Raw genomic sequence first — 57,671 nt, forward strand, 5'->3', positions numbered from 1 at the left:
TGCCAACTTTTTTTTGCTTTAAATTGGGCTAAAATCATAATTTTCTCGTCAGAACATTTCATTTATGAAACGTTTTTTTCGGCATACGCTTAATTATTACGATAAGCATATTATGCTGCATTTCAAATTCGAAATGTATATTCGGTTTTGAAATGCTTATTTTTGATTTTTTAAGCTATATAGTAATAAAAAAGAAGTTATTGGAAAATATTACATGACAACTGTTTTGTGTTTTTTCCCATTGAGGCTCTTGATTAAAATAAATATACTATTATCTTTACTATTCTTTGTAATAATGAAAAAAGTTATAATTGCGAAGTTAAAAAAATAATTATTATAAACTGCGTTCTTGCATAATTAACAGCCACTAGTAGAGCATCTTTGCTCTGCTAGTGGCATAAAATCTCCCTAACCTAATTATTCTATATAATTATGATAAATATTTATTTCACTTTAAACTTAAATTATTATAAGTTTAATTTTAAATCTCCTTCTTTAATCCAACCCATTTTTCTCATTACATTACAGATTATTGGAGTAAGAACTGCAGGTATGATAAATTGTAATACTATAATACCTATCCACATTTGCATTCCGCCTTTACCAGCAGCCTCCATAGCTTCTATTGTACCAAATTGTCCTACTAATCCACTTGTTCCCATACCTGAACCCATTGGTGTACCTTCCATTTTGAATACAAGTGTTGATAAAGGTCCTACTATAGCACCAACTAGTGTTGGGGGAATCCAAACCTTCCAGTTTCTTACTATGTTAGGCACTTGAAGCATTGATGTCCCTAAACCTTGTGCTATAAGTCCTCCCCATCCATTTTCTTTAAAGCTCATTACAGCAAAACCTACCATCTGTGCACAACACCCAGCAGTAGCTGCTCCTCCAGCTAATCCAGCAAGACCAAGCATCATACAAAGAGCCGCACTACTTACAGGAAGAGTTAATACCATACCCATTATAACTGAAACTAATATTCCCATTAAAAATGGTTGTAATCCTGTAGCATACATTATAAGATTTCCTAAACCTGTCATAAATGCTCCAATAGCAGGTCCAACAAGTGTTCCAACAAGAACACCAGTAATAATAGTAACTGAAGGTGTAACTATAATATCTACTTTTGTTTCTTTAGACACTATTTTACCAAGTTCAGCACCGATTACTGCCGCTAAGAAAGCTCCAGCAGGTCCTCCTAATGCATTTCCAGCTGCCCCAGTAATTGCAGAAGAGAATAATACTAGTGGCGGAGCTTGTAGACCATGAGCAATAGCAACACCAATGGCAGCTCCTGTCATGTCTCTACATAAAGGCCAAAGAGTATCTGTTAAAAATGGAATACCCAATTTGCTTCCCAAAGTGTTCATGATAGTACCAATTAATAATGAAGAGAAAAGACCTAGTGCCATGAAACCAAGTGCATCAACTCCATATCTTTTAACGGATATTTCGATGTTTTTTCTCTTTAAGAAGCTTTGCTTTGGTGCTGTGTTTTCATTTTGACCCAATGAAATTACCTCCTATACATTTTTTATTTTTTGTTTAGTGCTTCTATTATTGCTTCAGGTGTTACAGGAACCTCAGTAAACCTAACTCCAATAGCATCATAAATGGCATTTAAAATTGCTGGTATTATTGGTATTAGTGCAGGCTCACCTAATCCCTTTGCACCGTAAGGCCCTGTTAATGATGGATCTTCTACAAGTATTGGATATAGTTCTGGCATATCCATAGCTGTATAAACTAGATATTTTGAAAATCCAGGATTTTTAATAACTCCTTTTTCTACTTCAAGCTTTTCTAACAACGCAAGTCCCATTCCCATTGCTGCTCCGCCTTCTATTTGTCCTTCAGCCATTCTTTTATTCATAATTTGTCCAACGTCATGAGCAGCAACTACCTTTAATACTTGCACTTCTCCTGTTTCTGTATCCACCTCTACCTCTGCTATATTAGTTGCATATGCATAGCAAGCATATGGTATACCGTGCATATCAACAGGATCTAGAGCTGTTGTATCAGGGTTAAATGAACCACTTCCTAGTGCAATTCTACCTCTTTTCTTCATTTCACCCATAAGAGTTGAAAAATCCATTTGTTTTGATTCATCATTTTTAACAATTACTTTTTTATTCTTAATGTCAACTAGCTCCTCATCTACACCAAGAGCTTCAGCAGCTACTTCTACTAAAATCTTTTTTGCCATTTTAGCAGCTGCAAGACTTGCATTTCCAGAAATATATGTTTGTCTACTTGCTGATGTAGCTCCACCTTCTGGTGTTACTCCTGTATCAGCAGCAGTCACATTTACATCTTCATAATTAACTCCTAAAGTTTCAGCGACAATTTGTGCCATTACTGTTGAAGAGCCTTGTCCTATATCAGCACATCCAACTAAAGCTGTTACAGAACCATCTCCGTGTACTTCTACAAAGGCTGCAGCAGGATTTGGTAGTCCTGTATTTCCTATTCCATACCACATACATCCTGTTCCAATTCCTCTTTTTTTCATCCTACTTCACCTCTCCTTCTTTAAATATTACTTCTTTTGCTTTTTCTACTGCTTTTTCTATTGTTTCAACTATGCCAACACCATCAGTTAATACTTGTCCTGTAGATGTAACAGAGCCAACTCTCAATGCATTCTTCAACCTTAACTCAATTGGATCCATTCCTAATTTTTTAGCAAGCAAATCCATTTGTCCTTCATGAGCTATAGCTGCTTGAGGAACTCCAAAGCCCCTAAATGCACCTGCCATTGGGTTATTAGTATACACGAAGGTTGCAGTAATTCTTACATTTGGTACCTCATAAGGCCCAGTTAAGTGAGTCATTGCTCTAGCTATAACAGCAGGACCATATGATGCATATGCACCTGTATCTCCTGTTAGATGTGCATCTAGTGCCAATATTTTTCCATCCTTTGTTGCTCCTGTTTTAAGCTTTAAAGTCATAGGATGTCTTTTTGAAGAAACCATCATAGATTCTTCTCTATTTCTAACGAATTTTACAGGTCTACCAGTATAATATGCTAATAGAGCTGCATGACATTGTACGGATATATCAAGCTTTCCTCCAAATCCGCCACCAGTAGTAGCTTGAATACTTCTAACTTTACTCTGTGGCATCTTAAGCATTCTTGCAACTTCACCTCTATCAAAGTGAGGATTTTGAGTTGAACTCCAGAATGTCAAAATACCATTTTCATACTTAGCAATACCAGCTTCAGGTTCAATAAACATATGAGCAAAGTAATTTGTCTTATAGGTATCTTCAACTATTACATCAGATTGCTTTAATGCTTCATCTACGTCGCCTCTTACAAGATTTTTTGTTTGAAGAACGTTTGTAGTTCCATGAACCTTAGGTGATTCTTCTTTCAATGCATCCTCTATACTAAATACTGGCTCTAGCTCTTCATATTCAATTTCTATCAGTTTTAAAGCTTCCTCTGCAATATCCTTAGTTTCAGCAGCTACTATCGCTAAAGCATCTCCTACTCTTCTGATTTTATCATCAACTAGTATAGGTTCATCCTTTAATATAATACCTATTCTATTATCACCAGGTATGTCCTTATAAGTTAATACAGCAGCAACTCCTGGCAATGCTTTTGCTTTACTAGTATTGATATTTTTTAAAATAGCTGAAGCTACAGTGCTTCTCTTTACTGCACCATATAGCATATTATCTAGCTCTATATCAGCGGAAAAAATTGCTGTACCTAATGCTTTACTTAATGAATCCTTTTTCTCAACACTCTGACCTACTATGTTTAATTTGTTCACTCTAGTTCCTCCTTTCACTTACTTATCTCTTGCTATTTCAACAGCATCAATTATTTTTTTATATCCAGTACATCTGCAGATATTTCCAGACATTGCTTTTTTAATCTCTTCTCTTGCTGGATTAGGGTTTTTCATAAACAAAGCCTTAGCTGAAAGTATCATTCCAGGTGTACAAAAACCACATTGAACAGCACCAGCATCAATAAATGCTCGTTGAAGCTTGTCTAATTCGCCGTTCTTTGATAAGCCCTCTAAAGTAATTACAGAGCTTCCTTGAACTTGAGGAGCTAACATGATACAAGAAGTCACTGCTTTACTATCTACTATTACAGTACAAGCACCACATTCACCCTCAGAACATCCTTCCTTAACGCTTGTTAGCTTAAAATCTTCTCTAAGCATATCTATTAGTCTCTTATTTGGATCTATTTCTACAGTTACATCTTCATAGTTCAGATTAAATGATATTTTTACTTTTTCCAAAATATAAACCTCCTCTTTTGATAACTAACCACTATTTTAAATCCGCTAAAATATTAGCAAACATCTCTCTAGCAATACCCTTCATAGCTGATCCTTTGTATAGAGCCAAGTGTTTAAAAGGCGAATTTGCAACACTAGCATTTGTTATTTCAGCTATTTTTTCTAAGCAGATTTCTATATTTTGCTCATTTAATTCTTTTCCAATTAATAGTTCCTCAGCTTCCCTAACTCTTACTGGGTATCTAGAAATAGCTCCTAATGATATCTGAGCTTTTGTACATTTATTGTTATCATCTTTTTCAATTAAAGCTCCTGCACTTATAACAACTATAGCCAATGCTTTTCTTTTACCTAATTTTTTAAAGCTTGTAGCCGTATTTTCATTAGGAGTTTGGAAGAATATTTCAGTCAATAGTTCGTCTTTTCTAAGCTGACAGTTTCCAGGTCCTTGATAGAATTCTTCAAGTCTCATAACTCTTTCTTCTTTTTCACTTTTTAGAACTACTGAAGCATCAAGAGCCATAAGAGCAGATATAGAATCTCCCGCAGCAGAAGCATTTGCTATATTTCCCCCAATAGTTCCCAAGTTTCTAATTTGTGTAGAACCAACTTCTCCACAAGCTGTAGCAAGAACCTTAGCTTTTTTTAACAATATTTCTGAACAATCTAACTCACTAAAATTGGTAGCAGCACCAATCTTTATGAAGCCGTTTTCCTCTTTAACATATTTTAATTCCTTGATTTTCTTGATATCCACTACCTTTTCTGGAGAAATCATTTTATGATTTATTTGAACAATGAAGTCAGTTCCGCCAGCAATAATTTGAGTGTCTTTATCTGCTCCAGCTAATACCTTGATCGCTTCTTCAACTGTTGTAGGAGCAAAGTAGCTAAATTTTTTCATCTTATCCCTCCTGCAAATAATTATTAACAATTGTAATTTTTTAAAAAACAAATATATACTGCTTAAATTGCTGCAATTTGTAGAAATATAATTGAAATATAAATTTCTTGAAATATGTCTTATGCAAAAGCCTTGCCAAAATTATAATTATTGTCAAAACAATAACGATTTTTTTAAAACAACTCATAATATTAGATAATTGTCTACTATATATATGGACATTGAGTGACAATCTCAATGTAACTCTCAATTTTTATAAAGTAATTTTTTATCTTAAATGATATTAAATGTCAATTATCTGTAATTTTTTTTCTGAAAACTTTTCATTTTCGAAATGCTTTCAGAAAAATAACGTCTTATCCTATAAAATCAAGCTGTATGTTCGTTTCATTTTTGAAATACCTATTTCATAGGTGAAATATTATTCACTTTCAATATTTAGTTGATTCATCTTTCTCCACAAAGTAGTAGTACTTATTTTTAGATAGTCCGCAGTTTTGGACTTTATTCCATCATTAATACTGAGAGCTTTCTCAATAATCTCTTTTTCATATTTTTGCAGCATTTCATCAAGTCCATTCTCATTTAGGTCTGTAATATTAAAGTTTTCCTTTATATTCCTTGGCAAATGCTCTACTTTAATTATCCTTCCATTGCCAATTATATTAAATGCTTTCTCAATACAATTCATTAGCTCTCTCACATTACCTGGCCAATTATAATTAATGAGGATATTAAGAGCTTCCTCATCTATACCTTCAACAAACTTTCCAAAGGTTATATTCATATTTCTTATAGCATGGTTTACAAGCAGTGGTATGTCATCTCTTATATATCTTAGTGATGGAAGATTTATATCAAGAACATTTAATCTATAAAATAAATCCTGTCTAAACTTTTCTTCCTTTACTAACTTGTCTAGATCCTTATTTGAAGCAGATATGACTCGAATATCAAGGAGTATTTCCTTCTGGCTTCCTATTCTTCTGACTTCCCTTTCTTGTAACACCCTCAGTATTTTAGACTGAAGATCTAAATGCATTTCACTGATTTCATCAAGAAATAGTGTTCCTCCATTAGCTTGCTCAAAAACTCCTGGAGCTCCTCCTTTTTTTGCTCCAGTAAAAGCTCCATCTTCATATCCAAAAAAACTGCTTTCCATAAGATTCTGCGGAATTGCTGCACAGTTTATTGCCACAAAAGGTTTATTAAACCTATTACTTGCATTGTGAATAGATTGGGCAAAAACTTCCTTACCTGTTCCAGTTTCACCAAATATCAGAACATTTGAATTAGACTGAGCCGCTATATTTGCTACCTCTTTTGCTCTATCAATTTCTTTAGTCTTTCCTATAATATCAGAAAAATTATACTTCACATTCTGATATTTTTTCATTTCATTCATTAAGCTATTATTTTTTTGAATCTGATCTTCATTATTAAATCCAAAACCAAAATCTTTTCCCATTGGGATTCTAACTGCACTGGCACCGCTAATATAGTTGGATTCTCCAATCACAGGTTTCTGTTTTTTCATTGCTTCGTTGGCATCTTTACTTATAGCACCCAAAAACTTCGCATTCATCTCTCCATTAGAATTGATCGATGCCAATCTTTTACCTTCACTGTCAAATACCACAGCTTCCCCTCCAGCAACTCTTGCAATAAAAGGAAGAGCATCAATTAAGGATTGCTTGAGAGCATTGCTATAGCTTACACGTTCAACATTGCTGCAGCAAAGAACATAATCCCCTATAGGTACACACCAGGTTTCTGCTCCAAGCTCAAGCTGTGACATTCCATGGACTGTTTCTTCTTTTTGTGCAGCTTCTTTAGCTAGGTCATAATAAACCCCTTTTAATTCAATTACTTCATTGCCTATTGAATCTACAGTTTTTATTCTTTTTCCATCTCTATTTGTAAGAGCTGCATAACCAGCGGTAACTCTAGCGATAATTGGAAGTGAACCCAATAAAGTATAAAATATCTTTTCCATTGCTAGATAACACCCACTTTCTAAATATAACACTTTTTTTGTCGTAATTTGTTTATCACTTTATTATCATTATAACAAAAGATGAGTATTCTGTATACATAATATAGCCATTCTCTCTTTTACAAATATTACAAAAAATTAAGCAACTCAAATTTATTTACTTGCTACCGCTCATATAAAAAGGAACTCTAACAATTAGAGTTCCTTATTTTTAAATCCTTATTCTATTTATTAATACCATCCTCTTAGCTTCATTGCATCTGCTACCTTTTTAATTGATATCATATATGCGGCAGTTCTCATATCAACATTGTATTGTTCCTTTAGACTGATTATCTCATTAAATGCTTTAACCATTAATTGCTCTTGTTTTTCTTGTACTTCATCAAATGGCCAGTAGTGATTCATTAGATTTTGTACCCATTCAAAGTATGATACAGTTACTCCGCCAGCATTAGATAAGATGTCAGGTACTACAAACACTCCTTTTTCATTAAGAGCTTTATTTGCTTCAGGGGTAGTAGGTCCGTTCGCCCCTTCAACAACAATTCTTGCTTTTATTTTATCTACAGTTTGACTTGTTATAGAGTTTTCTAGTGCACATGGTGAAAAGATATCACATTCTATTCCAAATATTTCTTCTCTATTAAGTTCTCTCGTACCATTGCCATAACCAGTTATAAATTTATTTTTATTATTAGCAGCATATGCTCCTAATGCTTTTACATCAATTCCATTTTCATCAACTAAACAACAAGAAAAGTCAGAAATAGCAACAACCTTGGCACCTAGTTCCTCAGCATATAATGCAGCAAAGCTACCAACATTACCAAAGCCTTGAACAGCTACCTTTAAGCCTTTCAAATCTAGACCATTTTTCTTAGCTGCTTCTCTCATCATCAAAGCAACTCCATATCCAGTAGCCTCATGTCTTGCTAATGAACCGCCATAAGCAACAGGTTTGCCAGTAATTATTCCTGGAACATTTTCGCCTCTCATCTTAGAATATTCGTCTGCCATCCAAGACATTACTTGTGGATTAGTACCAACATCAGGTGCCGGTATGTCCTTCTTTTCACCAATAACAGGTGATATAGCTATTATGTAAGCTCTAGAAAGTCTTTCTAATTCCCCTTGAGATAATTCTGAAGGATCAACTATAATTCCGCCTTTTCCTCCACCATATGGAACTCCCACTACTCCACATTTAAATGTCATCCAAGCTGATAGAGCTTTCACTTCATCGAAGTTAACCCCTGGGTGAAATCTTACTCCTCCTTTTGCTGGACCAAGAGCATCGTTATGTTGCGCTCTGTAGCCTGTAAATACTCTAATGCTTCCATCGTCCATTTTAACTGGGAAATTTACTTCCAGTGTTCTTAGAGGTTGCTTAAGCAGTTCGTAAACAGCCTCTTCAGCCCCCAGCTTGTCACAAGCTGACCTAATTTGCTGCTGAACAATTTCAAAAGGATTTAAAGTTTTTTCTGCCATTTTTATTCTCCCCTTTAAAAATTAGTTTTTAAAACTTTAACAATCATTGACTACTTTGTATTAATGATTTGTAACAAAGAGTCAGAGTGTTAAATAAATAAAATCAAACAACCAGAAATAAAGCACCTTAAAATAATCTATTCTGTTAGTTAAATTATGCATAAAATCGAATTGTAAACGTTTTCCCTACTACTTCCATAATTACACTCAAATTATAACATACTACATTTATGTTGTAAACCTGTTAACAAAAAGCCTTTATTACATTTTCTACATAATCTTGTAAAACTATTTTTAATCTTTTCCTAGCTTTTTATAGTTCTTTAGTTCTATTTTTGTAGATTGTTGAAAAATAACGGAATTTGTAGGATATTGGTGGGTTTTGTATATATCTCTATATTTTTGAACTATTTCGACCTAGCTTTACATTTTAATAGTAAACAACATATAGTAGAATTATATATAAAAATCTTCCCAATTAACCAAATTATTCTTCTATATAATAAAAACTAATTTTATTTATAGGAGGAATACAAGTGAAAAGCACTAAAACTAAAAGTAAGACTAAAAGCATCAAGACTAGTATTATTGCATCTATATTAGTCTGTACTGTGCTATTATCAGTAATAGTTGGCGCAGTAAGTATATTTGTCAGTAGCAAAGTAATCATGAAGGAGGCGCACAAAAACATTTTATTGGCTGCCACTAGCAATGTGAATAAGCTAGATCAGTCTATAGGTCATTTTGAAAGTTCAGTAAATGTCATTACTTCAACAATAGCTAGTACTGGAGACATTATCTCTACACTAGATAACCCAGAGGCTTCAGAGCGTTACTTAAACAGTATTGATCTCCTAGTAAAAAATGTAGCAAATACAGATGAGAATATAGAAAGTGTATTTGTTTATTTTAGACCTGACTTAACTGAAGGCTTCAAATACGTAGATTATGACAGAGTTGAAGGCACAGGTAATTTTAGCAAGATAACAGACCTTAGAGCTGAAGATTATAACGAAAGAAAAGATAGCAATATGTGGTTCTATGACGTAATTGACCAGAAAAAAAGCATTTGGTCACATCCGTTTATAGATGAAAAATCTAATACTGAGCTAATAAACTTTTCTTCTCCTATAATATCAAATAATCAAGTCGTAGGTATTGTAGGTATAGACATCAAATTTGAGGATTTTAAAAAGCTTGTAAATGAAATTAAAGTCTTTGATACAGGATATGCTTTTCTTCTAAATGAAGAATATGATTACTTAATCCACCCAACACTAACTGTTAATGAAAATATCGGTACAATAAATAATGGTCAGTATAAGTATATTGTGGATACTATTGAAAATAATGGTTCAGATGTACTGGAAACATTTTTTGGAGGAGAGAACAAGTTATTAGGTTATGCTAGAACTACTAACGGATATTCTTTAATAGTTATCGCCCCAGTAGTGGAAATATATAAGGATATGTATTCATTAATAACACTTCTTATTGTAATCCTTATAATAGGAATACTCTTATCAGTTATTGTAGCATTTTTATTCGGTAATAGAATTTCGTCACCTATAGCTAGCTTGACAGGATTTATTAACAGAACATCTGAGTTTGATTTAGTAGAGCAGGATGACAATAAAAAAGATAATCTATACTCTCGTAGAGATGAGACAGGCTTGATGGCATCATCAATAAGCAAAATGAGAAAAGCTTTAAGGGAAATAGTTCAAAATATTTCACAGAATTCTAATCAATTAAGTATGTACTCAAAACGACTAGTCACTGCAACTGATGAAACCTCTATGGCGCTTCAAGAAGTAGCAAGGGCTATAGAAGAAATGGCAGCAGGAGCAACAGAGCAAGCTAAGGAGACTCAAGCAGGTACAGAGCAGCTACTAATCCTTGCTAAGGAAATAAATGATATAGAAGAAAGCTCTTCTCGATTAAAGAGCTTTTCAGATGAAATGAGTAAGCAAAGCATTGAAGGCGTGGAAAAAATAAAAATTCTTCAGGACAAATTTAGCTTAAATGCAAAGCTTGCCATTGAAGTTTCTAATAATATAAACGATTTATCTGATCAATCTAACTCTATTCACGAGATAGTAAATACTATTCAATCCATATCTGAGCAAACAAATCTGCTTGCATTAAACGCTTCCATTGAAGCAGCTAGAGCAGGAGAAAATGGCAGAGGATTTGCTGTTGTTGCAGAGGAAATAAGAAAGCTTGCAGAACAATCTGCACGATACTCAGATGAGATTGAAAGCATCATATCAGATATACGTGAAAGCATGTCTAAAACTAAAACAAATGTAGATATGTTTAATCAAATTTTCAACGAATCCAATGTGGCAATGGGTGAAAATGACAAAGCCTTTAGATTGATTTATGAATCCATAGAGAAATCTATTCAACAAATAAACATGCTTTTAGAAAAAGTAAAAATAGTTGATAAAACTAAAAATAGTGTTGTATCTTCTATAGAAAGTATTTCTGCAATATCTGAAGAATCAGCAGCTTCTACACAGCAAGTGTCTGCAACAACTGAGGAACAAACTGCTACAATAGAAAGTATTGCACAGATGGCTATAGATTTACAAGAGGTTGTTGATGAGTTGAATACTCTTGTAGGTACATTTAAATTATAAAAAAATAATAATCTCCTTTCTTCCCAGACTTCAAGGAAGAAAGGAGATTTTCTCTCTTAGGCTATTATCATTTTCTTTACCATAACATCCACTGCTAAAATATTTAAGGATGTCATGTTTTCAACCTCATATATGGTCTGCTGCTGCATGAGCTTGATTAAGGGAACTATTGGATTGCCATATATGACCTCGGCATTAAGGCTTATTATAATTCCCTGCTCTAGATTTTTTACTCGTATTCCATAAACCTTTGATATCCCAATAACCTTGCTTGCAGCATGTCTTAATAAATCCTTTATAACACCATCCGAAATAGTATATTTCCCACGATAACTGAAAGTAGGCCTCACTACAGTCTTTTCAACTACCTGCTCCTTAATATTTTCTTTCTTTCTCCATATTTTCAGACTGTCAATAAAATATCCAGAAAAGTCTTTCTTGATTTCAAAGGTAGGAACTGGGATAACATGCTTGCCTTCTACTTTTCTAAACTTCCTAGCTATACCAATTTCCTCCTCTGTTGAAATATCTTCAATATATACTCTTTCCTCTGCATCAGGAAGCTTCAATGAACTAGTTATTTTATCTATCATCTTATCTGATGTCCCTAGTATAAGTATTTTAGAAGGTTTATTTTGCTCTATTGCATTTCTTACCTCCTGTCTATGGATACTATCCATAAAAACAGCTCTTCTGATGGCACTAACTATAGTGTTTTCTCTTTTTGCAGACTTTCCTGCAACTATCTTGTTCCCTTTTATGAGCAAACCATCGTCAATAATATATTCTATTTCTTTTTCCTTGGCTAGAGTTATTGCTTTGTAGCTTTTTCCGCTGCCGCTGTGACCTATTAGGGCTACTATTTTCATGTGAACGCCTCCAGTATAATTGACTCCCTCTAAATTCAAGATATTATTTGTTGTTCCTGTGAAATAATAGTTCTTCTATAGCAAATCAGTTACTTTCTTCCCTGTGAAATACTGATAAATGAATCTAAATTATAGTGTACAGCTACTTATTTAAGTATATCAAAAAAGTGAATTTTCTACACTATTAAATGATTCACAACTAAAGTATCTCATGCTTTCTATACATAAGAAATCATTTTTGCTGCAATAGTCAAGCTAAAATATTAAATATTATTATACACATTAATCCTATTATCAATATTTTCTATAATAAATCAATCCTTCTATATCAATAAAAGGGACATAATTGCTGATTAGTAAGCAATTATGTCCCTCTAGCTCTTAACTTCAATTATACAATTTTATCTCTTAAACATTATTTCCTACGGCCTTGACAGCGGTAACTATATCATCTACATTGTCTAATACTTCAAGGATTGCTGGAATTATTTCAGTTACATCACCAACTATGCCATAGTCGGCTATTTTAAATATTGGAGCATCAGGATTTTTATTTATTGCTATTATACATTCAGCATCCTGCATACCTGCCAAGTGTTGAATAGCTCCTGAAATACCACATGCTACATAAAGCTTAGGTCTTACAGTTTTACCTGTTTGACCTACCTGATGAGAATGCTCAATCCATCCTTCATCCACAGTGGCTCTGGAAGCTCCTACAACTCCTCCTAGTTTTTTAGCTAGTTTTTCTACTAATTCAAATCCTTCATGAGTTCCTAAGCCTCTTCCACCTGCCACTATTATCTTAGCTTCCTCTAGTGGAACTTCTGCTTTGCCTGATTTAACTACACTTTCAACTGAAGCTTTAATATCCTCTTGGCTTAGTTTAGCATCTATTAACTCTATCTTGCCTTTTCTGCTTTCATCATATTTTGCTCTTTCCATTACCCCTGGTCTAACTGTAGACATTTGTGGTCTATGGTCAGGACAAATTATAGTAGCCATTAAGTTTCCACCAAAAGCAGGTCTAGTCATCAATAGCTTGTTATCTTCTTCATCAATTTCTAGTCTTGTACAATCTGCAGTAAGGCCTGTATGTACCTTTGCAGAAAGTCTAGGACCTAAGTCTCTACCTATATTAGTAGCACCTATTAAAATGATTTCAGGTTTTCTGTCTTTGACTAATTCTGATATAACTTTTGCATATCCATCTGTAGTATATATTTCTAGCAGTTTGCTTTCAGCATATAATACCACATCTGCACCGTATTTCACTAGCTTTTCCGCAATATCATTTATATTGTTTCCCAATAAAACCGCTGTCAATGGAACTCCTAGCTTATCAGCTATTTTTCTACCTTCTCCTAAAAGCTCAACTACAACATTCAAAAGCTTTCCCTCTCTCTGCTCCGCGAAAACCCATACTCCCTTATACTTAGATATATCATCTGCTTCAGCTTTAATTTCCTCTTCTTTAACAATTGCTTCAAATGGACATGCTTCTATACAAGTGCCACATGACGTACAATTATCTTTTATATAAGCCTTACCTTCATTAAGCTCTATGGCTTCAAAGGGACATGCATCAACACATGTGGAGCAGCCAGTACACTTTTCTCCTATAATTTTAACAGCCATCTATATCACCTCAATATATAAAATTTATACCTATCAAGCACTATAAATATTAAGTGAACTTCAAATTTAATACTATAATTCTTAGCAAATTCACCTGTACTTCTATAATATTTCTTTTATATAATTTGTCTCTCTTTCAATCTAACCATAAACTGTTTCGCGATCTCACTAACATTACCTGTAAGCATCTCTCCACCTGTTTTCCTTGTTTCAGGAGTAAATGATCTTTTTACCTGAGTAGGAGAACCCTTCAATCCTATTTGTTCTCTATCAACATCTATATCATCAACTGTCCAAATTTTGATCAGTTCTTCATTTCTATACGCTTTATATACACCCTTAATAGAAGGATATCTAGGAGCATTTAGTTCTTTTATCGCAGTAAGAAGAACTGGCATCTCTGCTTTTACTACATAATAGCCGTCCTCTAATGATCTATGAGCAGTAACACTTCTGCCGCTGACTTCAAGATTTTCTACATAAGTAATCTGAGGAAGTCCAAGATGCTCACCTATTTGTGGTCCTACCTGAGCTGTATCCCCGTCTATTGCTTGCCTACCACAGAATATTATGTCGTAGTCACCTATTTTCTTTATTGCAGCAGCCAGTGTAACTGATGTAGCCCAAGTATCAGCACCTGCAAAGGCCCTATCACTTAATAGAATAGCCTCATCTGCTCCCATTGCAATAGCTTCTCTTAATGCTTCCTTGGCTTGAGGAGGTCCCATTGTAAGCACTATTACCTCTGCATCTTCAAGAGTAGCCTTTATTTTTAAAGCTTCTTCTAGAGCATTTTTATCATCTGGATTTATTATACTTGGAACACCTTCACGAATAAGGGTTCCTTTTACTGGATCTATTCTAACCTCGTTAGTATCAGGAACTTGTTTTACACAAACAATTATTCTCATAGCATTTTCACTCCTTTTCTATCTCAAAGCATTTGCTGATATTACCATCTTTTGAACCTGTGAAGTTCCTTCATATATTTCAGTTATTTTCGCATCTCTCATCATTCTTTCAACAGGATAATCTCTAGTATATCCATATCCACCATGTAGCTGCACTGCCTTAGTAGTCACTTCCATTGCTGTCTCAGCTGCAAATAGTTTAGCCATAGCTGCTGCATTACCATAATCTAAGCCAGCTGACTTTCTCCAAGCAGCATTATATACCATGAATCTTGCAGCCTCTATTCTTGCAACCATATCAGCTATCATCCATTGAATTCCTTGGAACTGACCTATAGACCTTCCAAACTGCTGTCTTTCTTTGACAAATTTTATAGACTCATCTAGAGCTCCTTGAGCTATTCCTAGAGCTTGAGCAGCTATACCAATTCTGCCGCCATCAAGAGTAGCCATAGCTATCTTAAAGCCTTTGCCAATTTCTCCAAGTAAGTTTTCTTTTGGTACTCTACAGTTTTCAAATATAAGCTCAGTAGTAGAAGAGGCTCTAATACCCATTTTGTTTTCCCTTTTACCAATCTTAAAGCCCGGGAAATCCTTTTCCACAATGAAAGCAGTTATACCCCTTGTCCCCTTAGACTTATCAGTCATGGCAAAAATTATGTATACATCTGCCTGTCCACCATTAGTTATAAATATTTTTGTTCCATTTAATACATAATCGTCACCATCAAGAACTGCAACAGTCTGCTGCCCCGCTGCATCAGTACCTGCATTGGGTTCTGTAAGACCAAATGCTCCTAGGTACTCTCCTTTAGCTAAGGGTACCAAATATTTTTGCTTTTGCTCCTCTGTTCCAAATTTCAATATAGGCCAACAACCAAGAGATGTATGTGCAGAGCATATTACCCCAGTAGTTCCACACACTTTTGAAAGCTCTTCTATAGCTATTGCATAAGCTACCTCATCTCCACCTGCACCGCCATATTGCTCTGGTATAGGTATGCTTAACATATTATACCTTGCCATTTTTTCTACGCTTTCTCTGGGGAATCTTTCTGTCTCGTCAATTTCTGCTGCTATTGGCTTTATCTCTTTTTCAGCAAACTCCCTCATGACTTTTCTTATGGCTTCCTGTTCATTTGTAAGGCTAAAATTCATTTTATTCCCTCCTCATTATTTTGTATTATAGAAAAAATATTGATATTTTTATAACATACTTCATTTTATATATGCAAAACTCTTGCCATTTATTTTATTATACTTCAATAGAAATTAAATATCTATTATCTTTGTTAATCTCTTGTCTTACATTTTCTTAACAATATGGCAATAATTAAGCACTTTATGCGACTGATAGCTAATCACAACGACTTAATTATCGAACTTTTTCATGATGTTTGTTAATAAAATAACGTTATTTGCTCAATAAGAAAAGCAGGAAAATAGGCTAAGTATTCAAGTAAAACTGAGGGTTTGGCTCCATAAGTATCATAATAAGATATTAGTAACATAATTTCGAATCCTTCACCATTTAATTACATTGAAACTCAAAAATAGTCTGTTTTTGTCTGTTATTACTACACTATGTGTCCAATATACGGACACTACCCGTTTTTCATTTACTTTTTAAAACATATTTCATAATAACATAAGTAAATTCTCATTTAGGCAAACATTTTCAACTACAGAATCTAGTAATTGATTTATACAAAAGAGCTATGACATCCTTGTAGTTCAAAGAGATCATAGCTCCTAATGTGAATTTATAAAATAATACTTAGTATACACTGTTTAATTTCTTTTCTAGTATCTTTTGAAGTTGACCAAATATAGAGGTTATAATCCAATAAGCAAGCATCACAGCTGCAAATGTCTCGAAAAATTTGTAATTTGAAGCCCTCAAAAAGTTTCAAAACATGTTAAGTGTCCTACATGTATAGATTCTTAGTGAGTAGGGTTTATACTACCTGTCTCAGGATGACGATTTTCACACAGTTTGTCGCCTTTTTGCTTTCCGACACGTTTTATTCTTTATTCACTTCTTTAAACATATATGACAATATAAATAAGCTCTCATTTAAATGAACATTTTCAACTACAACATCCTCAGGAACCTTTAGATCAGTAGGAGCAAAGTTCCATATGCCTTTTATATTACTTTTAATAAATTTATCTGCTACTCCCTGTGCATGTTCCTTTGGAGTAGTTATAATTCCTATTTCAACTCCATTATCTGCAATAAATTTTTCAAGTAAATCAACATCATGTATCTCAATATCTCTAATTTTTAAACCTATTACCTTAGGATTCTTATCAAATAGAGCTAAAAGCTTAAATCCAGCATCTTCAAACCCTCTATAATTTGCTATTGCCTGCCCAAGATTGCCTGCACCTACTAAAACAGCTTTATAAGTTCTCTCCAAGCCTAAAATTTTACCAAGCTGTTTATATAGCTCTTCAACATTATAGCCATAGCCTTGCTGTCCGAATCCTCCAAAATTATTTAAATCCTGTCTTATTTGGGAAGCTGTAAACCCAGTAATATTACTTAGTTCTTGGGATGATATTCTATTGATATCTTTATCTAATAGTTCACCTAAGTATCTGTAGTATTTAGGTAGTCGTCTTATGACTGCCATAGAAACTCGATTTTCTTTTTCCATATAAATTTTCCACCCACTCTTATTCAGATTTTCATGTCGCGAAATATTTAAAATATTATATCATTAGGTTAAATTTCTGTCAATTTGACAATAGTAACCAATTTCCATTATATCAATAGTATTGTTTCTTACCCTTTTAAAAATAATACCCTATTGTTTCTTTTTTAAACGTTTTTTGATAAAATTATAATAATTAGTATGAAGCGAGGAGGAAACAAAGTGATAGTTTTATCATGTAGCAATATATCTAAAAGCTATGTAATAGATACAATACTAGATAAAATCACTTTTTCACTAAATGATAATGAAAAAGTTGGTCTTGTTGGTCTAAACGGAGCTGGCAAATCAACATTATTTAATATTTTGTGTGGAAGAATTTCTATGGATTCTGGAGAAATATATGTATCAAAGGATTGTAAAATAGGCTATCTTGAGCAAAACACACAAATAGAAAGCGATAAGTCTATTTTTGATGAAGTTATGGATGTATTCACACCTTTAATAGGCATGGAGGAAAAACTGAGAGAGCTTGAGCATAGTATCAGTGCAGAAGGTCAAAAGCAAGAATCAAAACTGCTGGACTCCTTAATGGATGAATATGCTCATCTCATGGAAGAATTTCAAAATAAAAATGGATATGGCTTTAAAAGCGAAATTAAAGGAACTCTAAAAGGACTAGGTTTTAGTGAAGAACAGCTCTATATGCCTGTAACTCATTTGAGTGGCGGACAAAAAGCAAGAGTTATGCTTGCAAAGCTACTCTTAAGCAAGCCTGATATTCTACTTTTAGACGAGCCTACTAACCACCTTGATATACAAGCCATAGACTGGCTAGAAAGATATATTAAGGAATACAAGGGTGCAGCAATAATAATATCTCATGATAGATATTTTCTTGATAATACTGTGTCCAAAATATTTTATCTAGAAAGCTCTCTATTAAAAATATATGGTGGAAATTACACTAGCTTTATGAAAAAGAGAAAAGATGAGTTAGAGCTTTTAGAGAAAAAATATGAAGAACAGCAAAAAGAAATTTCAAGACAGGAGGAAATCATTAGAAGATTTATGTCCTACGGAGGACAAAGATATATAAGACAAGCCCAAAGCAGACAAAAAATGCTAGATAAGATGAAAAGGATAGATTCTCCTGCTAATGAAAGTAAAAAAACTAAAATTAGATTTGAGCCAAAGGTAAAGAGTGGAAATGATGTAATGTCTGTAGAAAACCTAAATAAATCCTTTGATGAACGCATTCTGTTTAGTGATGTAAGCTTCAAAATATATAGAGGAGAAAAGGTTGGGCTTATAGGACCTAATGGTGTAGGAAAAACAACCCTTTTCAAGATGGTCATGGGAACAGTACCTATAACTGATGGAACCATAAATTTAGGTCACCATGTCAATATAGGGTATTTTGATCAGGAACAATCTAATCTTAATGAAGAAAAAACTATTGTAGATGAGATTTGGGATGAAAATCCATCACTAGACCACTACCAGATTAGATCTCTTCTTGCACAGTTTTTATTCTTTGGTGATGATATATTTAAGGAAATATCTGAATTAAGTGGTGGAGAAAAGAGCAGGGTGGCACTGATAAAGCTTATGATGTCAAAGTCCAATTTACTTCTAATGGATGAACCTACAAATCATCTTGATATAGATTCTAAAGAAGTACTTGAAGATGCTCTGCAAAACTATGATGGAACTCTCTTGGTTATATCCCATGATAGATATTTCTTAAATAAGGTTACAAATAAAATACTAGACTTATCTAATACTGGTATCACTGAATATTTGGGTAATTACTCGTATTATCTAGAAAAAAAGAATGCTCCTATATACGATAGCGATGATGATATTGCTCAAAAAACTAAGACTCAGCTAAAGGCTGAAAAGAAAAAAGAAAAGGACAAAAAACTGCTTGAGAGAAAGCAAAAAGAATTGATAAAAGATTTAGAGAAAAATATCTCTAACTATGAAAATAAAATTCATGAGTTGGAAAATGAAATGTATGATCCAAATATATATTCGAACCATGAAAAAAGTCAGCAAATTCATCAAGAAATATTAAAGCTTAAAGATGAACTGGAGTTACTCTATGATGAATGGGTTATACTGACAGAGGAAGTGTCAGAGGAATAAGAAAATTCAAGCAAATTCTAGTTTAACATCCTAGTAATTTGCTTGAATTTTTTGTCATATTTCTATTCCTACTATCGAATTATGTCAACACTTTAAAAAGTAGCTATTGTTCCATATTATTCTAATTCTTATAACAAAAATTTTATTTTCCCCATTTAATCCACATATTATTCACATAATCCACAACGTTATCCACATTATCATGTAATATGATATGTACTTCACAACAATATTTCCACATTATCCACAGACAATCTATATTTTTATGCATAGCAATGTGGACAAGCTGTGAATAACTTATTCACTTTTTTATGTCGAATTTAGAAGAACTTAGTTTACATAATGTGATATACATAAAAAATATTTTTGTCAAAAAATTCTTTATTATATTAGCTTAACAATTTAAACACCAAAGTAAAAAACTTTTTATAAACTTGCCCAGACATTTTTATAAGCTCTGTTTTATCCTATCCTCAAGCTTTAAATTAGGCTCTGCATTTAAATCAAGACCTGCCATATTTCCATTAATAAAATTATAGTAAGCTGAACAGCCTATCATAGCAGCATTATCTGTACATAAAATTCTGGAAGGAAATCTAATATCTAATCCTTCCTTTTTCCCTCTTTCAGTTAACATATCTCTTAAGCCTTGATTTGCAGCTACTCCGCCTGCCACTACTATTGTATTTGAGTTCATTTGCTTAGCAGCTCTTATTGCTTTTTCAGTCAGCACTTCTATTACAGATTGTTGAAAACTAGCAGCCACATCTTCTATTGATATATCCTCTCCTTTTTGCTTTGAGCTGTTTAGGTAATTGAGTACTGCTGATTTTAGGCCGCTAAAGCTAAAATCATAGCTACCTTCCTCAAGATATGCCCTAGGAAAATCCACTGCATTTTTATTACCTATGACAGCAAGCTTGTCTATGAGCGGTCCTCCAGGGTATCCTAATCCCAACGCTCTAGCGATTTTGTCAAATGCTTCTCCTGCGGCATCATCTCTGGTTCTTCCAAGGAGCTCATAATCTCCATAATCCTTCATATACACTAAATGAGTATGTCCTCCAGATACCACAAGACATACAAAAGGAGGCTCTAGTTCAGGATATTCTATGAAGTTAGCATATATATGACCCTCTATATGATTTACTGGAACTAGGGGTATATCTTTGCCAAATGCAAGTGCTTTTGCAGCGGATATGCCTACCAGAAGAGCTCCTACAAGACCTGGTCCATAGGTCACTCCTATATTATCTACATTGTCAAGAGCTATTCCTGCATCATCTAATGCATTTTGTATAATCAAATTTATATTTTCTATATGCTTTCTTGAAGCTACCTCTGGTACTACTCCACCAAATTTTTTATGTATTTCTATTTGTGAAGATATTATATTTGATAATACATGTCTGCCATTTTTTAAAACCGCCGCTGCTGTTTCATCACATGAGGTTTCAATTGCAAGTGTAATTATATCTTTTTTTATATCATTGTTCATTTTGATTCCTCCAAATTATACAGTTGCCAATCCAAACACAGCAAATTTATATGGCTTTTAATAAAACCATTCGCAGCCTTAATCTCGCCCATAAGAGCATAAATTAATCTGTTGTGCTAATTAAATTAGGAGTAACTTAATCCTGTGTTTAAGATGACATATAGATTTCATTATTCTATCATATATTATATCCTCATGAAATGCATATTACCATATATACATTATTTAAATCCCATAAATTCTAAAAAAAGAGATGCTTCGCTTACGCTCAGCATGACAGCAAGCTGCTGTCCTAAATATAGCAAAAAACATTCAAGAGCAGTGTCATATTAGTTAAGCTTAAAAAGTTTTGCTTTATTACGCAAAACCTTTTAATAGCTTTTGTTCTAAATATTGCTTTAATATTATTCTTATGATTTACAGAAAATATAATCATAGACTAAATAAAAGTCTTGAAAATGGTCTATATGAATACTCAATTTTTAAGGGTAAAAATATCCTTAGGAGTGATGTCATGGCTAATAATAGAAGACCTTTCTATTGGAAACTTTCCTCCGCTAATATAATGTCTGATGGTATGTTAAAAGACATAAGCTATGGAGATTATGCTCTTATGATGGCCGTAAATGATATACCATTAGAAGATAAGGATACTAGCAAACATGATGAAAATGGGGATAATGAAAATAAGCGTTAAAATAGCTTAAGCTGGGCAAATTTTGCCCAGCTCTTATGACCTAACTCAATTTTCCGAGTACTTTTATATAACCTAACTCCATTCGTCATAGTCCATTTCCATGGCCATATTAGTAAGTATCTCATCAGTTAAATCTAAGTCACATTTATGATTTCTTGTAAAATGAACACAGTTCTCACAGCTTTTCACCACATATCCAGATGGATTTACAGAGGACATCATTCTTTCATCATCTGATGTATACCTATGTTCGCTACATTTTTCAGCAACTCTTCTTAGTTGGTCTTTACTTGCCATTTATAACCCTCCTACAATTATTTTTTTGAATTTAAGTTTAATAAAACTACTTATTATATTATCTGTATTTCTTCAAAAAATAAAACAAAAACATAGATCAAATCTACCTATGTTTTTGTTTTATAATTAATTACTTTTTAATCTTAAATCTGTCCAGCCGCCTTCATTCCTAGCACGCCTAGTCCTGAAGAAATCAATATAAATACAATCCAGGTGCCCAAAACTAGTATAGCAGAGCTTTTCTTGCTTATTGAATATACCTTAGATATGCCTATAATTGCAAGTATTTGATACCATATTACAAACACATCTAGACTTGCTAATAGGGTATGTAAAAATGTACCAGCTTGTGAATCGGGCAAAAATACAGCTAAAGATGTAAGTATATTATTTTGCTTTGTAATAAATGATATTATAGCAATTATTATACTGCCTAAAAGAACTGGGAAATATGAATGTGCAATTACAGAAAATGCTTGTTTGAATGTACCTGTTCCATTTACAAAGCCAGAAAATGCATTGATTAATGCACTTTTAACCAGCCATACAATAACTATCAAAATTACTGCAAATATTATTCCAGTGTAAACTTGCGCAGTTATTAACCCTTCAGGAGCTTCCATTCCTGACATTGCAAATTGCTGAATTATTGCCTCCTTCATCGTGCCTATTCTAGGCAAATAAGTAGCTAAAATTCCTAGTAGTATTACAAGCATTGGGAATAAAACCTTTGGATAATCTTTTAGATTTTCAAAAACCTTACTTGGGCGAATAAAAATATACTTTAATCTTTCCCACCAACTAAAAGGTTTTACTTCATTTACTTCATTTTGATTTTGATTAATATTTTCAGCCATTTTAATCCTCCCTTCATATTTTTAATTTAAAGAGATTCTAATATCTATTAGAGACACTCTGATATTTCATAGAGATATTCCCAATATTGTATGGGGACATTCCCATGTCCCCGTACCTTAACATGTATCCCTCTAGACATAAATATCCCTTAAATTACTCATATCTTAAAGCTTCTATTGGATCAAGCTTTGCAGCCTTGTTTGCAGGATACATTCCAAAGAATATACCTACTGCTGCTGAAAATAGTACAGCTATTAGGATAGTGCCTATGGAGGCAGAAGGAGGTATTCCAATAGACATAGCTATTATACTCTGTATTGTAAGCCCTAAAACAGTTCCAATTAATCCGCCAGTTCCTGATACAATCATAGCTTCTACCAGAAATTGAACTAATATATCCTTCCTAGTAGCTCCAATAGCTTTTCTTATGCCTATTTCTCTAGTCCTTTCTGTTACTGACACAAGCATTATGTTCATAACTCCTATTCCACCAACTAAAAGTGAAATAGCTGCTATAGCTCCAACAACACTAGAAAGCATGTTGAGCACATTATTCATCATATCCATCTGCTGCTGTGCACTTTGATAAAGATAGTAGTCTTTACCAACACTTTTATGTTTTCTTTCTAATACACTAATCATTTCCTTACTTACTTCATCAATTTTTTTGCTGTCTAAAATATTAACCTGGAACTGATAATACTTGTCTCCATACCCTCCTACACTCTTCACCATACTATAAGGAACATAAAGTGTAGTTCTATCTCCTGAAAATTGTTGAGCCAGATTTTCAAGAGTACCTCCCGGCGTCTTATAAATACCTATAATAGTTAGAGAAAGTTTTGAAGAACCTGTATCTATTATAAGATTTTCTCCCAATACATCTTTTCTCTTGAATACTTTATCTGCAAGCTTTTCGTCTATTATGGCAACTTTCCTGTTACCTTTAATATCAGTTTCTGTAAGAAATCTTCCATCTACAATATCTATAGATGTCATCTTAATATAATCCTCACTCACACCATACATGTCTACAGGAGCATTATTTCTGCCCTTAACAGCTGTACCATTCATACCAAGCATAACAGAAACTCCTGTTATCTTATCGCCAAATACCCTCTTGATTGTATTTAAGTCCTCATCATCAAAATAGTCGTTTCTATTTAGATCCTTCTCCCAGTTTGTATAGATGGCTACTAAATTAGCCCCTATCTTTTCAAATTCATTCCCTATCTGAGCCTGGCTTCCTTGACCTAAGGATACTATCGCTATAACAGAGGATATTCCTATGATTATTCCAAGCATAGTCAAGAAAGTACGCATTTTATTTGCCCAAAGACTTGATAGCGCAGAGCCTAAGCTCTCTAAAAAATTCATCCTATCACCTCATTATTCACTTGCTGTCTGTGGCTTTATTATAATTTGATTTTCTACTTCCCTATCATCTATAAGGCAACCATCTCTAAATAATACTACTCTCTTAGTATGCTGAGCAATTTCAAGCTCATGGGTTACTAATACTATGGTAACTCCCTCTCTATTAAGCTGCTGAAATATTGCCATAATCTCTTCTCCAGATTTAGTGTCTAAGTTTCCAGTAGGTTCATCGGCAAGCAGTATTGATGGATTATTCACTAAGGCCCTTGCTATGGCCACTCTCTGCTTTTGACCGCCAGAAAGCTCATTTGGCAAATGATCTACTCTTTCACCCAAACCTACCTTTTCTAGTACCTCTAAGGCTTTAGCTCTTCTTTCTTTTTTTGATATGCCAGCATAAGTCATTGGCAGCTCCACGTTTTTTAGTGCAGATGTACGAGACAATAGGTTAAAAGATTGAAACACAAAGCCAATCTTTTTATTTCTGACTGCAGCAAGCTCCACTTCATTTAGCTTCTCCACTGATACCCCATCTAATGAATAGCTTCCTGATGTGGGTTTATCTAAGCAGCCTAATATATTCATAAGAGTGGATTTCCCTGACCCTGAAGCACCCATTATAGAAACAAATTCATTACTCTGTATTTCAAGATTTACATTTTTTAAAGCCTCTACAGATATTTTTCCTGTATCATATATCTTACCTAAGTTTTCTATCTTTATCATTTCTGCTCACCTGTACTGTTTGAAATTGAAACCTCTAATCCATCATGCAGCTTCTCATTAGGATTAGCAACTATTTTGTCTCCCTGCTTAATATCTGGTGAAATAACCTCTTGCTTTAGATCTCCTTGAATACCTATAGTAACAGGTACTTCCTTTATCTTATTATCCTCTACCTTAAATACTACCTTTGTACCATCCTTCTTCTCATACATTGTTTCATATGGTAAAACTAATGCCTCTTTTTTATGTGCAGTATTAATGGCCACATTGGCTGTAAACCCAGGCTTTAAGTAATCATCAGCATTAGGTATATCGATTTTAACTGTTACCTGTATTTCCTTTCCAGTTCCAGTCGGTACAATAGTCGCTGACGGCGCTATAAAAGATACAACTCCACTTATTTCTTTTTCTTTAAAAGCCTCTCCTGTAACCTTTACCTTTTGCCCTAACTGTATTTCACTTATATCATATTCTCCTATACCAACTTCTATTTCAAGGCTATTTGTATCCTCTATAACAAATAAAGGCGTTGCAGCAGTTGCAGGTATACCAGCACGTGCATTTAACCCAACTATGGTTCCACTAATAGGGCTTTTAATAATTGATTCCCCTAGAGACTCCTTCTGAGATTGTAGGGTTATTTCCTGAATCTCCACATTTTTTCTTTGAATGTCTATATTTGATTTTAAATCTTCTTTGTTTTCTGAGTCTTCTATTCTCTTCTGCGCTAGCTCATAGCTATTTTTAGCTGTTATCATATTGGCCTCATCAGCATCTAGCACAGCCTTACTTATGGCACCTGCATCATGGAGAGTTTTTGAGCCTTCATATTTCGTTTGAGCATTTTCATAGGCTAGCTTAGCATTCTCAAGACTTTTCTCAAGCTCCATGGTACTGCTTGATTCATCAAGCTGTCTCTCTAGGTTTTTAAGTCTTTGTCTTTCCATTTCAAGACTTAGTTCAGCAGTTTTTATCTTGCTTTCTAAATCCTTTACATCAAGCTTTAACAATACATCTCCTTCTGATACCTTATCGCCTTCTTTAAATAGGACTTCTTGTATCATATAAGGAAGATTTGAAACCACATTTCTTTGCTCCTTAGATTTCAAAATTCCCTCAGTAATCAAGGTTGAGTCGAAATCATTTTCTACTTCTACTTCTACTACTGATACATATGTACTAGCACCTTTTTCTGTATTTAGCGCCTTTAATACTCCAGCAGATATAATAGCTATTCCTACTATGACTGCAGCAGCTATCCATATAACTTTTTTCTTGTTTTTTGCCATGGCAATACCTCCTACTAAAATCATTACACAATAATAATAGACTGATTTATTGTTAATAATACTTCAACATTAATTATACTATAATATAATTTCATAATTTTAGCAAAAAAATAAATTATAAAATAAAATAGAGCTAACCCATTTACTCTAGATTAGCTCTTTGATGCTTAGTTATAAATAATTTTATTTAATAAATGCTGTAAGCTGATTATATGATAAGTAAATTAACCAAATTATTGCAAGTACAGAAATGATATTAGTCAATGTCTTGTTCTTATATTCCTGCATTATATCTTTGTCATTTGATAATAGAAGCATTACTATAGCTATCATTGGAACAGCAAATATAGTTGTTCCTTGTGCTAATACTAATAATTGAAGTGGGTTTTGTCCGAATGCTATAGCAGCAACTGTACCTAATACCATTACAAATGAAGCAAATATTTTAGACCATTTGCTATCCATGGTATCTCCTAGACCTAAACCATCAGCAAGTAGAGTTCCCCCAATCATAGCATTTACTATAAAAGATGAAAATGCTGCTGACCAGAATCCAAATAAGAACAACCATTTAGCTGCAGGCCCAAGTAAAGGCTCTAGCTGCATCGCCATATCTATAGCACTATTTATTTCGACACCAGCTGGTTTCAGTACAGTTGCAGCTGTTATCATAATAACCATACTAATAAGGGCTAATATTGTAATTCCAATGTTGGAGCTTTTAATTCCTTCTTTTAAATCATTTTTTGTCCATCCCTTTGAACGAACAGAATAAGCTTGGAAAGCTGCTGCAGCCACACTAAATGTTGTAGCAGATATAGAAACAACTAATCCGAATATTTGAGGCTTGCTAGGTATAAATCCTTTCATCAATTGTCCGAAATCTGGTTTTATAGCAAATAAGTTTCCGAAAAATGTTATTATCATTATAAATACTAAAAATGTCATTACTTTTTCTAAGATACCATATATGTTTGAAAATCCCCACAAGAATACTAGCGCTATTACAGTAAATATAGCAGCCCACATTCCAATGGACCCACCAAACATAGTACTAAAGGCAAGGCCTACTCCAATATTGTTCCCTGTTTGAAATCCAGCTACTATAAAGAATCCACCTAAACCAATAATAAATGCAACTACACGCCCATATTTACTAGTTACAGTCTGCAAGAAAGATTGCTTTGACATAATTCCAATAGTAGATCCCATCTTTGAAAACATACCCATCATAATTGCAGCTACAGCAACTGTCCATAATATTGAATAACCCATTGTCGCTCCTGCTTTACTGCTGACAGTTATGCTGCCAGGTCCCATTACAACTGCCGCTGTTATTAGACCAGGTCCAATTAATGAAATTATTTTCTTAAAAGCATTAGTTTCTTTCTTCGTTGTTTTTTCGGCCATATCATTTTTCATCAATAATACCTCCCTATTTTTATTTAGGTAATCAATCTATTAATTTAAAAATTGATTATAGAGTTATACATAATATTGATTCCATTTTTCAAGGTTGTCTCTTCATCAAACTTAAACTTGCTATGGTGAAGAGGATAAATACAGTCCTTTTCTTCATTGCCAATGCCTAGCAAAAACATTGCTCCCTGTACTTTTTCTGTGAAAAATGAAAAATCTTCAGATATCATAAGAGGTTCTGTAAACTTTATTACGCTGTCATTACCTAATACCTTTTCTCCTGCTTTAGCTATTATGTTATTGACTTTTTCATGGTTATAGGTAACAGGATACTGATATACATAATTGACATCTACACTTGCCCCATACAAATTTCCTATTCCCTTGCAAATTTCTTGTATCCTCCTTCCGAGGAACTCTCTCAAGTTTTTGTCAAGACAACGGGTAGTTCCTTGTATATGAACTGTCTCTGGTATTATATTGTAGCTATTTCCTCCATTAAAGCTTCCTATGCTTATTACTGCACCTTTTACAGGATCTACTTCTCTTGAAACCAATGTCTTCAATTCGTCAACTATTTTAGCTCCTATATATATGGAATCTATACCTTCATTTGGTCTGGCACCATGGGTTGATTTTCCCCTTATTTCTATTTCGAAATAATCGTTAGAAGCCATAAAAGCTCCATCCTTAATCCCAATGGTTCCCTCCCTAAGTCCAGGCCATAGATGCAATGCCATTATACATGACACATCATCTAAATGTCCGCCTTCTACAAAATGCCTAGCTCCACCTATTTTTTCTTCTGCTGGCTGGAATATGAATTTAACCCTTCCATTAAATTCTCTATTTTCTAATAGAGCTAATAGAGTTCCCATTGCAATAGCTATATGTCCATCATGACCACAGGCATGCATATATCCTTCTCTTTCAGACTGGAAATGTAGCTCTGTTTCTTCCTTCACTGAAAGTGCATCTATATCTGCCCTTATTGCAATAGTATTGCCAGGATGCTTCCCATGTATCGTTGCTAATACTCCAGTTTTAGCAACTATTTCGTAGTCTACATCATGCTTTTTCAGCACTTCAATTATTTTCTCTTGAGTTTTGTACTCTTCAAATGCCAACTCAGGCCACTTGTGAATATCTCGTCTTAAATCTATTACTTGATCCTTTATTTTAAGCCACAATTGGTTAAAGCTATCCAAAATATCACCTACTTTAGCTTGTCTAACTGAATCTTTTTATGCAGTTCTGGTATGTCTAAAAATCTAAATACATTATCTTCTTTTATTCCAAGTGTATTTCTTAATGAAATCATAGTAGCAACTAATCCATTAGTGGGATTAAACATTAGCTCATGCAATGCTTTCTTTGTCCTGCTGCCTTCCTTCAACCCAAAATTCTCACTTGGTATTTGGAAAAAAGTATGGATTTGTCCAGATGTAGCGCCTCTTAACGCATACTCTACCATCATCCTGCCTGAATTGATATTCCCTGTTGCGCTAATGGGAACAAACGTTTTCTCTTTATATTCAGCTATGAATTTAGTGAGGACTCGTAAATTCCTGTCGCTTAAATCATATCCTCCGTAGGCAATTCCCTTCTTGCCTTCGAATTCCTTATTGAAATCAAATAGCCTGTTGAAGCAAGTAATAGTGCCTACTATATCAGAGGCATTGTCATTTAAAGTCCTTACCATGTCCACTTGAAAATCATCATCAAATGATGGATTGAATAATTTGACTCCAATTATTTTATTATCCGTAGCTATATATTTATCTATCATCTCTGGAACTACTCTTAGCCATCTCAATATTTCTTCTTTAGTATTTTTTAAGCCTGATAGGGTTGCACTGAAATCCTGCTCAACTATAAATGGTAAATCTACAGAAGATTCTCTCCAAACCCTTTCTAGAGATTTTGTAGTAAATCGGTACTCAGATTCTCTGAAATCCTCTTCACTATTTGGAAGATGGTATTGAACTGACGGGATAACAGGCATTTGAGTTTCCTTGTATATATCAAAGGATTTAGCTACTAGCTCTAAATAGTCTTCAAAGCTTTTATCCCAGCCTCTGCCCTTCCAAGTAACCGTATATCCTTTTTCCCCCCTTTCGCTTACTATTTCTTCTACAACCATTTTAGGAGCCTTTACCTTCCAGTCCTCCATAGAGGATTCTAAATTTTCATCCTGTGAAATAACAGTCTTTATGACTGCAAAGCCTAAGCCATCAACAGCATCCGTCTTTATTTGAGATATATTAGATGAAAGCTGGCCTGAAGCCTTTCCGAAAGGATTTTTAGTAACTAGACTTCCATACTTCCCAGACACATCCAGATTATATTTTTCTAGGATATATTTTTCCAATCCCATATTTTCGTATTTAATCTGTTCATAATCTGAGCTTATCTGCTCTTTTAGACTTGGATTAATGTTAGGCTCATGATTTAGTAAATATACATTATCCATAGAATCTCTCTCCTTTCATTAGAAATTACATATCTCCTAGCTTTTCAATAAATCTGTCAATCCTTCTCTTTTCTTCCTCCGTTACTAAAGGACCATATGGATCATTAGCAGCCTCCATTTGTATTATTCCTTTTTTAGCTAATATATAAAGAACTCTCTGTATATAGCCCTCCATAGGATAGTAGAATGTATGCTCTGCTAAATTATCTACAATAGTGGATTTTTCTAAGAAATTCTTGTGGTTTCCATTATAGTAAGCATTCATCATTTCATTTTGCAGCTTAGTGTAAATACTGCCCAAGCCTACTAAGGCTCCTACTGCCCCTCTCATAATGGTATATCCAAACATTCTATCTTCCCCTGTAATCAAGGATACATGAGGAGCTTCTTCCATTATTAAATTGCTGACGTCTTGATAAGTCATTACAGAGTCTAAGGTCGCCATCTTGATTCCAACAACATTTTCTATCTTAAATAACTCCCTTAGCACCTCTTTAGAATAAGTAATTCCTCCAGCAGCTTCATACAAGAAGAACAGAACCATAGGAAGTCCAACCTCTGCTATCCTCTTATGATACTTGATTATCATCTCATCCTGATCTGGTCTGCCTCTAAATAGAGTCGGCGCATAAGGAAGTATTATATCTGCCCCTAACTTTCTTGCATGTACAGCCATTTCTACTGCTTTTTCAATATAGCCTTCGTCATCTATTTGACCATCATTTTTAGCACCAACACCACATAAAATCAATTTTTCATCACTAAGGCCATTTCTCCAAGCATTAAAAACCTCTTCTCTTTGCTCCTCTGAAAGATAAAGTCCTCTTCCTGTATGTGCCCACAATGCAACACATTTTATTGGCTGCTGATTCATCCATTTTACATAGGATTGATGGGATTCGTAGTTTATAGAGCCATCTGTGTTAAATGGTACGGGTACTGCAGGAATTATTGAATTTTTAATATTGCCTTGAATCTCTTTAAATTTCATTTTTTATCCTCCTTTTTAAAGACGTTTCTTTAATATGTCTCTAATTGCTTATATTTATATATTGAACATAAATCTAAAAATTCCTTCTTCTATATTAAAAAAATTAGAATTTTTAGGTTTAATAACTAAAGAAATTTTTACAATACTATTTTAGCTTATCCTCACTAAAATCAATTTTATATACTCTGCTTGGTCGTCCTCTTCTTCCAGGCTGTTCAACTCCAACCTCTACTGCCGCTCCTCCATCTACCAGCTTATTCATTATTCTATTTGCTGATCTCAAGGTTATATCTAATCCTTTCTGTATATCTGAAGCCGTAATGCTGTCTGTCTGTAGCTTTGATAATAAGCTTTTAATCATAGTCAGATTAGAAATGCTAATATCGGTTTTTTCTGTCCATTTTAATAGTGTTTTATCTTGACTCTTTAATCTATACTCTAGGCTATTGGATGAACCTATTGGCCCAATTACAACCTTATCTTGATTTATCATATAAGCTAATGAATCCTTTTTTTCTTTAGACAATGCTAATGCTTTTCTCGCATTTTCCTCTGCCTCTAAGGCATTAGTTCCCATTCCAATTCCCATGTTTATAGACATAGAAAACTTATCCTTGATTTCATTAACTATGGGAATACTCTCATATGAGTTAGTGTATTCTTGAAATATACCCTTAGTAATAAGAACTATAAATTCATCTCCATCTGTTGAAGAAAAAACAGATGCTTGATAAAGTCTGCTATAATTTAGTAGCTCTTGATATAGGGACAGCCTTTTCTCCTTCATCTCTAGGGCAGATATTCTGCTTCCATTTAAGCTATACTCTTTTATATCCACTATTATAATTAGTATTTGGTTGCTTTTAGCAATTCTAGTTTCACTAGCTGATGCTATTAGCTTGAAGGTTTCCTTCATTGTAAACCTTGTAGGAGTAACTTTAAAAACAGGCACCTTATACTCCTTAAGCTTTTTATATACAGAGTTAATAGAGGTTATGGCTGCCTCTGTCTTTCCTTCTTCATAAAGGCAGCGATGAAATTCTATATATTGCTCTCTAGAATAATTAGACAAATGCATATCATTTACATATAAGGAATCATAAAACATCTCTAATTCCTTGTATACCTCTCCTATTTCTGACTCACTTAAAGTATCTATGCTGATTTTACTAATGTTAATATTGTTGTGAAATTTCATTTTAAATAATACCTTATACAAGGATGAACCAAGTATAGGATAGTAAAATAGCTGCTTGTCTGTTAATTGAGTTTGTCTCACATGATAATATGGTAAAAATCCTGTAAACAAAAATGCATCTACTTTATTTTCCCATGCCTTTACATTGCTTAAGGTATCGCTTTCATCTTCATAAGGAATACCGATGGTCTGAATGGATTTATATCTTTTACCTATGTCAATGCTCTCATTGACCAAATCCTCTGGTCCTACAATCCCTACTCTCACATATAACCCTCCGATCAGAAAGGAAATCCATACCTTTCCATGCATTATGAGAACATTTATAGTATATATATCTATCTAAAATTTAATACTTCCTTAAAGTATGTTCTCATAAACTATTTTACCATATTTCTCATAATTGTCTTTATTTATTTCCCCTATGCCTATCTCTTCTGTTAAATGTATTTTTCCGTCTTTGTCCATAACCATTTCCTTAATATCTTTTCCCTTGCCATACCATCTGCTGCTAGGCTCTATACATGCAGGATATTTGAATCCAGCAAATGTAGATAAAGCTAATATACTGGCTCCACCAACTCCACTTTCAGGCATCGTGCCTCCCCATACCTCAATATTGTGTTTAGAAGCTAAACAATATATCTTTAGGGCTTCGTAGAGCCCACCTACTCTCTGTACTTTAATATTCCAAATTCTAGAACCCTTTATCTCTATTGTTTGCTCCGCAATCCTTTCTGATTTTAATGACTCATCTAAGCAAATTGGAGTCTTAATCATTTTACTTAGCTTACAGTGGTCAAAAATATCATCATGATGAAGAGGCTGTTCGATAAAGGTACAATTATACCTGTCCATTTCTTTAAGAATATTTTCATGCTCCTTTAAATTAAATGAAGCATTGGCATCAGGCCATAATATAAAATCATTTCCCACGACAGCTCTTGCAGTTTCCAAAGCCTTTAAGTCCCAGCCTGGTTTTACTTTAACTTTAATTCTTTTATACCCTTCTTCTATGTATTCTTTAATCCATTTGGCTAATGTTTCATAGCTATTGTCTTCGGGTATTCCTACTGAAGCACCAGAATAAATATAGGATTCATTCCTTAGATATTCTTCTGTAGTGCCTAATTCCTTTAGTTTATTGTATATAAGAGCTTTTAAGGAAATATTGTTTTTTCTTGCAACTAAATCCCAATAAGCAGTCTCTACTCCTGCTTTAGCAAAATTATTGCCTCTTATGCTATCGTTAATTATACGATTTATATCTTCAATAGATTGAATTTCTTTGCCAATAATTCTTGGGAGTATCCATTCCTCTAGCATAGCCTTTGCAGAAGAAATTGTCTCCGACGAATAAAAAGGCGCTTCAAAGGGTGCTGATTCTCCATATCCAACTATTCCATCTGACAATAATTCTATTATTAAAGATTTACGACTATAGCTTACTCCACCACTTATTTGAAATGGAATAGCATAAGGTATGTCAACCTCAACTATTCTCGCACCATCGATTTTAAATTTTTCATTTATGTCCAAAACTATCACCTCTGTAAGAAATATTGAGACATGTCTTTATATTGTCTTTATTTTATTCTACACCATTATTTAATAAAAAGCAATAACAAAAAAATCAGAGAAAAATAAAGTTTTCTCTGATTCCTCATGCCTACTCTTTGTCTATTAACTGCTTTTCAGCCTTTGCTATCAGCTCTCTCACTATTACTCCAGTATGCTTTGCAGCTAAGTTTTTAGGGTCATCTACCCCGTATTCATTTGCTATCTCTGTCTTGAATTGTTCAAAAGCATTTCTAGCTTCAGGAACGACTAGTCTTCTTTTAGACAAAAATACCATCTCCTTTGGAATTATTGTCCCCTATATAGTATTTGCAAAGTGACTTTATTTTACCCTCCACATAATAACTGCATCTTCTTTAGTGTCTGTATAATATCCTTTCCTAACTCCACAATCGATGAAATCATATTTTTTATATAGAGATTGAGCAATTAAATTAGATTTTCTAACCTCTAATGTCATGTTTTTTATTTCTCTTTCTTCACATATATCTATAAGCTTTTCAACAATCATATTTCCTATGCCTTGTCCTCTGTATGCAGAGCTTACGGCTATATTAGTTATATGCCCCTCATCAAGTATGAGCCATAGTCCGCCATAACCAGCTATTTTACCATCCTTTTCTGCTACAACATATCTAGCTAATTGGTTCTTAATCAATTCTAATACAAAAGCTTCTCTCGACCAAGGAGTTTCAAAAGCTTCTTTTTCTATTTCAATTACTTCATCTATATCCTTTTCAGCCATTTCCCTAACTATTACATTACTCATTATCGTCACCTGTCATACAATGCTTTTCATTATATTCTCTTTGCGCTTGAGATTCTCTTAAATAGTCTGGTACAAGTTCAAAAAAGCTTTCTGTCTTTCCCTCTATAGCTTTTGCCATTGCAAGCTCAGCTACAGAGGAGGCTCTTGCCATATTAACACTCCTTGGAGCAAATATAGCCTTTTCTCCTAATGCTTCTGAGAAAGCATCCTTATACACTAGAGTTCCGTCCCCTGCAAATACTATTTTTTCAGGTCTTTCAATTAATATATCTATAAGCTCTTTAACCTCTAGAACTGTTTGTTCTTTAATTATATGTAGATTCCCACCTGTCCATTTATATATTCCTGTAAATACTCTATCTCTCCTGGCATCCATCACAGGAACTATTATTCCTCCACAGTATGGCAAATTAAATGCAAGTGCATCAAGTGTGGATACTCCTACTACCTTTTTGTTTGTTGCCTGAGCAAGTCCATTTATGGTTGCCACTCCTATCCTTAAACCAGTAAATGAGCCTGGTCCCTTTGCTACTGCAAATATATCTATGTCTTCAGGCTTTAATCCACAGCTATCAAATGCCTCTTTTATTATTGGCATTATTTTTTGAGAATGAGTTAATTTATGATTAAGAGTATATTCCACCAGTAGTTTATCATCGTCCATAATTGCACAGGTTGCAGACATACTAGAGGTATCTATGGCTAAGACTTTCATCCTTCTTCAGCTCCTTTATATATAAAACAGTATATTAGATTTCTTCTGAAAGCAATTTGATAATATTTATATATTTTTCCCCATTTCCAGCTATAATTATCTCTCTGCCTTCTATATTATCTTTTTTATTAATCATTATATCTAATCTTTCCTTCGGCAGTATTTCTTTTATTATATTTGCCCATTCTATAATAGATACTCCATCTGAATAAAAATATTCTTCATATCCCAGATCATACATCTCGTCTACATCATTAATCCTATAGACGTCAAAATGATATAAGGGACATCTGCCTTTATATTCGTTAATTATTGTAAATGTAGGACTGGTCACATAGTCTTCCACATCTAGACCTTTTGCTATTGATTGGGTCATAGTAGTTTTCCCTGCTCCTAAATCCCCATTCATACATATTATTTCCCCACCAGTTAATAGCTTTCCAAGTGTATAGCCCAGCTTTTCTGTTTCTTTTATATCATCTACATTTATTTTAAGCAATTGCTTCATCCTTCCTTAGCATATCCTAAAAATATTATATCCAGTTTGGGTATGATATACAAGTAGCAGTCTCGCAACACAAATTTATCTGTTCGCTGTCGCTCACATAAATTTGGTCCTAACGGACACTCCTATCATAAACCTACAATATAGTTGGTGCTTGTTGCATTTGACCTACCATCGATTTTCTGACAAAAACATTCAGAAAATCGGGTTAGGTCATAAAAAAGACACCATATGGTGTCTTCTATCTATGCAATATAGGTGATACTCTCTTATATAGCGGTATTGTTATAACTGATATCATTATTCCTTTTAAAAGGTTAAAGGGTACTATTCCATATAGTATAAAGCTCTTATAGTCTGTGACAAATCTGTTTACCTGCGCACCCATCTCAACATATTGGTCTACTGATACTCCAAATAGCTTTGCATAGAAGGGTATAAGAAAATAATAGTTTAGTACAGAAACTGCAACAGTCATAGCTATAGTTGCTGCAACCATACCTAGTATAGCAGACTTAAAGGATTTTTTGTTTTGATATATAATCCCAGCTACGAATACAAATATACTTCCTACAAAGAAGTTTGCCAGCTCTCCTACTGCTCCCGTAGTAGTACCCTCAATAGCCACATTTAATATATTTTTAAGTAATTCAATAACTACTCCAGCTACAGGGCCTAAAGAAAATGCACCTATTAAAGCTGGAATATCGCTTAAATCGACCTTTAAAAAAGGTGGAGTAAACCATAGAGGCACTTCAAAATACATTATTAAGAATGCCAATACTGATAATACTGCTGTTTTTACCATTGTTCTAGTGCTCATTTTTTCTCTTACTATTAACATATACCATCCCTCCAAATTTTTATTTGCCTTCAGAGCATTGGTACTTTCTCGCAGTTAGGTCATAAAAAAGCCCTGAAGAATGACATCAGGGCTAGATAGCTAATTTATATCCGATTTAATATCGCAGTCTTCGGATAAACTCGAATCTACGTTAAGTATGTGGATATTAGCAAAACCTTCTCTCATCCAGACTTTACTGTCGGTCTTGGAATCTCACCAAGTCAACTGCATTAGCAGCTCGTGGACTATACCACCGGTCGGGAATTACACCCTGCCCTGAAGATTTTAATATATTTTATTTTTAACAATTTCATTATCTCACAGCAGTATTATTTTGTCAATTATCTTTTAAACAATTTTTTAACGGTGATTACCCAGTATTAGACAATTGTTAAGCTGCTGTTACACTATTTCTAAATCATAATTAAATCACGCGAGATCCTTCACTATCGTTCAGGATGACAATAAGAGTATGGAGCAATTCTCCTTTCTCAATTACACTACTTCACTCTTTTTCCATCAATAATAGTAGCGAAAGTCTTGCAGCCTATATCTGTTAATGGATTCCCATCAAAAATCACTATGTCTGCATCCTTACCTGTTTCAATACTTCCTACTCTATCTTGTATGCCTAATATTTCAGCTGGGTTAATTGTAATGGCTTTAAATGCTTCCATTTCCTCTAATCCTGCCCTTGCTGCCAATCCTGCACATATTGGAAGATACTGTAGTGGTATAACAGGAGAATCTGTCATTATAGCTATTTTTACTCCAGCATTGTGAAGTACTTTAGGAGTATCGAATGTAAGATTTCTAAGTTCAAATTTAGATCTATCAGAAAGAGTAGGCCCTACTATAGCTGGCTTTCCTTCCTTAGCAAGATAATCTGCTATTAAATGTCCTTCTGTACAATGTTCAAGAGTTATGTCTACATCAAATTCCTTTGCTATTCTTATAGCAGTAAATATATCATCAGCTCTATGAGCATGTGCCTTTAGAGGAAGCTCTTTTCTAATAACCTTTGCCATTGCTTCCATTTTCATATCATATTCTGGAGCCTTTGTAGGGTCATCCTTTGATTTATCAAGCTTTTCCACATATTTTTTGGCTTTCATCAGTGTGTCCCTAAGTATGGCAGCAGTAGCCATTCTAGTAATTGGTGATTTTTTCAAGCCATTGTAAACTCTTTTTGGATTTTCTCCAAATGCAACCTTCATAGCTAGCGGCTCTTTTACTATCATATCATCTATTCTATCACCATATGTCTTTAGAGCTACAAACTGTCCACCTACAACATTGGCACTCCCTGGACCTGTAGCTACACAAGTAACTCCGCCTTCTCTTGCTTCTTTAAATGTAACATCCATTGGATTTATTCCGTCTATTGCCCTTAGATGTGGTGTGACAGGATCAACCATTTCATTTCCATCGCTGCCCTCAAAGCCTATGCCGTCTTCCCACATTCCTAAATGGCAGTGAGCATCAATAAATCCAGGTGTCACTAATCTGCCCTCTGCATCTATAATTTCTGAATCAAGAGGAGCAACTATATCTCTGCCCACTTCTTTTATCTTTCCGTCTTCAATTAGAATGCTACCATTTTCTATTATTCCGTTTTCAGACATTGTATAAATTTTTGCATTTTTAATTAAAAGCATTATTATTCCTCCCTATGTATTATAAGACACTTTTAATAGCCTTAGCTAATTCTTCAATTGTAAAAGGCTTTCTCATTATATAGTCTACGCTATCATAACCATCTTTCTTAAACCTTCCAGGCCAACCTGTTATGATAATAAATTTTGTCTGATGATACTGTTCTTTTACTATCTTACTTAGATCTATACCATTTAATTCTGGCATAGCTAAATCACATATAATTATATCATATTTTTTGTGAGATAATCTATTTATTACTTTCTCACTTTCAACCTCTATATCGGCGGATACTTCAATTGTCTTAAGCATCTGTACTACTGTTTCACCAACCTGTAGAATGTCGTCTACTACAAGGATATTTAGTTCTTTATCTATATCATAAGCATTTATATTAGATTCAAATATATCAATGGCTTCTGGCTCTTTAAGAAATCTGTCAAAACTTAGATTGAAGGTTGTCCCCTCGCCAATCTTGCTTTCAAGTTTAATACTGCCATTATGATCCTCAATAATATTTTTTGCAATGCTAAGCCCCAATCCTGTTCCATTTATTCCTTTTGTGCTATAAAAAGGCTCAAAAACCTCTTCTTTTATTTCCTCGGGAATACCTACCCCTGTATCTCCTATTTCAACTATTACCTTATCTTCATCATCATAGGTTCTAATAGTCAATATACCCCCATTTTCCATGGCATCCATAGCATTTGATAATAAATTAATAATTACTTCTCTTATTTCATGCTCCACACAATAAATATTACTATTCGAATAAAGTCCCTTTACTATCTTAAGATTGTTTCCATAAAATTCGTAAAAATTTTTCCATCTTGGTCTTGCCATCTCTATACTGCTTTCAACTATTGAGTTTATTGAACAAACTTCTTTTTTATTGCCAAACTTCTTGCGATTAAAGCCCTGTATTCTATCTACAATTTCTTTCCCATCTAGGGCTGATTTATGGATGATATTCATGTACTCTCTTATATCTTCACTTAATTCTCGAGTTAATACAATCTGGGAAAACCCTAGTATTGTTGTCAACAGATTATTAAAATCATGGGCAATTCCTCCTGCTAGCTCTCCCAATGCCCTAAGCTTTTCCGTTCTAATGATGTTGTTTTGATAATCCTCATGTATCTTTTGCTTTTGTATAAGTATCCAAAGAGTGTTTCCTATAGTCTTTAAAAGGGGGACATATTCCAATATATCATCCTTTTCCTTATGGGAAAACAAGAGTATCAATTTAGCAGCAAAGGCATCATTAGAGCCTATAGGTACAGTTATTAGAGTCTTTAAGTCATACTTTTTAATCATATATTCTTGCTTAGGAGTATTAAAATTCTCTTCATTTAATATAAATATTCTTTTCCCCATTTCATCCCTAATTATATCGTTTTTAAATCTAAAGTTTATTGCTTCTTCCAAAAAGCCCTCTGGTAAATTATATTGTCCCTCAGCATTTGTTAGGATTATTTCTTTATCATTATAGTTAACTATATATCCAAAGTCTATGTCAATTATTTCTGCAATTTTTCTTAATGATGTATTTAACATTTCATCATTAGTCTGTTTATACGATGCTTCTAGGATTAACTCATTTATAAATTCTAGCCTTTTATTTTCTTTATGTAACAGAATCCTATCCACTTTATTGCCCTCCATATTTTTTCTGAGAGATATTATAGTTACACCTCTTTCATGCTAAGAGATATTCTCCCCTTTTCAACATCTACATCAAGTATTTTCACATTTACAATGTCTCCTACAGAAACTACCTCCATTGGATTCTTCACAAATTTGTTAGATAAATGAGAAATATGGACTAAACCATCCTGCTTTACTCCAATGTCAACAAAGGCTCCAAAATCTACTACATTTCTTACTGTCCCTGTAAGTATCATATCAGGCTTTAAATCTTCCATCTTTAGTACATCAGTCCTAAAAATTGGTTTAGGCATTTCTTCTCTAGGGTCTCTTGCTGGTTTTTTTAACTCTTTAATAATATCTCTCAGAGTTGGAACTCCTATCTGAAGCTCCTCTGCAAACTTTATAATATTTTTTTCATTTATAATAGAATCTATCTGCTTAAGCTTGCCTGCTTTAATATCATCTGTAGAAAATCCCAGCTTTTCAATAAGAGCCAATGCCACATCATAAGACTCTGGATGAACAGCTGTATTGTCTAAAGGATTGTCACCATCAGATATCCTTAAAAAACCTGCACATTGAACAAATGTTGCTTCCCCTAATCTTTTTACCTTAAGTAACTCCTTTCTATTATTGAATTTGCCCTTTTCTTCTCTAAAGCCTACTATATTCTTTGCAACACTTGAAGAAACTCCTGAAACGTAGCTGAGCAGTGATATAGAAGCAGTATTCAAATCAACTCCTACATTGTTTACACAATCCTCTACAACTCCTTTAAGAGTCTCGTCCAATCTTCCTTGATTTATATCATGCTGATACTGTCCTACTCCAACACTTTTGGGATCTATCTTTACTAGCTCTGCTAAAGGATCCTGAAGTCTCTTTCCTATAGAAATAGCACCTCTTATGGAAACATTTATATCAGGATACTCTTCATTTGCAACCTTAGAAGCTGAATACACAGATGCCCCCGCTTCGCTGACAATAGTGTAGTATACCTTTCTGTCAAGGTCTCTTAGCATTTCTGCTACTATGGTTTCTGATTCTCTGGATGCTGTACCATTACCAATGGCGATAATATCTACATTGTATTTGTTGATGAGATTAATAAGCTCTTTTCTTGCTTCTTCTACCTTGTTCTGAGGCTCTGTAGGATAAACAGTAGTGAAATCTAAAAGTTTTCCTGTTTCGTCCACTACTGCAATCTTGCATCCAGTTCTAAAAGCAGGGTCAAATCCCATGACTACCTTACCTTTTACTGGCGCCTGCATTAAAAGAGGCTTTAAATTTACTCCAAAGACTTTTATGGCTTGTTCTTCTGCCTTTTCTGTAAGTGTATTTCTTATTTCTCTTTCAATTGAAGGTGAAATAAGCCTTTTATATCCGTCTTCAATACTTGAAATCAAATATGAAGTAGTTATTGCTTTATCATTATTTACTACCCTGGATTTCAAAACATCTATTATTTCGTCATCTGGACTCTCTATCTTAACCTTTAGAAACTTTTCCTTTTCTCCTCTATTGATGGCTAATATCCTATGATTTGCAATTACTTTCACTGGCTCCTTATAGTCATAGTACATTTCATATACAGAATCAGCCTTATCATCTGATGCAGAGGTAATAACTATACCCTTATCAAATACTATCTTTCTAATTATTTCTCTAAACTCGGCGTTGTCAGATACTACTTCTGCTATTATATCCATTGCTCCTTGATAAGCCTCTTCTACTGTATTAACTTCTTTTTCTGCGTCTATAAATGGAGCTGCTATTTCATCTAAGCTTCCTTGATTAATATTTTGAGACATTATTATCTCTGCCAATGGCTCTAATCCTTTTTCCTTAGCTATTGTAGCTCTGGTCCTTCTCTTAGGTTTATATGGCCTGTATAAATCCTCTATTCTTTGGAGGGTTTCAGAAGATAATATTTCTTTCTTTAATTCTGCTGTCAGCTTTCCCTGCTCCTCAATTAACCTTATTACCTCATTTTGCCTGCCCTCAAGGTTTCTTAAGTAAATAAGTCTTTCATACAGATCTCTTAAGATAACATCGCTTAACTCTCCAGTCTGCTCTTTTCTATATCTGGCAATAAAGGGTATTGTATTACCTTCATCTATAAGATTTACTGTGTTTTCCACCTGAAATTTTTTCAGCTTAAATTCTTCTGTCAATCTAGAAATTATATTCAATAGAATTCTCTCCTTTTTTATATAGCTTAATAACCATGTCTATTATTACATATATTTGCTCATTAAAGCAAGAATTCAGCCACAGCTGAATCCCTATCGACTAATTAATCTTAAATCCCTTTATCATTTCATTTAGATTATCTGTCATTTGATTAAGCTCTTCTATAGCCTGATTAATCTGGTGAATAGCAGATTGCTGTTCTTCAGTACTTGCCATAATAGTCTGTGTTCCCGCCGCCGTCTGCTGTGATACTGCACTTACCTGTGCTATAGAGCCTTCGATTTTATGCATGTTGTCCGATAGCTCTTCAACTACTACGGCAAAATCCTCTACACCTTTAAATACCTTATCAGTTTCATCTGCTATTTTTTCAAAGGAACTTATTGTCTTCTCTATTGCAAAGCTACCTTTATCAACCTCTACAATTCCTTCCTCCATAGATTTAGATACTCTATCCATATCTTCTTGTATTTGGCTAATGAGATTTACTATATTATTTGAAGCATCACTAGTTTGTACTGCTAGATTTCTTACTTCTTCTGCTACCACTGTAAAGCCTCTGCCATATTCACCTGCTCTAGCAGCCTCAATAGCTGCATTCAATGCAAGAAGATTAGTCTGTTTTGAAATATTATCTATAAATGTTATGATATTACCTATTTCTTTAGTTCGGCCATTTAAGGTAGCAATTTGCTCAGCTGATTCCTTTACCTTTGAAGCTATCGAGTACATTGAAGCTCTTGTACTCTCAACATCCTTTGAGCCGTCTTTTGCTATGTGAGAAGCCTCGCTTGTTGCCATTAAAATCCCATGAGCATTATCATCTACGTTTTTTACATTTTTAGCTATTCCTTCTACTAGGCCTATAGTATCCTCTACATTTTTTAATTGATCCTCTGCCCCAGAAGCAACCTGATCTACTACTCTAGTTATTTCAGTAGAGGCTCCCACAGTTAACTTGACACTCTGATTTAAGTTGTCTACATTTATTTTGAAATTAGCTATGGCTTTGTTTACATTAGATATAATATTATATAACGAATCTACCATTTTGTTAAATTCCTGTTGCAGCTTACCTATTTCATTATGGGAGTCAACCTTTGCTCTTTTTGTCAAATCTCCATTTCCTATTTCATCTACTACGTGGACAAGATTTACTATAGGAGCAGAAAATTTTCTTGCAATGATTGAGGTTAAAAGTATAATGATAAGTACTGCTATTAAAGTCACTGCTAAAGTTATTGTAAAGTTTACAACTGCTGATTTAGTTATCTCAGCCTTGTTTTGCTCTACAATTATTCCAAAACCTGTCGAAGGCATATAGCTATATGCTCCTATTACAGTTTCATTATTTTCATTCTTATATGTACTTACATCTGAATTCCCCTCTAGTACTTTAAGTACGCCTTCTATCCCTGCTTCCTTAGCATTAAAAGATTTAAATACCTTATTTCTATAATCAATATGTACAATCATAACTCCGTTTCTATCTACTATATAAGTATTGCCTGTTTCACCAGTTTTAAATTCCTCTGCTATAGAAGATAGGTTCTTTAGGCTTATATTTGCAGCAATAACTCCCTTCAAACTACCTGATCTATTTTTTATTGGCATAGAAATTATTATTTCTGGTGTTGCATCTTCTATATATGAATCAGAAACATATCTTTCCTCTTCTAAAGCCTTTTTAAACCATTCTTCACCTGCAACATTTATATCAGTTTTTGTGTTTTTACTTGATAAAATCTGGTTTCCTTTTGAATCATATATTTGAATAGCATTTATGCTATCATATTCGCTAGCTATTTTAATGGGGATCCCTTTTAACGTATATGAATCTATATTTAAGAAATCATTAGTTAAATACAATGACTTTAGCATATCAAACAATCCATTAATTTGTGCTTCGACTTGATTAGATATGGATTTAGCCATATTTAAATTTGAGATCTCAATATTTTCTGTATTTCTTTTAGTCTCTATATAATAATTTATTATTCCGACAAATAACAATGGTACAATTGCAAGAATTAATACTACTCTAGATATCTGATTTCCTATCCTTCTCTTCGTCTTGAAGTCATTTATCCTGTTTTCATTTTTTGAGAACAGTTTTTTCTCGTTCGTGGTTACATTCTTATGATTTACTTCTTGTAATTTTTTACTTTTATTTTTTTTAAAGACCCCCTTATTAGAAAAAATATTATCTTTTTCCTTTTTCATTTTCTCCCACTCCCTTTGTAAGAAAAATAATCCCCTTAGTCCATATACCTCTATATATTAATAAATACATTATTCTACATCATATTGTTTTTTCCTCTATTTCAACAAAAATTGTAAAAAGTTAATCAATTACTTCACAAATTTATTTGTTCGCTGTCGCTCACATAAATCGGTCATAAAAAAAATAGCCATCATTTTGATGACTATTTTGCTTTGCATTTTAAATATTCGTTCATAAACATATCTAAGCTTCCATCCATTACACTTGATATATTGCCTGTTTCTGCATTTGTTCTATGGTCCTTGACTAGGCTGTATGGATGAAATACATATGATCTTATTTGAGAGCCCCAGCCTATTTGATTATACTGTCCTTGAATATCTTCTATTTTCTCTTTTTGCTCAAGCTCTTTAATTTCAATTAGCTTTGCCATAAGCATTCTCATGGCTGTAGCCTTGTTACTGTGCTGAGATCTTTCATTTTGACATTGAACTACTATACCAGTAGGAATATGTGTAATCCTTATGGCTGAGTCGGTGGTATTTACGTGCTGCCCTCCGGCTCCTCCTGATCTATATGTGTCTATTTTTAAATCATTCGGATTAATGTCTATTTCCATATTTTCGTCTAGCTCTGGAAATACATCTACAGATGCAAATGATGTATGTCTTCTACCTGATGAATCAAAGGGTGAAATCCTAACTAGTCTATGAACACCCTTTTCTGATTTAAGGTATCCATAGGCATTTATTCCTCTTATTGAAAGAGTTACACTTTTTATTCCTCCTTCTGTATCAGAGAGAATATCCAGAATTTCTGTGGAGTAGTCTTTTCTTTCAGACCATCTCTTGTACATTCTTAAAAGCATCTCTGCCCAATCCTGAGCTTCTAAACCACCTGCTCCTGCATGAATAGACAGTATTGCACCATTTTTATCATACTCACCACTAAGCAATGTCTTTATTTTCAGATTTTCAATCTTTTCTTCAACGGATTCTGTACCTTTTCGTAAGTCATTCTCAGTTGCAATATCCTCTTCTTCTTCTAAAAGCTGAAGAAGTACTTCTACGTCTTCTAGTTCTGTTGATATTTCTTCATATTCACTTATTTTATCTTTTATAAAGGTAATTTCCTGCATTGTCTTCTGAGCCTGCTGTACATCTCCCCAGAAGTCTGACTCATAGGTCTTTTCTTCTAGTTTTTTTACTGTTTCTCTAAGACTTTCTAAGTCAAAGAGAAACACCGACCTCTGCTAATTCCTCTCTTAGTTTAGATATTCGCTCTTTATATATCTCAAATTCTACCAATTAATCATCTCCTTCATTATTCATTCTGTCCACAGCATTTTTTGTACTTTTTACCGCTGCCACATGGACAGGGGTCATTTCTGCCTATTTTTTCGCCTTTTACTACGGGTTTAGCCTTTTTCTCTGATTCGCCGTGACTTGCTCCTGTCACCTTAGCTACTCTTTCTCTTTCAACCTTTTCAGGTCTTTCAAGATGGTACAATGCTTTTACAGTATCTTCTTGAATGCTCTTAGTCATTTCTTCAAACATATCAAAGCCTTCTACCTGATAAGCTATTACAGGGTCCTCATTACCCATTGCTCTTAAGCCTATACCTTGTTTTAACTGATCCATTGCGTCAATGTGATCCATCCATTTTGTATCGACTATTCTGAGTAATATGACTCTTTCAATATCTCTTATAACTTCTTCTCCAATTTCTTTTTCTTTGTTTTCATATAATCCAGTAACAGTATCTACTAATATATCCTTTAGACTTTCTTTTGTAAGCTCCTCAGGTTTTTCAAATGTTACCATTCCCTTTATAGGCATATATCCTGAAATATTATCTAAAAGTCCGTTTAGATCCCACTCTTCTGGATATTTCAAACCTTCAGTAGAGGTTGCTATGGCACTGTCAATTATACCCTCAGCCATTGAAAGTATATATTCTCTCAGGTTTTCTCCTTCAAGAACCTTTCTTCTTTCAGCGTAGATTACCTCTCTTTGCTTATTCATGACATCGTCATATTGAAGAACATGCTTTCTGATGCCAAAGTTGCGGCCTTCTATTCTTCTTTGAGCACCTTCTATGGATTTTGATAGAAGATTATGTTCTAATGGCTCATCATCTGGCATACCAAGGGTTTCTATCATTCCTTTAATTTTATCACTGCCAAATAGCCTCATCAAATCATCTTCTAGTGATACATAAAATCTCGATGAACCAGGGTCTCCTTGACGTCCAGCACGACCTCTAAGCTGATTATCTATACGTCTAGACTCGTGTCTTTCTGTGCCGATTATATGGAGTCCTCCTGCCTGTATTACCTTTTCATTCTCTAAGGTTGTACTTTTTTTAGCATCCTCTAATAATTCTCTATAGACTTTTCTTGCTTCAAGTATCTCCTGATCATCAGTGTCTGCAAAGCTATCTACTACAGAAATCATCTCTTCTGTATATCCTTTTTTCTTCATTTCACTCTTTGCTATAAACTCAGGATTTCCTCCAAGCACTATGTCAGTACCACGACCAGCCATATTGGTAGCTATGGTCACAACGCCAAATCTACCTGCTTGTGCTACTATTTCGGCTTCTCTCTCATGATGCTTAGCATTTAAAACCTCATGCTTTATTCCTTCTTTTTTAAGCATTTTACTTAATAATTCAGATCTTTCAATTGAAATAGTACCTACAAGAACTGGCTGCCCCTTGCTATTTTTCTCTTTTATTTCATCTACTACTGCTTTAAACTTAAACTCTTCATTTTTATATACAGAATCAGGATAATCGCTTCTAACAACTGGTTTATTAGTTGGAATCTCTATAACGTCCACATTATATATTTCCCTAAATTCCTCTTCCTCAGTTTTTGCAGTACCTGTCATACCTGAAAGCTTTTTATACATTCTAAAGTAATTTTGGAATGTAATAGTTGCAAGTGTTTTTGATTCTCTCCTTACATCAAGGTTTTCCTTAGCTTCTATGGCTTGATGAAGTCCTTCACTATATCTTCTACCAAACATAAGTCTTCCGGTAAACTCGTCTACTATAATGACTTCCCCATCTTTAACTACATAATCTATATCTCTCTTCATTAAGTTATTAGCCTTTAACGCTTGATTGATATGGTGAGATAATTCCATATTTGAAGGGTCAGCTAGATTCTCTATGCCAAAGGCTCTTTCTGCCTTTGCTACCCCCTTCTCAGTAATAGTTACATTTCTAGATTTTTCGTCAACAACAAAGTCTACTGTTTCTTCCTTATATTCTCTATCTAATTTGCTTACCTTTTCTTCATTAGGGTCTATTATTCTCCCTTTTAGAGTCTGTACAAAAGCATTGGCAGCATAATAAAGCTTGGTCGATTTGTCACCTTCACCAGATATGATAAGAGGTGTTCTTGCTTCGTCAATTAATATACTATCTACCTCGTCAACTATTGCAAAATTTAGCTCTCTTTGAACCATTTCATGCTTATATATAACCATATTATCTCTTAGATAATCGAATCCATATTCATTGTTAGTACCATAAGTAATATCACAGTTGTAGGCTGCTCTTCTTGCAGTATTGTCTATATCATGTAATATGCATCCTACAGATAAGCCTAAAAATTCATATACCTTACCCATCCAATCCCTATCTCTTTGAGCAAGATAATCGTTTACTGTAACAACATGAACTCCCTTTCCAGTAAGTGCATTCAGATAAGCAGGTAATGTTGCAGCAAGTGTCTTACCTTCACCTGTTTTCATCTCAGCTATTCTTCCTTGGTGGAGAACAATTCCTCCTATTAACTGCGCTCTATAATGCTTCGTGCCTAAAACCCTATGGGCTGCTTCCCTAACTGTGGCAAATGCCTCTGGTAATATATTGTCTAATTCTTCGCCGTCATTTAATCTATTCTTAAATTCCTGTGTTTTCGCCTTTAATTCGTCATCAGTAAGCTTTTGCATCTTTTCATCTAATTCTTCGATTTGTTCTACTATAGGCTCTATTCTTTTTATCTCTCTCTCACTGTGAGTACCAAAAAATTTCTCGAAAAACCTCTTCATAAATCTCACCTCTCTAATTTTTTGCCTTATCAATTTATTTTATCACTAGTGACAAATAATTACAAGTAGACAAAGTTCAGATACACAAAAGAAATATAATAGAAATATTTAGTTAGCATTTGCAGAGTAGGATTCTAATTTTGGTGAATTAAAATTAAAGATTACTCTCTTAATTTAGTCCAATCTACGCTTAATGGAGTTACAACGAAATCAAAGATTTCTTCGTAACTCCATTTTTCTCGAGGCTATGAGCTTTTCTATTGTATTTTAAATCCTGCTTTTATAATTGAACCTAACCATGCTAGTCTTGTCAAAGCCCTCATCAGTCATAACGCTCTGTATGAATAAAAACAATCCTAAGGATATAAAAATGTCTCCTATACTAAGAATCTGTGGAAAAAAATAAGGTGGTGGAACGGTGATTATTTTACCTAAAAGTCCGTACTTTGAAGCCTCATCTAAAGGTATATAAAAAGCAAGTTTTCCCGATAAAGTCAAGTCTGCCAATTCTGAATATCCCGCTAACATTAGTCCATCAATAGATACAGGTGTTCTCCATCCGTTAGAAAACATTACAAAAACATTCATTAACATCCCAAATAATATTATAGTAAGGGTCCTTTGTTTTATATTTATTATAATACCTAGAAATAGAAAAACGTAGGAAAGTATATTGATCTCTCTTATATACTTAAGAACAAACTTATTTCCACTGACACCAAATAATATCACTCCTACTTGAATAATCAACGCTAAAATAAAAATCCAAATTTTTTTAAATTCTAATTTCGACAGTCTAGAAAACTTTCCTCCTCTTATCTTGCCAAAGAAGATCGCCACAATCATGCTTTCTAAAAGCAAAGTCCTTCCCCCCTAATCACTCATATAAAGTAAATATTCTATATTTTTAGACAAATACCTTTTAATATTAATAAAAAATTCTGTTACAAAAATGCCAAAAGCGACAGAGAGCCTCTGTCGCTTGTATAAGTAATATTTTATTAGTATTCTGGTTCAATCAATCCATAATTTCCATCTTTTCTTCTATATACTATATTTACCTCATCTGACTCAGCATTTCTAAATACATAAAAAGCATGTCTAAGTAATTCCATTTGCAGCACTGCTTCCTCAGCATCCATAGGCTTCATTGCAAATCTCTTTGTTCTTACTATACTAGCCTCTTTTCCATTTTCCCCTGCTGGAAGTGCCTGAACGTTTTCAAATCTAATAGTTTCAAGTCCCTTATTTTTCTTTTGAAGCTTTGTCTTATGCTTTCTTACTTGTCTTTCTAAAACATCAACAACCCTGTCTATTGATTGATACATGTCATCAGTAGACTCTTCTGCCCTAATAATAGCACCTGAAAAAGGAATTGTAACTTCAATAATCTGCCTATTCTTCTCAACACTTAGCGTAATGTAAACTGGAACGTCTTCATAAAAATACTTATCTAGCTTACCCATCTTTTTTTCTATTACATCTCTTAAAGCATCTGTTACCACCATGTTTTTGCCACTGATAGTAATTTTCATATACTCCAACTCCTCTCAGTTTAAATATTTAGTTATAAAATCTATATTCAGTTGTTAAATATAAAATTCTACATAAAATTTATTAATCCTTTTTATATTCTAAATTTTCTAAAATATTATGTAGTTTTAAAATTTATTGATTATATTTATATAATACCCATTGTCCATGCTAATTAACATTTTTTTAATTAAAACAATTTATCGTCCTAGTTAATGTAGCATTAATGTCTTTCGACTTAATGTAGAATCATTAACTCCTGCTCAATTAAAGCGCCTGTCCATATTTATATATTATAGAAAAACATTAATATATAAAAAAGGTTAATGTAATATGATGTTTTTTTATATGTTTCAACATATTTTCTATTTATTCGCCTTTTAAACATACTTATGGTAGAATAATTATTCAGTATTATATCCACAGCTATCTTGTTGCTTAAATGTGGATAAATAATATGCTATTTTGTGGATAATGTGTATAAGTCTGTGGAAAACTGTTCATTTGTACAAATATTGTTGTGTATAACTTGTGAATATTCAGTGGAAAACTCAATATTCCATAATTTACTACTATATATTAATAATTTTGCCAATTTAATATACAATTATTCTTATTCTTTTTCTTGTGGTCAAACTAATATATATACACTATATATTGAATTGACTAAATTCATCTGATGTACGAGTTTATTAAAGGCAGTTTCTCAAATTCATATTACATAAAGTATAGACATTTATTGCTGATAATAATAAAATATATGTAAGCAAGGATCAATAATAGCAACTACAAATACTGTTTTGATAAGGATGATTTCTTTGAAAATAGGAATGAGAACAATTAAAACATCAATCGCTGTAACAATAGGCATCACTTTAGCTTATATACTTAAGCTTAACTCTCCATTTTTTGTAGGGGTTGCAGCAATAATAGCCATGCAGGGTAACTTGGTAGATTCATATAGAATGGGAAGAGACAGAGTTCTAGGAACCATTTTAGGTGCAGCAGTTGGCCTTCTAGGCTCTTTTATATCCATAGGAAATCCTATAATTATCGGTATAGGTATAATAATAATAATATCTCTTTGTAACAAGCTGGGATGGAGTAAGTCCATATCTATAGCCACAATAGTATTTATTTCAATAATCATAAGTGTGGAAAAAGGTCAGGAGCTATCTTATAGCTTAAATCGAATTCTAGATACTATAGTAGGAATTATTGTAGCTGTTATAGTTAACTTTGTAATCTCCCCTCCCTTAGCTAAGGACAAAATATATTCAGAATCCTTAAATATAATTGATGAATTTTCACGAGCTTTAAAAGCAATCATCATAAAAGAAGAACCTGGAAAGAAAAAAGAACATCTAGCAGATATCGAAGACAAGCTTGATGTAATAGATAAGGAGTATCCAATTTTAATAAAGGAAATAAATATTAAGCTTTATAAGAGAAGTTTAGGTGATGTGAACCTTCAGCATTCAAGAATCCTGCTAAAGAAACTTTACTACAATTTAAACTTATTAGCAGAAATGGGATCAGGTTTTAATTTAAGCCCCGAAAATTCTAGTATTGTAAATAATAAGTACAACTTAAATATAGTAGGAACTGATAACTTGACTGATTTAGATATTGTGTATAATTATCACTTGAAAACCTCACTAGGCGTGCTTCAAGAGCTTAGGGGTATGTTTAAACTATAGCTTATAATAGCAAAGAGAGATTGTGCTGCTAAGAATGCACAATCTCTCTTATGTAATTAATTCAATTTAATTTCTTTCATCTATAAACATGGTTCCGCTATGCTCTACAAAATAACCCTTCGCCATTTTTTGACCTTGTCTAAGGTTTTTCAGCCTTTCTTTTGTTTCTGCAAATTTTTCGCTCATCAGAAGATTATTATCATCATCAAGAACTTTAATTTGCTGTAGTAAAGACTTTATTTCAGCTAATTTATCCTTTAGGATTATGGCTCTAGGATATTTTATATCATTTAACTGAGCTATATCTTCTATATCAGTGTATGATTTTAATTCATTTAGCTTTAACATATACATAGAATCTATTTCATTTACTATATTAATTTGGCTTTGTATCCCATCAATAGCTGATTCTATGCCTTCCATATTTTCTTCTTCAATTGCTTCTTTTTGCTTTGGCTTTAAGCCCAAAATATGTTTTAGACTTATAAGCTTTTTTTCAATTAATTCTATCATTTCGCTTATGATATTCTCTACCATATTATCCCCCATTCTAAAGGGCACCGTATTTTATTTTCCTAGCTTCTCTCATGGCTTCCTTCCATGTGTCCCGTATTCCTTCTATTAGTGGCAAAATCTCATCTAAAATTTTCACATCTTTTTTTATATTTGCATCTACTAATCTTTCAATTATAAAGGTATATATGCTTCTAAGGTTGCTAGAAACTGGGTAGCTCATGTCTAATGTATTATTTAGCTCATAGATAATATCCTGCGCTCTTTTAATGGCATTATTGGCTTTCTCTATTTCTTTGCTTTCTATATGGAGCTTTCCTAGATTAATAAATTTAATAGCTCCATTATAAAGCATTAAAGTCAATTCTTCAGGAGATGCGGTAGTTATTGAATTTTGCTGATACTGTTGATATAAATTGTTATAGGCCATTGCCCTATCTCACCTTTCAATTGATTTTACATGCCAAGCTGCTGCATCATCCAAGAGCCTTGGTTATTCATCTGCTGTACAAATCTTTCCATAGCAGAAAACTTACTGTAATATGATTCTTCTTTTCTTAGCAGCTGTGCGTTAAGATCACTAATTCTACGATCTAAACTAGTCAAGTCCTTATCTAGCAAGCTAATGCTGCTGTGTTCTGTAACAAAGTCTAACATTAGCCTTGTATTTATACTTCTATACAGACTGGAATCTTCCCCCGGTCCTGCTTTGCCTATTATATCTTCCATTCCATCTATCATGTTATTGAATACTCTAGTTATGACTCCACCTGAATTCTTCACAGGGACTGTTTTTCCATTCTTTGTAGTAGTATCTGCTTCTTTAAACAATACTTCCAATACTCCATTTGCATCTTCAGATATGGCTTTTCTTAGCTTTTCTTCATCTATTTTTAATTTACCACCTACTTCGCCTGGTACATATCCTTCTGTTTCTATGCCAAGCTGATAAAGTGAATTAAACGGATTATCTTCAAGTCCTTCAACCTTATGATATAATGAGCCTCTTACATTTTGCATAATACTTGAGATTATAGAGTCATTTCTGAGAAGTCCACTCTTTGCTTTTTCTTCCCATAATTCGACTTCTTTTTCTTTCATGGCTTCTTTTTGTTCAGATGTTAGTGGTTTAAAATCTCTGTATTTCTTTTCTCCAAGAAGCTTGCCCATTTTGTCTACAAGTTCATTATACTTGTCCACAAAGCCTTTAATCTTATCATATACTGCATCTGTGTCTGTGTCTACTCTTATTGTTGTGCTACCTGTAGTTCTTAAATCTAGATTTATTCCGTTTATGGTGAATTGATTAGATTGTTGCTCTATGCCTGTGGCACCGTTAAAGTCTATTAGAGCATTTACACCATTATACGGAGAATCTTCAAATTTGAAAGCAGCAGTTTTTTGTGTTCCATCTGCATTATATGATGTAACATTTAGGCTTAAAGCATTGATAAATTCTTCTCCTTTAGAACCTTGAGCAGCTTCTATTTTAAGTTCTGCATCCTTACCTGTAGCTGTTGTCTGTATAAAAAACCTGCCTATAGCAGCATCATAAGATGCCTGTACTCCTGCACCAGAAGAATTAATATTCTTAACTATAGAACTCATAGTGTCACCTTTTTTTACAGTAATGGTTTCACCATTTATTTTAATGTCAAAAGTTTCAGAAGGACTTATAACTTCCCCATCTTCTATCACTGCATCACTTAAATTAGATAATATATCTTTTATAGCTTCATCAGCATTTACACTACTAGCCCCCTTCACTCCATCAGCCAATCTATGTACAGTTACATCATAGCTTCCATTAACAGCCTGAGAAGTAGTACTTGCCTTAACTGCACCTTCGTTAGAAGAAATTGCCCTTTTAACCCAGCTTAAGCTGCTTAGGGATTTGCTGTCTATGCTTCCAGTAGATGTAATAACACTTAATCCAAATTCTTTTCTAGAATTTAATATAAAATTAGCAAAATCCTTGTTTATTGAATTATACAGTTCCTGTCTCCACTGTACTATTTGTCTGTCCTGCTGTACATTGTCTACTTTTACTCTTTCTGCCTTCATAATGTCCGTAATCATTTTTTCAGTATCTATTCCAGACATCCCAGTTATTCTTATACTGCTCATTAAATCACCTCATTTAAATTTTCTGATCTACAATTATCCCTGCAATTTCCCATAGTTTAGCCACCATATCAAGTATCTTCTCAGGAGGAATTTCTCTGATTACCTCATCCGTATTTGTATCTATTACCTTAACAGATATTAATCTAGTGGCCTCATGTATTGAGAATTCTAGTTTCCTATCATATGGATTTATAGCCTTGTTTACACTAGTGATAGCTGATTTTAGCTCTTCTTCTGTATATTTTTTTTGAGGCATTACCTCTTTGCTTTCTATTTCTCTGTTTCCTGGTAATTCATTTTGTCTGTTTTCACCTGTACTCAAACGCTGTGAGCTATACTGTATATCATTTGTCTTTATACTTTCTACTCGCATGTTTTTCCCCCCATACCTAATGATTATCTATATTTTATATCGGCAAACAGAGGATAAAACTTTAATTTTAAAGGCTAAGAAACTAACAAGTCTCTTAGCCTAATCTCATCTTTTTAAAATATACTATTGATTTAAATAAATCACCGTCAATTTCTATATCAAGTCTTCCGCCCTGAAGCTCTACTATACTCTTAGCTATGGCAAGCCCTAGCCCGGAGCCTTCGGTATTTCTTGACTTGTCGCCACGAATAAATCTTTCGAATAACTCATCTGAGTCAAAATCTAGTTCATGGTTTGAAATGTTTTTCATAGTAACCATAACATAGCTTTCACTCTCAGCTATGTCAACATACACTCTTGTATTTGGCATTGAATATTTTAATATATTGCTAATTAGATTTTCGAAAACTCTCCAGGTCTTTTTACCATCAAGCTCGGCATATACTGGATTCTTTGGAGTGCTTATCTTAAAATCAAGAGTAGAGTTTTCAATTTTTTCATCATACTCAGCTAATGACTGATTTAAAAGTGAAATAACATCTAATTTTTCCATATCTAATTCAATTGCTCCGCTAGTCATTTTAGATGCTTCGAATAAATCATCTATCAAAGCCCTTAGTCTCTGAGCCTTTCGTTCTAGGACCTCTACATAATCCTTTGCATCTTCTGGAATATCCTTCTTTTTTAATAAATCAATGTAGTTTATTATCGATGTCAATGGAGTTTTTAAATCATGAGAAACATTAGTTATTAGCTCTGTCTTCAGTCTTTCACTTCTAACTTGATTTTCTACGGATTTTTTATAACCTAAACTCATATTGTTAATATTATTCGCTAGTCTTGATAAGACGCTCTTACCTCTTTCCTCTATTACATAATTAAAGTTTCCTGATGCCATCTCCTCTGCTCCTATGATTATTTTGTTTAGATGGCTAACACGCTTAATGACATAATAAGGTACAAAAATGAGGTACAACACCATGTATCCTACACATAACATTGATATTAAATCACCATAGGCGACAAAAGCTAGAACAAAGAAAAAGCCTGTAAAAGCTGTCAACCAGACTACTACAAGAATCTTGATCCCTACAGATTTAACTGCAAAGCTATCTATTAGCATAACTACAGTTGTATACACAATGCTTTTTTTAATTTCTTCTCTAAGATAACCACTAATGGTCAACATTTTATATAATTCCCAAGCATTCAATATAAAATAAACTACATAAATACTTGCAAAGGTTAAAATAATGAACTGTCTAATGGTTATAGCCTTATAAAACACATTTATACTTGTAGAAAACGACATCATAAAAAATGAATATACCAAGAATAACCCAAATCTAAAATCTAAGGGCAATTTTCTATACAATTTGATAGGTTTTTCTAAATCATCTATTATCATGTCTTTTTTCTTTATAGTATATATAAGTAATCCCATTCCTATAATAAAAGAAATTATCAATATGACGATTTCCTTTGTTACTCTGCTCTTTATGGATTCAAAATAAGTATAATCCAAGTATATTCTACTAGATGTATTTATATCCTTCGGTATAATTATATAGCCATCAAGGCCATTGTCATTGAAAATTCTAGATACTGAAGCAAATCTATTATTGCTGCTAAGTGGGAACTTAATACTATATAAAGTTTCTGTATTTATATACTTTTCTAAATCAATATTCTTATCTAGATTAGTAAATATACTATTGTTTTTATCCTTTATATAATATTTGATATACGCTTTGCTCTGCATGTAGTTTTTTACATCGTCATGCTCATCTACAGCTATTTTTAAGTCTTCATCAGAATAATCAAAATTATTATCTATTTTATAATAATAAATCAGTGCATCTACATATTCTCGTATTTCACCGCTAAATTGCCAGCTGTTAAAGTACGGCTTCGTAGTAAGCATGTCTCTATTATTATAAATATCAACCGCAGCTAAAGCAGATATAGAAAGGATGTATACAGATAGAATCAGGATAAGAAAACATGTGCTCTTATTTTTCAATTTTGTATCCAATTCCCCACACCACCTTTAGGTATTCAGGCTCTTTAGGATTGATTTCTATCTTTTCTCGTATTCTCCTAATGTGTACTGCTACTGTATTATCTGCATTAAAGTAGGGTTCTTTCCAAACACGTTCATATATTTCTTCAATAGAGAAAACTCTTCCACGGTTCTCCATTAATAGTTCAAGTATTTTGTATTCTATAGGTGTAAGTCTTATTTCTTCTCCATCTACTGTAACCATCTTGGTATCTTTATTTAGTATGAGTCCATTTACATTTATTTCTTCACTGCTGTGTTTGTAATTACCAAGGTTAATATACCTTCTCAGCTGTGACTTTACCCTGGCCACAAGCTCCATAGGATTAAAGGGCTTAGTAATATAATCATCCGCGCCTACATTTAAGCCTAATATTTTATCAGTATCCTCAGATTTTGCTGAAAGCATAATTATGGGGATATTCTTGCTTTCTCTTATTTTGAATGTAGCCTTTATTCCGTCCATTCTAGGCATCATTATGTCCATTAATATAAGGTGTATATCCTCCTCTTCTAATACCATAAGTCCATCTAATCCATCCTTTGCTTTAAATACCTTAATTCCCTCGTTTTTAAGATATATTTCTATGGCATCCCTTATTTCATCTTCATCGTCTACTACAAGCACATTGTATTGTGTCATTGTTATCCCTCACTTCTTTTGAAAATCAAATACATTATACCATCTTTTAAAAAATTGTTCCTATCTACTTCAATTTTACATTAAATTTTTGTAAAATAAACTGTTCAATTTCTTATATTTTTCTTAAGAAAAGCTTTTATTGAATATTATTAA

Annotated in this window: 47 protein-coding genes and 1 riboswitch; of the genes, 4 read left to right on the forward strand and 43 right to left on the reverse strand. The window is 33.5% G+C overall.

Translation table 11 applies throughout. The features are described from left to right. Window positions 1–467: 467 nt before the first annotated feature. The 7 genes from QO263_RS18065 to QO263_RS18095 form a co-directional block, all read right to left on the reverse strand. Window positions 468–1,517: a PTS sugar transporter subunit IIC gene (locus tag QO263_RS18065; RefSeq protein ID WP_285624514.1), complete on the reverse strand. Its 1,050-nt coding sequence runs from the start codon at window positions 1,515–1,517 to the stop codon at window positions 468–470. A gap of 23 nt (window positions 1,518–1,540) precedes the next feature. Next, the gene (locus QO263_RS18070) at window positions 1,541–2,521 is read right to left on the reverse strand and encodes a xanthine dehydrogenase family protein molybdopterin-binding subunit (RefSeq protein WP_285624516.1); all 981 of its coding nucleotides are present in this window, start codon (window positions 2,519–2,521) and stop codon (window positions 1,541–1,543) included. Window position 2,522: 1 nt separating this feature from the next. Continuing rightward, entirely contained in the window at window positions 2,523–3,797 is a 1,275-nt protein-coding gene (locus tag QO263_RS18075; protein WP_285624519.1) for a xanthine dehydrogenase family protein molybdopterin-binding subunit, read from the reverse strand. Between the two features lie 18 nt (window positions 3,798–3,815). Beyond that, entirely contained in the window at window positions 3,816–4,280 is a 465-nt protein-coding gene (locus tag QO263_RS18080; protein ID WP_285624522.1) for a (2Fe-2S)-binding protein, read from the reverse strand. Window positions 4,281–4,311: 31 nt separating this feature from the next. Next, a complete protein-coding gene (locus QO263_RS18085; protein WP_285624525.1) occupies window positions 4,312–5,184 on the reverse strand; it encodes an FAD binding domain-containing protein in 873 nt (290 codons plus the stop codon). Between the two features lie 421 nt (window positions 5,185–5,605). Beyond that, entirely contained in the window at window positions 5,606–7,180 is a 1,575-nt protein-coding gene (locus tag QO263_RS18090) for a sigma-54 interaction domain-containing protein (RefSeq protein ID WP_285624527.1), read from the reverse strand. Between the two features lie 231 nt (window positions 7,181–7,411). Then, entirely contained in the window at window positions 7,412–8,671 is a 1,260-nt protein-coding gene (locus QO263_RS18095) for a Glu/Leu/Phe/Val family dehydrogenase (RefSeq protein ID WP_285624529.1), read from the reverse strand. A gap of 536 nt (window positions 8,672–9,207) precedes the next feature. Between QO263_RS18095 and QO263_RS18100 the strand changes: the two genes are divergently transcribed. Then, the gene (locus QO263_RS18100) at window positions 9,208–11,316 is read left to right on the forward strand and encodes a methyl-accepting chemotaxis protein (RefSeq protein ID WP_285624531.1); all 2,109 of its coding nucleotides are present in this window, start codon (window positions 9,208–9,210) and stop codon (window positions 11,314–11,316) included. 56 nt (window positions 11,317–11,372) lie between these two features. Here the strand turns inward: QO263_RS18100 and QO263_RS18105 are convergent, their stop codons facing one another. The 5 genes from QO263_RS18105 to QO263_RS18125 all read right to left on the reverse strand — a co-directional run bounded on the left by QO263_RS18105 (window position 11,373) and on the right by QO263_RS18125 (window position 17,397). Beyond that, a complete protein-coding gene (locus QO263_RS18105) occupies window positions 11,373–12,185 on the reverse strand; it encodes an Asp23/Gls24 family envelope stress response protein (protein WP_285624535.1) in 813 nt (270 codons plus the stop codon). Between the two features lie 408 nt (window positions 12,186–12,593). Then, on the reverse strand, window positions 12,594–13,823 hold the full coding sequence (locus QO263_RS18110; RefSeq protein WP_285624537.1) for an electron transfer flavoprotein subunit alpha: 1,230 nt from the start codon (window positions 13,821–13,823) through the stop codon (window positions 12,594–12,596). A 116-nt stretch (window positions 13,824–13,939) separates the two neighbouring features. Next, window positions 13,940–14,734 carry an electron transfer flavoprotein subunit beta/FixA family protein gene (locus tag QO263_RS18115; protein ID WP_285624539.1) on the reverse strand — a complete coding sequence of 265 codons (795 nt, stop codon included), beginning with the start codon at window positions 14,732–14,734 and terminating at the stop codon, window positions 13,940–13,942. 18 nt (window positions 14,735–14,752) lie between these two features. Continuing rightward, on the reverse strand, window positions 14,753–15,892 hold the full coding sequence (locus tag QO263_RS18120; RefSeq protein ID WP_285624542.1) for an acyl-CoA dehydrogenase: 1,140 nt from the start codon (window positions 15,890–15,892) through the stop codon (window positions 14,753–14,755). Window positions 15,893–16,758: 866 nt separating this feature from the next. After that, window positions 16,759–17,397: a redox-sensing transcriptional repressor Rex gene (locus QO263_RS18125; RefSeq protein ID WP_285624545.1), complete on the reverse strand. Its 639-nt coding sequence runs from the start codon at window positions 17,395–17,397 to the stop codon at window positions 16,759–16,761. Between the two features lie 219 nt (window positions 17,398–17,616). On the opposite strand from QO263_RS18125, the gene abc-f reads away from it, so the two are divergent. Beyond that, entirely contained in the window at window positions 17,617–19,545 is a 1,929-nt protein-coding gene (gene abc-f / locus QO263_RS18130; RefSeq protein WP_285624548.1) for a ribosomal protection-like ABC-F family protein, read from the forward strand. 448 nt (window positions 19,546–19,993) lie between these two features. Here the strand turns inward: abc-f and tsaD are convergent, their stop codons facing one another. Next, a complete protein-coding gene (gene tsaD / locus QO263_RS18135; protein ID WP_352169768.1) occupies window positions 19,994–21,031 on the reverse strand; it encodes a tRNA (adenosine(37)-N6)-threonylcarbamoyltransferase complex transferase subunit TsaD in 1,038 nt (345 codons plus the stop codon). A gap of 526 nt (window positions 21,032–21,557) precedes the next feature. Between tsaD and QO263_RS18140 the strand changes: the two genes are divergently transcribed. Continuing rightward, window positions 21,558–21,740 carry a hypothetical protein gene (locus QO263_RS18140; protein ID WP_285624554.1) on the forward strand — a complete coding sequence of 61 codons (183 nt, stop codon included), beginning with the start codon at window positions 21,558–21,560 and terminating at the stop codon, window positions 21,738–21,740. 72 nt (window positions 21,741–21,812) lie between these two features. Here QO263_RS18140 and QO263_RS18145 read toward each other — a convergent pair whose 3' ends face one another. The 24 genes from QO263_RS18145 to hpf form a co-directional block, all read right to left on the reverse strand. Continuing rightward, on the reverse strand, window positions 21,813–22,037 hold the full coding sequence (locus tag QO263_RS18145) for a hypothetical protein (RefSeq protein WP_285624558.1): 225 nt from the start codon (window positions 22,035–22,037) through the stop codon (window positions 21,813–21,815). Window positions 22,038–22,180: 143 nt separating this feature from the next. Continuing rightward, on the reverse strand, window positions 22,181–22,894 hold the full coding sequence (locus QO263_RS18150; RefSeq protein WP_285624561.1) for a Yip1 family protein: 714 nt from the start codon (window positions 22,892–22,894) through the stop codon (window positions 22,181–22,183). Between the two features lie 154 nt (window positions 22,895–23,048). Next, window positions 23,049–24,272 (reverse strand): ABC transporter permease, encoded by a 1,224-nt coding sequence (locus QO263_RS18155; protein WP_285624563.1) that lies wholly within the window; start codon window positions 24,270–24,272, stop codon window positions 23,049–23,051. A 12-nt stretch (window positions 24,273–24,284) separates the two neighbouring features. Beyond that, window positions 24,285–24,998 carry an ABC transporter ATP-binding protein gene (locus QO263_RS18160; protein WP_285624566.1) on the reverse strand — a complete coding sequence of 238 codons (714 nt, stop codon included), beginning with the start codon at window positions 24,996–24,998 and terminating at the stop codon, window positions 24,285–24,287. Next, entirely contained in the window at window positions 24,995–26,287 is a 1,293-nt protein-coding gene (locus QO263_RS18165) for an efflux RND transporter periplasmic adaptor subunit (protein WP_285624568.1), read from the reverse strand. The genes QO263_RS18160 and QO263_RS18165 overlap by 4 nt, the downstream gene beginning before the upstream one ends. A 183-nt stretch (window positions 26,288–26,470) precedes the next feature. After that, the gene (locus QO263_RS18170) at window positions 26,471–27,709 is read right to left on the reverse strand and encodes an NRAMP family divalent metal transporter (RefSeq protein ID WP_285624572.1); all 1,239 of its coding nucleotides are present in this window, start codon (window positions 27,707–27,709) and stop codon (window positions 26,471–26,473) included. A gap of 44 nt (window positions 27,710–27,753) precedes the next feature. After that, window positions 27,754–28,914, reverse strand: a complete 1,161-nt coding sequence (locus QO263_RS18175; protein ID WP_285624575.1) for a M20 metallopeptidase family protein — start codon at window positions 28,912–28,914, stop codon at window positions 27,754–27,756. Between the two features lie 8 nt (window positions 28,915–28,922). Further along, window positions 28,923–30,179 carry a beta/alpha barrel domain-containing protein gene (locus tag QO263_RS18180; RefSeq protein WP_285624578.1) on the reverse strand — a complete coding sequence of 419 codons (1,257 nt, stop codon included), beginning with the start codon at window positions 30,177–30,179 and terminating at the stop codon, window positions 28,923–28,925. Window positions 30,180–30,204: 25 nt separating this feature from the next. Beyond that, window positions 30,205–31,170, reverse strand: a complete 966-nt coding sequence (locus QO263_RS18185) for a dihydrodipicolinate synthase family protein (RefSeq protein ID WP_285624580.1) — start codon at window positions 31,168–31,170, stop codon at window positions 30,205–30,207. 145 nt (window positions 31,171–31,315) lie between these two features. Further along, window positions 31,316–32,635: a hypothetical protein gene (locus tag QO263_RS18190; RefSeq protein ID WP_285624583.1), complete on the reverse strand. Its 1,320-nt coding sequence runs from the start codon at window positions 32,633–32,635 to the stop codon at window positions 31,316–31,318. Between the two features lie 93 nt (window positions 32,636–32,728). Then, entirely contained in the window at window positions 32,729–33,907 is a 1,179-nt protein-coding gene (menC, locus tag QO263_RS18195; protein ID WP_285624586.1) for an o-succinylbenzoate synthase, read from the reverse strand. A gap of 130 nt (window positions 33,908–34,037) precedes the next feature. Further along, on the reverse strand, window positions 34,038–34,214 hold the full coding sequence (locus QO263_RS18200) for an alpha/beta-type small acid-soluble spore protein (RefSeq protein ID WP_285624589.1): 177 nt from the start codon (window positions 34,212–34,214) through the stop codon (window positions 34,038–34,040). A 54-nt stretch (window positions 34,215–34,268) separates the two neighbouring features. Continuing rightward, the gene (gene rimI / locus QO263_RS18205; RefSeq protein WP_285624592.1) at window positions 34,269–34,715 is read right to left on the reverse strand and encodes a ribosomal protein S18-alanine N-acetyltransferase; all 447 of its coding nucleotides are present in this window, start codon (window positions 34,713–34,715) and stop codon (window positions 34,269–34,271) included. After that, a complete protein-coding gene (tsaB, locus tag QO263_RS18210; RefSeq protein ID WP_285624595.1) occupies window positions 34,708–35,430 on the reverse strand; it encodes a tRNA (adenosine(37)-N6)-threonylcarbamoyltransferase complex dimerization subunit type 1 TsaB in 723 nt (240 codons plus the stop codon). The genes rimI and tsaB overlap by 8 nt, the downstream gene beginning before the upstream one ends. A gap of 34 nt (window positions 35,431–35,464) precedes the next feature. Beyond that, window positions 35,465–35,929 carry a tRNA (adenosine(37)-N6)-threonylcarbamoyltransferase complex ATPase subunit type 1 TsaE gene (tsaE, locus tag QO263_RS18215; RefSeq protein WP_285624597.1) on the reverse strand — a complete coding sequence of 155 codons (465 nt, stop codon included), beginning with the start codon at window positions 35,927–35,929 and terminating at the stop codon, window positions 35,465–35,467. A 247-nt stretch (window positions 35,930–36,176) separates the two neighbouring features. Next, window positions 36,177–36,779: an ECF transporter S component gene (locus tag QO263_RS18220; RefSeq protein ID WP_285624599.1), complete on the reverse strand. Its 603-nt coding sequence runs from the start codon at window positions 36,777–36,779 to the stop codon at window positions 36,177–36,179. 170 nt (window positions 36,780–36,949) lie between these two features. After that, a riboswitch (FMN riboswitch) is annotated at window positions 36,950–37,067 on the reverse strand. 212 nt (window positions 37,068–37,279) lie between these two features. Then, window positions 37,280–38,437 carry an amidohydrolase gene (locus tag QO263_RS18225; protein WP_285624602.1) on the reverse strand — a complete coding sequence of 386 codons (1,158 nt, stop codon included), beginning with the start codon at window positions 38,435–38,437 and terminating at the stop codon, window positions 37,280–37,282. 19 nt (window positions 38,438–38,456) lie between these two features. After that, a complete protein-coding gene (locus QO263_RS18230) occupies window positions 38,457–40,085 on the reverse strand; it encodes a hybrid sensor histidine kinase/response regulator (RefSeq protein ID WP_285624604.1) in 1,629 nt (542 codons plus the stop codon). Between the two features lie 38 nt (window positions 40,086–40,123). Beyond that, window positions 40,124–42,277, reverse strand: a complete 2,154-nt coding sequence (locus QO263_RS18235; RefSeq protein ID WP_285624606.1) for a Tex family protein — start codon at window positions 42,275–42,277, stop codon at window positions 40,124–40,126. A gap of 100 nt (window positions 42,278–42,377) precedes the next feature. Next, window positions 42,378–44,501, reverse strand: a complete 2,124-nt coding sequence (locus QO263_RS18240) for a methyl-accepting chemotaxis protein (RefSeq protein WP_285624608.1) — start codon at window positions 44,499–44,501, stop codon at window positions 42,378–42,380. Between the two features lie 203 nt (window positions 44,502–44,704). Continuing rightward, window positions 44,705–45,809 (reverse strand): peptide chain release factor 2 gene (prfB, locus tag QO263_RS18245; RefSeq protein WP_285624611.1). Its coding sequence is split into 2 segments (ribosomal slippage): window positions 44,705–45,733 and window positions 45,735–45,809, totalling 1,104 coding nucleotides; the frame shifts between segments, so codons are not numbered across the junction. Between the two features lie 16 nt (window positions 45,810–45,825). Next, window positions 45,826–48,567, reverse strand: a complete 2,742-nt coding sequence (gene secA / locus QO263_RS18250) for a preprotein translocase subunit SecA (protein ID WP_285624614.1) — start codon at window positions 48,565–48,567, stop codon at window positions 45,826–45,828. 267 nt (window positions 48,568–48,834) lie between these two features. Then, window positions 48,835–49,428, reverse strand: a complete 594-nt coding sequence (locus tag QO263_RS18255; protein WP_285624616.1) for a DUF5317 domain-containing protein — start codon at window positions 49,426–49,428, stop codon at window positions 48,835–48,837. A 140-nt stretch (window positions 49,429–49,568) separates the two neighbouring features. Next, entirely contained in the window at window positions 49,569–50,102 is a 534-nt protein-coding gene (gene hpf / locus QO263_RS18260; protein WP_285624618.1) for a ribosome hibernation-promoting factor, HPF/YfiA family, read from the reverse strand. Between the two features lie 816 nt (window positions 50,103–50,918). Here hpf and QO263_RS18265 point away from each other — a divergent pair. Continuing rightward, window positions 50,919–51,800, forward strand: coding sequence for an FUSC family protein (locus tag QO263_RS18265; RefSeq protein WP_285624620.1), 882 nt, complete (start codon window positions 50,919–50,921; stop codon window positions 51,798–51,800). A gap of 66 nt (window positions 51,801–51,866) precedes the next feature. Here the strand turns inward: QO263_RS18265 and flgN are convergent, their stop codons facing one another. The 6 genes from flgN to QO263_RS18295 all read right to left on the reverse strand — a co-directional run bounded on the left by flgN (window position 51,867) and on the right by QO263_RS18295 (window position 57,518). Next, the gene (gene flgN / locus QO263_RS18270; protein ID WP_285624622.1) at window positions 51,867–52,337 is read right to left on the reverse strand and encodes a flagellar export chaperone FlgN; all 471 of its coding nucleotides are present in this window, start codon (window positions 52,335–52,337) and stop codon (window positions 51,867–51,869) included. Between the two features lie 13 nt (window positions 52,338–52,350). Next, on the reverse strand, window positions 52,351–52,743 hold the full coding sequence (gene fliS / locus QO263_RS18275; RefSeq protein WP_285624624.1) for a flagellar export chaperone FliS: 393 nt from the start codon (window positions 52,741–52,743) through the stop codon (window positions 52,351–52,353). A gap of 26 nt (window positions 52,744–52,769) precedes the next feature. Next, complete coding sequence (fliD, locus tag QO263_RS18280) at window positions 52,770–54,440, reverse strand: flagellar filament capping protein FliD (protein WP_285624626.1); 1,671 nt, start codon at window positions 54,438–54,440, stop codon at window positions 52,770–52,772. A 13-nt stretch (window positions 54,441–54,453) separates the two neighbouring features. Next, a complete protein-coding gene (locus tag QO263_RS18285; protein WP_285624628.1) occupies window positions 54,454–54,813 on the reverse strand; it encodes a flagellar protein FlaG in 360 nt (119 codons plus the stop codon). Window positions 54,814–54,907: 94 nt separating this feature from the next. Continuing rightward, complete coding sequence (locus QO263_RS18290) at window positions 54,908–56,848, reverse strand: HAMP domain-containing sensor histidine kinase (RefSeq protein WP_285624631.1); 1,941 nt, start codon at window positions 56,846–56,848, stop codon at window positions 54,908–54,910. Continuing rightward, window positions 56,826–57,518 (reverse strand): response regulator transcription factor, encoded by a 693-nt coding sequence (locus QO263_RS18295; RefSeq protein WP_285624633.1) that lies wholly within the window; start codon window positions 57,516–57,518, stop codon window positions 56,826–56,828. Before QO263_RS18295 ends, QO263_RS18290 begins: the two co-directional genes overlap by 23 nt. Window positions 57,519–57,671 lie beyond the last annotated feature (153 nt).

Origin of the sequence: Proteiniborus sp. MB09-C3, assembly GCF_030263895.1 — a bacterium.
Taxonomy (GTDB): domain Bacteria; phylum Bacillota; class Clostridia; order Tissierellales; family Proteiniboraceae; genus Proteiniborus.

Bases quoted from the DNA above. Each gene is read 5' to 3' on its own strand.
- QO263_RS18070 (WP_285624516.1), bottom strand. From the start codon at position 2,521: ATGAAAAAAAGAGGAATTGGAACAGGATGTATGTGGTATGGAATAGGA.
- QO263_RS18085 (WP_285624525.1), bottom strand. From the start codon at position 5,184: ATGAAAAAATTTAGCTACTTTGCTCCTACAACAGTTGAAGAAGCGATC.
- QO263_RS18090 (WP_285624527.1), bottom strand. From the start codon at position 7,180: ATGGAAAAGATATTTTATACTTTATTGGGTTCACTTCCAATTATCGCT.
- QO263_RS18095 (WP_285624529.1), bottom strand. From the start codon at position 8,671: ATGGCAGAAAAAACTTTAAATCCTTTTGAAATTGTTCAGCAGCAAATT.
- QO263_RS18105 (WP_285624535.1), bottom strand. From the start codon at position 12,185: ATGAAAATAGTAGCCCTAATAGGTCACAGCGGCAGCGGAAAAAGCTAC.
- QO263_RS18110 (WP_285624537.1), bottom strand. From the start codon at position 13,823: ATGGCTGTTAAAATTATAGGAGAAAAGTGTACTGGCTGCTCCACATGT.
- QO263_RS18115 (WP_285624539.1), bottom strand. From the start codon at position 14,734: ATGAGAATAATTGTTTGTGTAAAACAAGTTCCTGATACTAACGAGGTT.
- QO263_RS18120 (WP_285624542.1), bottom strand. From the start codon at position 15,892: ATGAATTTTAGCCTTACAAATGAACAGGAAGCCATAAGAAAAGTCATG.
- QO263_RS18125 (WP_285624545.1), bottom strand. From the start codon at position 17,397: ATGGAAAAAGAAAATCGAGTTTCTATGGCAGTCATAAGACGACTACCT.
- QO263_RS18140 (WP_285624554.1), top strand. From the start codon at position 21,558: ATGGCTAATAATAGAAGACCTTTCTATTGGAAACTTTCCTCCGCTAAT.
- QO263_RS18145 (WP_285624558.1), bottom strand. From the start codon at position 22,037: ATGGCAAGTAAAGACCAACTAAGAAGAGTTGCTGAAAAATGTAGCGAA.
- QO263_RS18150 (WP_285624561.1), bottom strand. From the start codon at position 22,894: ATGGCTGAAAATATTAATCAAAATCAAAATGAAGTAAATGAAGTAAAA.
- QO263_RS18155 (WP_285624563.1), bottom strand. From the start codon at position 24,272: ATGAATTTTTTAGAGAGCTTAGGCTCTGCGCTATCAAGTCTTTGGGCA.
- QO263_RS18160 (WP_285624566.1), bottom strand. From the start codon at position 24,998: ATGATAAAGATAGAAAACTTAGGTAAGATATATGATACAGGAAAAATA.
- QO263_RS18165 (WP_285624568.1), bottom strand. From the start codon at position 26,287: ATGGCAAAAAACAAGAAAAAAGTTATATGGATAGCTGCTGCAGTCATA.
- QO263_RS18170 (WP_285624572.1), bottom strand. From the start codon at position 27,709: ATGAAAAATGATATGGCCGAAAAAACAACGAAGAAAGAAACTAATGCT.
- QO263_RS18180 (WP_285624578.1), bottom strand. From the start codon at position 30,179: ATGGATAATGTATATTTACTAAATCATGAGCCTAACATTAATCCAAGT.
- QO263_RS18185 (WP_285624580.1), bottom strand. From the start codon at position 31,170: ATGAAATTTAAAGAGATTCAAGGCAATATTAAAAATTCAATAATTCCT.
- rimI (WP_285624592.1), bottom strand. From the start codon at position 34,715: ATGAGTAATGTAATAGTTAGGGAAATGGCTGAAAAGGATATAGATGAA.
- tsaB (WP_285624595.1), bottom strand. From the start codon at position 35,430: ATGAAAGTCTTAGCCATAGATACCTCTAGTATGTCTGCAACCTGTGCA.
- QO263_RS18220 (WP_285624599.1), bottom strand. From the start codon at position 36,779: ATGTTAATAGTAAGAGAAAAAATGAGCACTAGAACAATGGTAAAAACA.
- QO263_RS18225 (WP_285624602.1), bottom strand. From the start codon at position 38,437: ATGCTTTTAATTAAAAATGCAAAAATTTATACAATGTCTGAAAACGGA.
- QO263_RS18240 (WP_285624608.1), bottom strand. From the start codon at position 44,501: ATGAAAAAGGAAAAAGATAATATTTTTTCTAATAAGGGGGTCTTTAAA.
- secA (WP_285624614.1), bottom strand. From the start codon at position 48,567: ATGAAGAGGTTTTTCGAGAAATTTTTTGGTACTCACAGTGAGAGAGAG.
- hpf (WP_285624618.1), bottom strand. From the start codon at position 50,102: ATGAAAATTACTATCAGTGGCAAAAACATGGTGGTAACAGATGCTTTA.
- flgN (WP_285624622.1), bottom strand. From the start codon at position 52,337: ATGGTAGAGAATATCATAAGCGAAATGATAGAATTAATTGAAAAAAAG.
- fliS (WP_285624624.1), bottom strand. From the start codon at position 52,743: ATGGCCTATAACAATTTATATCAACAGTATCAGCAAAATTCAATAACT.
- fliD (WP_285624626.1), bottom strand. From the start codon at position 54,440: ATGAGCAGTATAAGAATAACTGGGATGTCTGGAATAGATACTGAAAAA.
- QO263_RS18285 (WP_285624628.1), bottom strand. From the start codon at position 54,813: ATGCGAGTAGAAAGTATAAAGACAAATGATATACAGTATAGCTCACAG.
- QO263_RS18295 (WP_285624633.1), bottom strand. From the start codon at position 57,518: ATGACACAATACAATGTGCTTGTAGTAGACGATGAAGATGAAATAAGG.